The sequence below is a fragment of the Streptomyces sp. NPDC032721 genome (assembly GCF_055579625.1).
The window spans coordinates 265,109-322,565 of the sequence record NZ_JBVIMX010000011.1; the positions used below are offsets into that span (position 1 = coordinate 265,109).

Here is a 57,457-nt window from a genome sequence, read left to right on the forward strand (position 1 = left end):
GGGGCCCCCCCCCCCCCCCCCCCCCCCCCCCCCCCCCCCCCCCCCCCCCCCCCCCCCTTCTCCTCCCCCCCCCCCCCCCCCCACCCCCCCCCCCCCCCCCCCCCCCCCCCCCCCGGGCCCGGTAACACTCCCTCGGGGCGGGCCGGGGTGTTCGCGTGCGGAGCCGTGTCGGTGGGGTCGGCGGGCGCGGTGTCGCTCCGCCGCCGCCTGTTCCTCGGGGCGGTGTCCCGGTCGGGCCGCCAGTCCCGGTAGGGCGCGGCCTCGTTCTGGCAGGCGGCCAGGTAGAGGGCGTCCAGGAGCTCCGGCCAGGACGGGCCGGGGCGGGGTGTGTCTCCGGTGGTCATCCGGAGTTCCCCCGTCCTGGCGGCCCCGAGGTGCCGGGATCAACGGTGGAGCCGTCGAGCCGGTGCCAGACCTGCTCGGCCAGCTCCAGCAGATCGCCCGTCCGCTCATCGGAGCCGTAAGAGGTCGCGATGTAGAGGGAGTTGAGGAGCTGGTCGATGGAGAGTCCGCCGTGCTCCCGGCTGCGTTCGAGGAACCTGGCGATCAGCGGGCCGCCGAAGCGCTCCGCCGTCTCCTCGTCGAAGTGCGCGGCGAGCATGTGCGCGAGGTCCCGCTCGTCGGGGTCGGGCATCCGCAGCACCAGGCAGCGGCGCAGGAAAGCGGGCGGGAACTCCCGCTCGCTGTTGGAGGTCATCACCACGAACGGGAACGCCCGGCAGGTCACCCGGCCGCCGTCGATCTCCGCCTCGCCCCGCGGGTCGTCGGTCAGCACCGTCACGGAAGGATGGCGGCGCCGGGCCCTCAGCAGTTCCGGGATCGGGTAGGAACCCTCCTCGAAGACACTGAGGAGATCGTTCGCGAGGTCGAGATCGCTCTTGTCGAGCTCGTCGATCAGCAGGACGCGGGGTTCGTCGTACGGCAGCAACGCCGTTCCCAGCGGCCCGAGTTGGATGTAGTCGCCGACGTCGGGCGGCACTGCGGGGACGGCTCCGTCGTCCTTGGCCCCGGGCTGCCCCGTCTCCGCCGCACGCAGTGCCGCGCTGTCCTGGACGCGGCCGATCGCGTCGTACTCGTACAGGCCGCGCTGGAGGGTCGTACGGCTGCTGATGTGCCAGCGCAGCACCCGGCCCAGGCGCAGTTCGCGGCTGACCCGGTACGCGAGGCTGGACTTGCCCGTGCCGGGGCGGCCGATCACCAGCAACGGACGACGGAGCAGCAGGGCCGCGTTCACCATCTCCGCCTCGCGGCGGGCGAACTCGGAGAGCTCACGGGCGGGCGGGCGCTCGCCCAGCCGCCGTACCGTCTCCTCCTCGTCGGGCGGCGGTGCGGGAACGGCGGGCGCACCCGTGAAGCGCCGCCACGGCGGGGCGGCGGGCAGCAGTTCCGCGAGGGTGGTGTCGTGCAGAGGCACACCCGTGCCCCGGTAGATCCACCAGCGGGGCCGTTCGGCTCCCGGGTGGCCGTTGCCGGACGCGGGCGCCGGACTGCCGGCGGGGAATGTCACAGCCCCTCCTCTCCAGGTGTGGGAGGAGGTACCGCGGCGGAGCCCGTGAGCGCGACGGGCATCCGTTCCGGATCGTCCCACAGCAATGCGACATGGCGGCCGACAGAGAAATACTCTTCAGCATCGGTCGCATCGGCCGATGTGCGCAATGCCTTGACGACATGCGGCAGTTCACGGGGGTCACGCTCGGCCAGCAGCGTGCGCAGGGCGCGGCGGAACTCGGGGTCGTCCTCCCCCCTCCGGTCCCACAGGACGACAGGAACCCCAGCCAGCAGCGCCTCCGAGAGCTCGTCCAGTTCCTGGCGCTCCCCCCGCGTGCTTCCGGCGCTCCGCTGCCGGGGACTTCCCGGCGGGCCGCTCAGGACGACGACGGCGGGCGCGGGGTCGGACCGCAGGCGTGCGCGGCCGTCCTCCGGGAACCAGTGCACAGGCCCGGCCTTACCGTCCGTGAAGTCGCCCCACCTTCTGGCCCAATACCGGTGCAGGTCACGGCGTTCGATGCGCTCCAGGCTCCGCAGCACCACTTGATGGTCCTCCCCGAGCCGGCCCTCCACTCCTTGGAAGGGCGCCTTGCCCCAGCGTTCCACGCACAGGTCGAGCAGGTCTTGAGGAAGGACGAACTCAAGGGCCAGATCCGTTCGCAGCGAGTACGCCCAGTCGCTCTCGGCGTGCTGGATCAGCGACCGTACCGCCAGCTCGGCCTTCTGCAGCCCGATCCGCCGGTCCGCGCCGCGCAGTTGTTCGCCGGGGTGCACCCGCCACCAGTGGGACAGGAGGGTGTCCTGGCCGGGACGCGCGTCCAGCAGCGGGCGCAGCCGGATGATGAGGTAGGCGTCGGGGCGCCAGACCTTGGCGATCGGCGTGGCGGCGGCCGGCGGTGGCAGCGGTTCCGGTACGTCTGGCCGCGGCAGGGACCGAGGCGGTGGCCCGTCCGGGAACTCCTCCTGTACGGCCGGGTCGTTGGCGCGCGCCCAGTCCGTGATCGCGCACCGGTTCTCTCCTCCGGCTCCCGGGGCGAGCAGCTGTCGCAGCACTTGGAGGCAGGGCAGGGACTCCCCCTGCCGGGTGTTGAGGGTGGCGGCGTGCAGGAACACCGACCAGGGTTCGTCGCAGTGCCTCGGTGCCACCGGGTGGCCCAGTTCCTGGAGGAAGTCCGAGTACCGGTGGCGCAGGTCCGGGACGTACACCTCGTCGAGCAGGGGGATGAGCTTGTCCCACTGTTCGTGGTCGAAGAGGGGGACCTGCCATACGGCGACGGCCTGCTTGAGCCGCCGCATCGCGGGCGTGTTGCCGTCCCGTACCTCCAGGATCTCCACCAGCTGGAGCAACCCGTCCGGCCGGTCGCAGAGTTCCTCGACCAGCCGGACGACGAGGTCGTGCGAGGAGGCCCCCCGCGTCCGGCCGAAGGGTGCCTGCGAGGCGGCGCCGAAGCGGTGCAGGAGCAGGCGCAGGGTGGTGTGGTCCCGGAGGCAGTCCACCCCGGCCACCGCGTCGAGCAGGTACTTCGGGACGGCCGGGACGGAAGGCGGGGAGTGCCACTGGTCCGGGGACTGCTCCTGGCCGGTCTTTCCCCGGCCCGTGCGGCAGCACAGCCGGTCCAGTACGGACAGGGCCCGGTGCGCGGACACCGTGTCGCCGCCCAGTTCGGTGACGGCCGTACGCAGGGCCGGGCAGCCGTCGTGGTGGTCCAGGCACGCCGCGACCAGGGCCCGCACCCGCTGCTGGGGGACGTCGTGGTCGGGGGCGGCGCGGCGGATGGCGGCGGGCAGGGCCATCCGCAGGCCGCGCCCCGAGTCGTAGTCGACCCGGGGCATCTGGAGCAGCGCTTCCGTCAGCTCCAACTGGGCCGCCACGGGAGGTGGTTGGCAGGCAGCCGGAGCGCGGGTACGGGGGCCGGGGACGAGAGTCCCCGGGCCGTGCGGCTCCGGCACCCGTAACGCGTCGTGGAGCGGGGGCCAGTACCCGGCGGCCGCCTCGACCGGCAGCATCCACGCGGTCTTCAGGACCTCCCGGGTGTGCGCGGCGGTGATCAGGCCGATGACCCGGCCCCGCTCCGGATCCCAGACGGCGGCGCCGCTGAAGCCGCGTTCGACGGCGGCTCCAGTGGTGCGCACCCCGTCGAGCTGCACCCAGCGCGGACAGAGCCCGCCGGTGCCGGCCAGCTGTCCGGTCGCCACGATGCCGCCGGGCGTGCCCTGCGGATAGCCGATGATCTGGACGCGCTGGCCGTCGGGGGTGCCGCACGGGGCGAGCCGCAGCGGGCCGCAGTCGGCCGGGAGCGCGGGTCTGTCGTCCGGGAGGGCGAGAGCGGCGAAATCGCCGTACCGCTCCAGCGCCTGGCCGGGCGGGGTCTCGCCGAGCGGCGGGGGAGGGGCCCAACTTCGGCGTATCAACCGGGCCTTGGTGCGCCAGCCCCAGCCGGGCAGATCGACCACGACGTCCGTACTGCCGCCCGCCCGGCCGCCGGGAGCCCCGCCGCACGCCGCGCTGACGACATGGGCGCAGGTCAGCACGCACAGCCGGGAACCTCCGGCGGACACCAGTACGCCGGCCCCCGCCAGATCGCCGTCCCGCGACAACACCCGCACCTGTCCTGCTTGCGGCCCCAATGCTGATCGTCTCCCCCGAGCGTCACACATGTACCAGGTACTCGCTGAAGCCCAGTGTACGAGCGGGGCCGCGCACAACACCCCGTGCGGAGCACCCCCGTTGGGTCCACGGGCCCATGACCCGGACCGGGCCGCCGCCCTACGGTTGGCAGGTGTTTGTCACTGGTGTGCTGACCGTGGCCGCCGCGCTCTGGGGCGCCGCCGCCGTACTCCCCGTGCCGCGCGCCGCGTACCGACTGGCGGTCGAGCCGGAGGAGGACTGGCGGACCGCCTGCCCGGCCGGGCACCCCTTCGAGGGCCCGGCGCGCGGCTGGATCGGAACGGCACGGTGCGCGGCGTGCGCGGCGAGCCCGGTGACGGCGCGGGTGCCGCGCGCCGGCAGCGCGGAGGCGACGGGCACCGGCGACCTCTCAGGCCCCCGTACCTCCTCGGACCCCCGCACCCCCTCGGCGCCCCGCACCCTCGCGGACACCAGCACCCCCTCGGGCCCCCGCCCCGAAGCCCCCGCCGGCGACCCCGCCGCGCCTGCATTCCTCCCGTACGCCCGCACCCTCCCCCCCGTCCTCCTCGGCACCCTCATCTCCGCCACCCTCGCCGCCGCCACCGGCCCCCGGCCCGAGCTCGTCGTCTGGCTGCTGTTGGTGCCCTTCGCGCTGCTGCTCGCCCTCGTCGACCGGCGGGTGCACCGGCTGCCCGACGTGCTGACGCTGCCGCTGGCCGGGGGTGCCGTCGTGCTGCTGGGGGGTGCCGACCTGCTGCCGGGGAACGGCGGGTCCTGGCTGTCCGCGCTGCTCGGCGGGGGCGGGCTCGGGGCGGCGTACTTCGTGCTCTTCCTCGTCAACCCGAGAGGCATGGGCTTCGGGGACGTCAAGCTGGCCCTGGCCATCGGAGTGGTGCTCGGCTGGTACGGGTGGCCCGTGCTCTTCACCGGCGCGTTCGCCGGGTTCCTGTTCGGCGCGCTCTACGGCCTCGTCCTCATGCTCACGCGCAGGGGCGGGCGCAAGACGGCCATCCCGTTCGGGCCCTTCATGCTCGCGGGCGCCTGGGCGGGACTCCTCCTGGGCGGCCTCGGGGCCGCCTGAGAGCGCCGGAGCGGGGGCGGGATGCGGGCATTCGTGAGAAATTGCCACTAGCGATGACCCACCCACCACCCCCGAGCGGAGTGCTCATGAGTGACGAGGACGAGTCGGACCTGCTCGCCGAACTGCGCCGCCCCCGCCCCTATCCGGCGGTCTCCATCACCCTCCCCACCCACCGCCACCGGCCGGAGAACCAGCAGGACCACATCCGGCTGCGCAACCTCCTCGCCGAGACCGAGAAGCGGCTGCTCGACGATCCGAGGCTCGGCCGCGACCAGGCCGCCGCCGTCGTACGGCAGCTGAACGAGGCGGCGGACGAGCTCGACCCGGAGCACTTCCTGGAAGGTCTCGTGCTGTACGCGTCCGCCGACGAGGCCCGTACGTACCTGGTCAGCGCGACCGTCCCGGAGCGGATCGTCATCGGCGAGACCTATCTGACCCGCAACCTCGTCGCCGCGTCCGCCCGGCAGATCCCCTACCTCGCGCTGATCCTCTCCACCGGCGAGGTCCGGCTGTGGCACGGCGTCGGGTACGAGCTGCACGAGCTGGACACCGAGGAGAGCGGCTTCCCCGTCATCTCCTCCGGCGCGGACCGCGACGGCCCGCCGAACCGCGACGGCGGCCACGGCGAGAACCAGGACTTCCGCAACATGCTCACCGAGGCGGACCGCAAGCTCACCCCGCTGCTCCAGGAAGCGGTGCTCCCGGTGGTCGTGGTCGGGCTGCGGCAGCACATCGCGACCTACCGCGAGCTGTCCCGGCACGGCGCGGTGCTCGCCGCCGACCTGGAGGTCGGCGGGCTGCTGCACACCACCGCCCCCGAACTCGTCGAACAGCTCGCCCCCGCCCGCGCCTCCCTCGCCGCCATCGACACCGAGGAAGCGGCCAAGGCGCTGGACGCGGCCCGCAGCGGCAAGCGCTACTCGGCGGGGATCCAGGACTGCTGGCAGTCGGCACGCGAGGGGCGGGTGGGGCACCTGGTGGTGGAGGAGTCCCTGCGCGTCACCGCCAGGCCGGAGACGGTGGAGGGCGCCGTCCGCGCCTCCCTGGTGCTGGCCGAACCCGGCGAGGAGGGCGCCGAGGACGACATCGTCGACTCGCTCGTCGAACTCGTCCTGGCCGCCGACGGCGACGTCACCTTCGTCCCCGACGGCACCCTCACCGAGGAGAACGGAGTGGCGGCGGCACTCCGCTACTGACTACCGGGGCGAGTGGTGCAGAAACGTCAATCCGATGATGCCCGCGACACCCCCGACGGGTGGAACTCGGCAGGACCGTCCGGACGCCTCAAAAGTGCCCGGATCCCAAGCGGCGCAAGGGATTCGACCCCTTGCGCCGCGCACATCGCCGACTTCGGAGAGTAATTGATTCGCGTCCTGGTGCGCAGCATCACTTACGAAGGGTTATGGTGGAAACCCCCCCTCGGGCCGGTCCGTATCCCCCCCACGGACCGGCCCGTTTTTTGTCTCCGTGACCCCTGGGGGCGCGTCAGCCCCGTCCGGCCCAGATGTTCGTGCCGGGGGTCGAGACCGCGAAGGAGTCGATCTCCTTCAGCTCCGCGTCGGTGAGGGCAGGAGCCCCGAGCGCGGCCACGTTCTCCTCCAGCTGCCTGACGCTGGACGCCCCGATGAGCGCCGACGTCATCCGCTCGTCCCGCAGCACCCACGAGATCGCCAGCTGCGCGAGGGACTGGCCGCGGCGGCCCGCGATGTCGTTCAGCCCGTTCAACCGGCGCACGACCTCCTCGCTCAGCAGGTCCGGGTCCAGCGACTTGCCCTGGGTGGCCCGCGAGCCCTCCGGGATGCCCTTGAGGTACTTGTTCGTCAGCAGACCCTGCGCGAGCGGCACGAAGGAGATGCAGCCCATGCCCGCCTCCTCCAGGGTGTCGAGCAGGCCGTCGTCCTCCGTCCAGCGGTTGATCATCGAGTACGAGGGCTGGTGGATGAGCGGGCGTACGCCCATCTCGCGCAGCAGGCGCGCGGCTTCGGCGGTCTGCTCGCTGTTGTAGGACGAGACGCCTACGTACAGGGCCTTGCCCTGCTGGACGGCGGAGGCGAGCGCTCCCATCGTCTCCTCAAGAGGAGTGTCCGGGTCGAAGCGGTGCGAGTAGAAGATGTCGACGTAGTCCAGGCCCATCCGCTTCAGGGACGCGTCCAGCGAGGACATCAGGTACTTGCGCGAACCCCACTCGCCGTACGGGCCGGGGTGCATCCCGTACCCGGCCTTGGTCGAGACGATCAGTTCGTCGCGGTACGGCGCGAAGTCCTGCGCGAAGATCCTGCCGAAGTTGGACTCGGCCGAGCCGGGCGGCGGCCCGTAGTTGTTGGCCAGGTCGAAGTGGGTGACGCCGAGGTCGAAGGCGCGGCGCAGGATGGCGCGCTGCGAGTCGATCGAACGGTCGTCGCCGAAGTTGTGCCACAGACCCAGGGAGAGCGCGGGGAGCTTGAGGCCACTGCGGCCCGAGCGCCGGTATTCCATGGTGTCGTAGCGGTCGTCGGCGGGGCGGTGGTGGAGGGAGTCGTCAGTCACGTTCATCTCCCTATCACGTACGTGACTGTGACAGACCGGGTTGGGTCGTGGTGACCCGTGCGCAGTAATGTGGCGCGCTCGGGCCCTCGGGGAGACCGCAGACTTCCCGGGCCCGGAAAGACGAGAGGGTGAAACGCTGTGAACCTGCGCGACCTGGTGTACCGGCTCTACGCACGCCGCGTGGAGGGACGCCTCGACCACGCCCAGGTGCCCAAGCACATCGGAGTCATCCTCGACGGCAACAGACGCTGGGCGAAGGCCGCGGGCGGCACCACCGAGCAGGGACACAAGGCCGGCGCCAGCAAGATCCAGGAGCTGCTGGGCTGGTGCGCGGAGACCGACGTCGAGGTCGTCACGCTGTGGATGCTCTCCACCGAGAACCTGGACCGCCCCGAGGCCGAACTGACCCCGCTGCTCTCCATCATCGAGGGCGCGGTGAAGGCGCTCGCCGCCGACGGCCGCTGGCGGGTGCACCACGTCGGCACGATGGACATCCTCCCCGCACGTACACAGGGTGTACTGAAGGAGGCCGAGCAGTCGACGGCGGGCAACAAGGGAATACTGGTCAACGTCGCCGTCGGCTACGGCGGCCGCCAGGAGATCGCCGACGCGGTCCGCTCGCTCCTGCTCGAACACGCCGACAAGGGGACCTCCTTCGAGGAGCTCGCCGAGATCATCGACGTCGAGCACATCTCGGAACACCTCTACACGCGCGGCCAGCCCGACCCGGACCTGGTCATCCGCACCAGCGGTGAGCAGCGGCTGTCCGGTTTCATGCTGTGGCAGAGCGCCCACTCGGAGTACTACTTCTGCGAAGTCTTCTGGCCCGCCTTCCGCAAGGTCGACTTCCTGCGCGCACTGCGCGACTACGCGGCCAGGCACCGGCGTTACGGATCCTGACCGCCGCCCGTACCCCTTTCACGTACGGAATACGCGTGAAGTGACGTCATATGCCCTGGCCATGACCAGGCATGGCGGCGCGTGTTCGAGGGAATACCCCTTCCAGGTCGGCGTCCGGTCCACGGACGCCGCATCTCAAGTGGACGGCCAGAAGCCGTCCGCCCGGGAGGCCCTTTGCACCAGGACGACCGCGCCCCATCTCGCGCGGACGACTCAGTGGCGATGCGAGGGCCGGTGCTCGGCCCGCGTCTCGCGGCCACGAGCCCGGTCCCTCCGCCCGCGACGTCGTCGCACCCCAACCTCAGTCCGAGGGGGTACGTCCTTCCGTGGTGAACAGCTCTAAGCGCCGCCTTCCCGACAGGCGCACCTACGTTCTCGACACCAGCGTCCTGCTGGCCGACCCCAGCTCCATGACCCGCTTCGAGGAGCACGAAGTCGTGCTCCCGATCGTGGTCATCACCGAGCTGGAGGCCAAAAGGCACCACCCGGAGCTCGGTTACTTCGCCCGGCAGGCCCTGCGCATGCTGGACGACTACCGCATCCGGCACGGCCGCCTCGACGCCCCGATTCCGATCGGGGACCTCGGAGGTTCGCTGCGCGTCGAACTCAACCACTCCGATCCCGGCGTACTTCCCGCCGGCTACCGGTTGGGGGACAACGACTCACGGATCCTGGCAGTCGCACGCAACCTCCAGGCCGAGGGGTACGACGTCACCGTCGTCTCCAAGGACCTGCCGCTGCGCATCAAGGCGTCCTCGGTGGGCCTGCTCGCCGAGGAGTACCGCGCCGAACTCGCCATCACCGACTCCGGCTGGACCGGTATGGCGGAACTGGCCCTGGAGGCCGACCAGGTCGACCTCCTGTTCACCGAGGAGCGGCTGTACGTCCCGGAGGCCGCCGAGCTCCCCGTGCACACCGGGCTGGTCCTCCAGTCCGAGCGCGGCAAGGCGCTCGGCCGGGTCACCCCGGACGGCAACGTCCGCCTGGTGCGCGGCGACCGGGGCGCCTTCGGCATCCACGGCCGCAGCGCCGAGCAGCGCATCGCACTGGACCTCCTCCTGGACCCCGAGGTGGGCATCGTGTCGCTGGGCGGGCGGGCCGGTACCGGCAAGTCCGCACTGGCGCTGTGCGCGGGCCTGGAGGCCGTACTGGAGCGGCAGGAGCACAAGAAGGTGATGGTCTTCCGGCCGCTGTACGCGGTCGGCGGGCAGGAGCTCGGCTATCTGCCGGGATCCGAGTCCGAGAAGATGTCGCCGTGGGCGCAGGCCGTCTTCGACACCCTCTCGGCGGTCGCGGGCAAGGAGGTCATCGAGGAGGTGCTCGGGCGCGGGATGCTGGAGGTCCTGCCGCTCACCCACATCCGGGGACGTTCGCTGCACGACGCGTTCGTGATCGTGGACGAGGCCCAATCGCTGGAACGGAACGTCCTGTTGACGGTTCTGTCCAGGATCGGGGCGAATTCCCGGGTTGTCCTGACCCATGACGTCGCTCAGCGCGACAATCTGCGGGTCGGCCGGTACGACGGCGTGGTCGCGGTCGTCGAGAAGCTGAAGGGGCATCCGCTCTTCGCGCACGTCACCCTCACCCGGTCCGAGCGCTCGCAGATCGCCGCCCTGGTGACCGAAATGCTGGAGGACGGGCACATCTGACCCAAATGGCGGTAAGGGCAGGGAAGTTGGCGCCGCCCGGCGGGGCCCGTGAGGAGCACGGGATCCTAGCCGGGCGGTGTCGCGTCACGCGGGTACTTCCGTAAAACAGCAGCCACAAACCCGGTGTGACCTTTCACACGTAAGCAAGAATTGATTACCTGCCTGATCTTCCGGCAGAGTCTTGCTTCCGTCAGGCCCCGCATACGGCACAGCCGCACCTCCCGAGGTGCAACACCACACAAATCAACAGACTTCGCCGTATGCCGCCCGAGTAACACGGAGCACTCCCCCGGGAGTTGCCCACCGGGTCCGAGCCTCCCGTGACGTACCACAAGGGAGTGCCAGCGCCAGGGGTGCGATTGCGTCCGCGAGGGTCACCGGTTCGGACGCTGCTGGAAGGAAACCGTGTGAGCCGGATTTCGGTTCGGGGATTCGCAGTGGCCTCCGCCACGGCGGTCACCACAGTCGGCGCCGTCGTGGGCGTCGCATCGGGCGACCCGCAGTCGTCGAGCGACAACAACTTCGAGGCAGCCGCTGCCGACACGACTCTCCTCGCGGAAATCCCCGCCGGCCAGCAGGCCCAGGTGGCGACCGCGTCCCTGACGCAGCAGGCCGACACGCAGGCCGCCGTTGCCGACGAGGCCGCGAAGAAGACCGCCGAGGAGTCGGCCCGGCTGAAGGCCGCCAACGACGCCAAGGCGAAGAAGAAGGCAGCCGACGACAAGGCCGCCCAGGAGAAGGCCGAGAAGGAGGCCAAGGAGCGCGAGGAGCAGGAAGAGACCGCGAGCCGGTCCGCCTCCCGCGACTCCGGCGGTTCCACGGCGAACTTCCCGCAGCAGGCCTCGTACACCGTGGCCCAGGTCAAGGACATCGCCCGGCAGATCATCCCGTCGGGCCAGTTCCAGTGCTTCAGCAACATCGTGCAGCACGAGTCGACCTGGAACTACCTGGCCGTCAACCCGACCTCGGGTGCCTACGGTCTCGTCCAGTCGTACCCGGGCAGCAAGATGTCCTCGGTCGCCGACGACTGGCGCACCAACCCGGCCACCCAGATCAAGTGGGGCCTCAACTACATGAACGAGCGCTACGGCAGCCCGTGCGAGGCCTGGGACTTCTGGCAGGCGAACCGCTCGTACTGAGACCTCAGGGTCCTTCTACGGCGCTCAACTTCACGGAGCCCCCCACCGTCCTACGGTGGGGGGCTCCGCACGTGTACCGTCAGGTCGACAATTCGCCGGGGGGCGCCGTGGGGGGAAGAGGAAGCATCATGTCGAAGACACCGGGGTGGCTCGGCGGACTCGGAGCCAGGCTGACCCACATGGGAGAGCGGCTTGAGGAGAAGCGTGCGGAGGCGCAGGCGGAACGCCCGGCCGCGGTGGCCGAGCCCCATCCCCCCGAGCACGTGCCCCCGCCGCCCGACTACGCGCCGGCCATAGCGGCCAGGCCCGACCCCGTCGACGCCGTGCCCTGGGGCATGCGGGTCGCCGCCGAGGCCGGCTGGCGGCTGCTCGTCCTCGCGGGCACCATCTGGGTGCTCGGCCAGATCATCAGCCAGGTCCAGCTGGTGGCCTTCGCGTTCATGGGCGCACTGCTGGTCACCGCACTGCTCCAGCCGACGGTGGCCTGGCTGAAGAAAAAGGGCGTGCCGCGCGCGCTCGCCACCGTCCTCACCGCCGGAACCGGCTTCGTGATCATGGGGCTGATCGGCTGGTTCGTGGTCTGGCAGATCATGGACAACGCCGACGACCTCGCCCAGCGCGTCCAGCAGGGCATCGCGGACACCAAGAACTGGCTGCTCAACAGCCCGTTCCACGTGACCGAGGCGCAGATCAACGACATCGCGAAGAACCTCAGCGACGCGGTCGGCACCAACACCCAGCAGCTGACCTCCGCCGGACTCGCGGGCGTAACCGTCCTCCTGGAGATGATGACGGGGATACTCCTCGCGATGTTCTCCACGCTCTTCCTGCTGTACGACGGGAAGCGGATCTGGGAGTGGACGCTCAAGCTCCTTCCGGCGCAGGCCCGTCCGGGCATGGCGGGCGCGGGCCCCAGGGCCTGGCACACACTCACCGCCTATGTGCGGGGCACGGTGATAGTGGCCATGATCGACGCCATCTTCATCGGTCTCGGACTGCACTTCCTGAACGTGCCGGTGGCCGTGCCGCTGGCCGTGCTGATCTTCGTGTTCGCGTTCATCCCGCTGGTGGGCGCGGTCATCTCGGGCGCACTGGCGGTGGTCATCGCGCTGGTGGCCAACGGGCCGTTCAACGCGCTGTGGGTGCTGGTCGTGGTGCTCGCGGTGCAGCAGATCGAGGGGCACATCCTCCAGCCCTTCATCCTGGGCCGTGCGGTACGGGTGCACCCCCTCGCCGTGGTCCTCGCGGTGGCGGCGGGCGGTCTGGTGTCCGGCATCGGCGGTGCGGTGGTCGCGGTGCCGCTGGTCGCGGTGCTCAACACGGCGGTGGGCTATCTGCGGGCGTACTCGAAGGAGAACGCGCTGCGGGCCTCGCCGAAGCCGCACGGGGCGACGGCGGTGGACCTGGCGCCCACTCCGGCGCCGGTGGGAGCGGGGGCCGGAGCGAAGTCGGGATCGGACGCGGGTCCGGGGTCGGGGTCGGGTTCGGTGTCGGGCACTTCGGGTTCGAGTGGTTCGGGTTCGGGTTCGGGTTCGGCCGAGGGGATTCCGGAGAGGCCCTCCGACCGTCCGAGCGACCGCCCGTCAGACCGGCCTTCCGGCCCGTCCTCGGGATCGGACCCGGCGTGATAACCCCGCCGGAACTGGTTCCGGGACCCGACGAGGGGCCCCCGCCCGAGACACTGGACTCGGGCGGGGGCCCTCCGCGTACGCCCCTGTTACGGCTGGGGGCGTGGTTACGGGGCTGGCGCGAGACGCCCTGGCTGTGGGCGCTCGCGGGCGTGGTGGGCGCGTCCGCGCTGTGGGCGGGCGGACTGTACTTCTTCGGCGGCGGCGAGCCCGACCAGCGGGGGTACCGGCTCGCGTGGAACAGCTGCGACAAGGTCCCGCTGACGAGCCTGAGGCAGAAGCTGGGCAAGCGGGACACGACCACCGACAGCGCGGACCTGTTCCAGGACCCGGCGCTCAACCGGCTGGAGTGCCAGCTGCCGATCCGGAGCGCCCGGGTACGCAGCCAGAACGGCTGGCGGATCGGGGAGACCTACCAGGTGACGCTGCACGTCGAGCAGCACCGCAGAACGGACCCGGGACCGGAGATCGAGGCCCTTCTGAAGAGCGGCCGGCGCGGCTGGAGCGGGTTCGAGGTCGAGAAGCTGACACCGGTGCGGGGGCTGGGCGACCGGGCGTACTTCGTGAACAACTACCGGTCGGGCCCGCAGTTGGAGCTGGTGGTGCAGGACGGCGGCGTGCTGCTGACGCTCAGGCTGTACGGGGTCGGCGAGATCATCGGCGACGGGCCGCCGGGCACCGATCCGCCGGACACCGCGGAGGCGGACCTCCAGGGGGTGTCGGACCGGATGGTGGCGGACCTGCGCGAGGCGATGGCGGTGCTCAAGCGCTGAGGAGCGCGCGCCTTCCCCGTACCGACCACCGGCGCGAAGTGCGTACGCGCAGAGCCGAAGGGGCCCACCGGGCGATGCCGGTGGGCCCCTTCGGTCGCGTCACAAGGACGACTACTCGGCCAGTACGGCCTCGGAGTCGAGGGTCACGCCGACCGCCTGGATCACCGAGGCGACCTTGACGGCCTCCTGGATCGTCTCGCGCTCCACGCCCGCCTTGCGCAGGACCTGCTCGTGCGAGTCGAGGCACTGGCCGCAGCCGTTGATCGCGGAGACCGCGAGGGACCACAGCTCGAAGTCGACCTTCTCGACGCCCGGGTTGCCGATGACGTTCATCCGCAGACCGGCCCGCAGCGTCCCGTACTCCGGGTCGGAGAGCAGGTGGCGGGTGCGGTAGAAGACGTTGTTCATCGCCATGATGGCGGCGGCCGACTTGGCGGCCGTGTACGCCTCGGGGGAGAGGTTGGCCTTCGCCTCGGGCTCCAGCTCGCGCAGCACCTTCGGCGAGCGCGAGGCGATCGCGCAGGCCAGTACGGTGCCCCACAGCTGCTGCTGCGGGAGGTCGCTGTTGCCGATGACCGAGCCCAGGTTCAGGCGGAGGTCCTTGGCGAAGTCCGGTATGGCGGACTTCAGTTCGTCGAGTGCCATGTCAGGTCAATCCGTTCTGTGGTCCGTACGGTCGGGCTGGTGCTTCGGGGTTCCTACTCGCCCGAGAGCAGCGCGACCGGGTCCAGGGTGTTCTCGCCCTTGGTCCAGTTGCACGGGCACAGCTCGTCCGTCTGGAGCGCGTCGAGGACCCGGAGGACCTCCTTCGGGTTACGGCCGACGGAACCGGCGGTCACCATCGTGAACTGGATCTCGTTGTTCGGGTCGACGATGAAGACGGCGCGCTGCGCGAAGCCGTCCTCGCCCTCGATGCCGAGGTCACGCATGAGCTCGTGCTTCGAGTCGGCCAGCATCGGGAAGGGCAGGTCGGTCAGGTCCGGGTGGTCCTTGCGCCAGGCGTGGTGCACGAACTCGGAGTCACCGGAGAAGCCCAGGACCTGCGCGTCACGGTCGGCGAACTCGTCGTTCAGCTTGCCGAACGCGGCGATCTCGGTCGGGCAGACGAAGGTGAAGTCCTTGGGCCACGCGAAGACGACGCGCCACTTGCCCTCGTAGGACTTGTGGTTGATCTGCTCGAACTCCTTGCCGGACTCCAGGGAGACACAGGCAGTGAGGTCGTACGTGGGGAACTGGTCACCAACAGTGAGCACGCGCACTCCTTGCAACGTAGGAAACATCCCTTTTCGGGGGCTTCCCGGGGGTTGGACGGATCCCCACAGTGACACAGGAGGCATTGATAGTGGAAATAGCTAGACTGGCTTGAACCGATCGGGGCTGCCTATCAGTGGCCGTAGTAATAGGGAGCGAGCGCACGTGCAGACCATGCCGAACAGGGGTAAGCAGCCCACCCTCGCGCAGCTGCGGGCCTTCACTGCCGTGGCCGAGCACCTGCACTTCCGGGACGCGGCCGGGGCGCTCGGCATGAGCCAGCCCGCCCTGTCGGGGGCCGTCTCCGCCCTGGAGGAGACGCTCGGGGTGCAGCTCGTCGAGCGCACGACGCGGCGGGTGCTGCTCTCCCCGGCGGGGGAGCGGCTCGCGGTGCGCGCCGGGGCGGTGCTCGACGCGGTCGCAGCCCTGCTGGACGAGGCGGAGGCGGTGCGGGCGCCCTTCACCGGCGTACTGCGCCTGGGGGTGATCCCGACGGTGGCGCCCTATCTGCTGCCGACGGTGCTGCGGCTGGTGCACGAGAGGTATCCGGAGCTGGACCTCCAGGTCCACGAGGAGCAGACCTCGTCCCTGCTGGAGGGGCTGGCGGCGGGCCGGCTCGACCTGCTGCTGCTCGCGGTGCCGCTGGGGGTGCCGGGGGTGCGCGAACTGCCGCTCTACGAGGAGGACTTCGTACTCGTCGCCCCGGCCGACCACTGGCTGGGCGGCCGCACCGACATCCCCCGGGAGTCGCTGCGCGAGCTGGACCTGCTGCTGCTCGACGAGGGGCACTGCCTGCGGGACCAGGCGCTGGACGTGTGCCGGGAGGCGGGGCGCGACGAGGGGGCGCTGGTGACGACGACCGCCGCCGGACTGTCGACCCTGGTGCAGCTGGTCGCGGGCGGGCTCGGGGTGACGCTGCTGCCGCGTACCGCCGTGGAGGTGGAGACCGCCCGCAACGCGGCCCTGGTCACGGGGGACTTCGCGGCCCCGGCGCCGTCCCGCCGCATCGCCCTGGCCATGCGCGCGGGCGCCGCGCGCGGCGAGGAGTTCGAGGAGTTCGCGGCGGCACTGCGGGGAGCGGTCGCGGGGCTGCCGGTGCGGGTGGGCTGAGAGGGGCCTCCTGCGGTACGGGAGTGAGGGGGCCGGCGGCTATGCACCCCACGTATACACCTCGCGTATACACACCGTGTACAGTGCTCCGCATGTCAATCGGACACACCTTGCTCGGCCTCCTTGAGGCCGGCCCCCGCCACGGTTACGACCTCAAGCGGACCTTCGACGAAAAGTTCGGGCACGACCGGCCGCTGCACTACGGCCAGGTCTACTCGACCATGTCCCGCCTCCTGAAGAACGGTCTCGTCGAGGTCGACGGCACCGAGGCGGGCAGCGGTCCCGAGCGCAAGAAGTACGCCATCACCGACGCCGGCATCACCGACGTCGAGCAGTGGCTCGCCCAGCCGGAGAAGCCCGAGCCCTACCTCCAGTCGACCCTGTACACCAAGGTCGTCCTGGCACTGCTCACCGGCCGGGGCGCCGCCGACCTCCTCGACGTCCAGCGCGCCGAGCACCTGCGGCTGATGCGCGTCCTCACCGACCGCAAGCGGGGCGGCGACCTCGCCGACCAACTGGTCTGCGACCACGCCCTGTTCCACCTCGAAGCCGACCTGCGCTGGCTGGAACTCACCGCCGCCCGGCTCGACAAGCTCGCCGTGGAGGTACGCAAGTGACATCCGCCGAGACCGCCGGGGCACCCGCCGGGTCCCTCCTCACCGCCGTCGACCTGCACAAGACGTACGGGGCCACGCCCGCCCTCGACGGCGCCCACTTCTCCATCCACCCCGGCGAGGTCGTCGCCGTCATGGGGCCCTCCGGGTCCGGCAAGTCGACGCTGCTGCACTGCCTCGCCGGGATCGTGACGCCGGACTCCGGCACCATCACCTACCAGGGGCGCGAGCTGTCCTCGCTGCCCGACCGCGAACGCAGCGCGCTGCGGCGCGGCGAGTTCGGGTTCGTGTTCCAGTTCGGGCAGCTGGTGCCCGAGCTGACCTGCGTCGAGAACGTCGCGCTGCCGCTCCGGCTGAACGGCGTCAAGCGCCGCGACGCCGAGGAGCAGGCCCTCGGCTGGATGCGGAGGCTGGAGGTCGACGACGTGGCGGCCAAGCGGCCCGGCGAGGTGTCCGGCGGTCAGGGGCAGCGGGTCGCCGTCGCCCGCGCCCTCGTCACCTCCCCCCGCGTGCTCTTCGCCGACGAGCCGACCGGCGCCCTGGACTCCCTCAATGGCGAGCGCGTCATGGAGCTCTTCACCGAGGCCGCCCGCTCGACCAACGCCGCCGTCGTCCTGGTCACGCACGAGGCGCGGGTCGCCGCCTACTCCGACCGCGAGGTCGTCGTACGGGACGGCAAGTCGCGCAGTACGGAGTACGCACTGTGAGCAAGGGTCAACCCGCCGAGATCGCAAGGGCGTTGGGGCTCGGCATCCGCTTCGCCCTGGGCGGCGGGCGCGAGGGGTGGGTGCGCACCGCGATGACCGCGCTGGGCGTCGGGCTCGGGGTGACGCTGCTGCTGGTCTCGGTGGCCGTGCCGCACGCGATGTCGGCACGCGACGAACGGGACGTCTCCCGGGTGGGGATGCCCGCCGGGGAGAGCGCGGGGGCGGGCCGGGACACGCTGCTCATCGCCAACGCGGAGACCCAGTACCGGAACGCCGAGGTGCGCGGCCGGCTCGTCAAGCCCGGGGGCGCCGACGTGCCGCTGCCGCCCGGCCTCGCCGCGTACCCGGGGAACGGCGAACTCGCCGTGTCGCCCGCGCTCGACACCCTGCTCAAGTCCGACGACGGCCGGCTGCTGCGCGAGCGGCTGCCCGGCAAGGTCACCGCCGTCATCGGCGACGAAGGGCTGCGTGGCCCCGCCGAACTCGCCTACTACCGGGGTGACCCCACGCTGCGGGCGGACACTCCCGGGGTGCTCCGTGTCGCGGCCTTCTCCGCGCACAGCGAGGTCACCTACGACCCCACCCTGCTCCTGCTCGTCGTCGTCACCTTCGTCGTCCTGCTCGTACCCATCGGGGTGTTCATCGCGGCCGCCGTCCGTTTCGGCGGTGAGCGGCGCGACCGCAGACTGGCCGCGATGCGCCTGGTGGGCGCGGACAGCCGTACGGTGCGGCTGGTCGCGGCCGGGGAGGCACTCGCGGGCGCACTGCTCGGACTCGCCGTCGGCGCCGGGCTCTTCCTCCTCGCCCGCTCGATGGCCGGTCTGATCACCTTCGGCGCCGCCGGAGCCGGGCTCTTCCCCTCGGACCTGACGCCGGCGCCCGCACTGGTGGTCCTGGTGCTCCTGGCCGTCCCGGCCGCCGCCGTGGGGGTGGCGCTGCTGGCGCTGCGCGGTGTCGTCATCGAACCGCTGGGCGTGGTGCGCACGGCCAGGCCGGTGCGCCGCAGGCTGTGGTGGCGGCTGCTGCTGCCCGCCGGAGGGCTCGCCCTGCTGGTGCCCCTGGTCCGCCAGGGAACCGGGGTCCCGCTCGACCAGACCAAGCTGATCGGCGGCACCGTGCTGATCCTGCTCGGCATCACCGCACTGCTGCCCTGGCTCGTGGAGGCCTTCGTCGCCCGCCTCGGCGGCGGCAGCATCTCCTGGCAACTCGCCGTCCGCAGGCTCCAGTTGAACAGCGCCATGGCCGCCCGTACGGTCAACGGCATCGCCGTCGCGGTGGCCGGGGCCATCGCCCTGCACATGCTGCTGGGCGGCATCGACGACCGCTACGTCACGGACACCGGCGCCGACCCGGCCCGCGCCCAGCTGACGACCATGATCCCCGAGACCAGCCCCGCCGCACGGAACGCCGACCGGCTGGGCGCCGACATCGCCCGTACCGAGGGCGTACAGAAGTACATCGGACTCGGCACGGTCGGCGTGGGCGACCGGGCCAAGTCGCCGGAGGCGCTCGACGAGGTCACCGTCGCCGACTGCGCCACCCTGCGCGAGGTGGCCAAGCTCCCCGGCTGCGAGGACGGGGACGTCTTCGCCGTCCAGGGCGCGGGCAGGCCAGGACCCTCGGAGGCCTTCGGGGCCGGCCGCACGGTCGTCCTGCGGCCCGATCAGTTCGACGGCATGCCCAGGATCAGGAACGCCGCCAGCAACCCGCCGCCCGTCCGGTGGACCCTGCCCGCACAGCTGCGGTCCGCCCAGGCCCTCACCGACCCCGGCGGCGGCAAACGCGGCGGACTGCTCGCCACGCCCGGCGCACTGCCCAGGATGGCCCCGGGCAGCCTGGCGCTCGCGGTGTACGTGAGGGTCGACCAGAGCGACCCGGACGCCGCCGAGCGGGTGCGCAACGTACTCGCCGCAGCGGACCCGAACGTCAGCGCGTACAACACGACGGCGAGCGTCAGCGACCGGCGCTTCGCCGCCGTCCAGAAGGCGCTGTACGCGGGTGCCGCCTGCGTACTGCTGCTGATCGGGGTCAGCCTGCTGGTCTCCCAGCTGGAGCAGCTGCGCGAGCGGCGCAAGCTGCTCTCCGTGCTCGTCGCGTTCGGCACCCGAAGGTCCACGCTCGGCCGGTCCGTGCTGTGGCAGACCGCCGTCCCGATGGCCCTCGGGCTGGTGCTCGCGGTGGCGGTGGGGATCGGGCTCGGTCTGGTCCTGCTCAGGATGAGCGCGGTCCCGGCCGCCGTCGACTGGGCGGGGGTCGCCGTGATGGCGGGCATCGGCGGGGGAGTGGTGCTGCTGGTCGGACTGCTCAGCCTGCCGCCGCTGTGGCGGCTGATGCGGCCGGACGGGCTGCGGACGGAGTAGGACCAGGACTACGAGGAAGGGGGCTGCCGTACGGGTGATTCCGTACGGCAGCCCCCTCGTCGTGCTATTCCGGGGCGGCGTCCTTCGGCGGGCGTCCCCTGCGCGGGAGCGGTCCGGTGTTCTTCGGGAGGCGGCCCGAGTCGTTGAGGGACTTGCGGAGCAGGAACTCGATCTGGGCGTTCGCGCTGCGCAGCTCGTCGGAGGCCCAGCGTGCCAGGGCCTCGTACACCTTGGGATCGAGCCGCAGCAGCACCTGTTTGCGCTGCTCCCGCCGGGGCTTGAGGCCGGGGCCCTCGGAGTCGTCGCTCACTGGTAGAGCGAGCCCGTGTTGATGACCGGCTGGGTGGCGCGGTCGCCGCAGAGGACCACCAGGAGATTGCTGACCATGGCCGCCTTGCGCTCCTCGTCCAGCTCGACGATGTCCTGCTCGGAAATGCGGGCGAGCGCCTGCTCGACCATGCCCACGGCGCCGTCCACGATCAGCTTCCTGGCCGCCACGACGGCACCGGCCTGCTGCCGCTGGAGCATCGCGGAGGCGATCTCAGGAGCGTACGCGAGGTGGGTGAACCGGGACTCGATGATGTGCACACCGGCCGCCTCCACGCGCGCGTGGAGCTCGATCGCCAGCTTCTCGGTGATCTCGTCGGCGTTGCCGCGCAGCGACAGCCCCTCTTCCTCGTGGGCGTCGTACGGGTACTCGATGGCGATGTGCCGGACGGCCGCCTCGGTCTGGGTGGAGACGAACTCCAGGAAGTTGTCCACCTCGAAGCAGGCCTGCGCGGTGTCCTCGACCCGCCACACGACGACCGCCGCCAGCTCGATCGGGTTGCCGTACGCGTCGTTGACCTTCAGGACCGCGGTCTCGTGGTTGCGGACGCGGGTGGAGATCTTGTTGCGGGTGGTGAGGGGGTTGACCCAGCGCAGGCCGTCGGTGCGGATGGTGCCCCGGTAGCGGCCGAAGAGCTGGACGACCCTGGCCTCGCCCGGCGCGACCATGTTCAGCCCGCTCATGGCGAGGAGCGCGCCGAAGAAGAGCAGGACGCCGACGACGATCAGCGTGACCTTCAGGCCGACCGAGGCGGCGGCCGCGCCGAGCACGATGAGCCCGGCCGCGGCGACGATGCCGAGCAGGCCCAGAAGGAGGGCGAGACCGCCGGCGATGCTGTGCGCCGGAAACTCGGTGACGCGGGGCGCGGGCATCTCCGGGAGGCCGTCCGCGGGGTCCTCCGCGGGGCGGCCCGCGGGGTCGTGGGAGGAGGTGGTCGACATGAGGGGTCCCCGTTCTCTGTGCGTTCGCTGTGCGATGGCTGTGCGTGCACCGGGCCCCTGTGGAGCCCGCACTCTGCGTGGTCTAGCAAAGTGATATCACTTTATCGCGGGTCCGTGCGACTGCATAGAGGTGCAATCCGGACGCGTTTCCTCAACTTCGGTCACTGCTGGCAACCTTTGGGGCCCGCCGTTCGTCGGTTCCGTAAGGGGGGTGCTGATTGTCACGTCCGTAAAAGACGGGATTGACCCCATTTTGTCCCAGCTGACGGTGCTAGCTTTCTGAGCTGATCCGGCGAGTATGGCGAGCGACGACGACTGAGATACGGAGCAACTGACCAATGGGCCGTGCGGATGCGCGAAAGGCCCGGCAGCGTGGGTCGCGCCGGGCGCAGGGAAAGAGGAGTGGCATACGCCGCTTCTTCACCTTGAAGAAGGTGCTCGGTACGTTCTTCGGGCTCTGCCTTCTGGGCATGGCGGGCTTCGTGGCCATGTACATGTTGATCGAGATACCCCCGGGCAATGCCTCGGCGAAGACGCAGAGCAACGTCTACAAGTACAGCGACGGCTCGATCCTGGCCCGTACGGGCAGCGGTGAGTACGCCCGCGAGAACGTCGCGCTGAAGGACATTCCCGAACCGGTCCAGAAGACCTTCGTCGCCGCCGAGAACATGTCGTTCTACGACGACAACGGCATCGACTTCAAGGGCACCGCCCGAGGACTGATCAACACCCTCAGCGGCAAGGGCAAGCAGGGTGGCTCGACGATCACCCAGCAGTACGTGAAGAACTACTACCTCACGCCCGAGCAGACGGTCTCCCGCAAGCTCAAGGAGCTGGTGATCTCGCTCAAGGTGGACGACAAGTACAGCAAGGACACGATCCTCCTCGGGTACATCAACACCAGCTACTACGGTCGCGGTGCCGCCGGGATCCAGGCCGCCGCCCAGGCGTACTACCGCAAGGACGCCAAGAACCTCACGGTCGAGGAGGGCGCCTACCTGGCGGCCCTGCTCCAGGCGCCCAGCAGCTACGACGTGCTCAGCGCGACGCCGACGAACAAGAAGCTCGTCATGGACCGCTGGAACTACGTCCTGGACAACATGGTCAAGATGGGCAAGCTGGACCAGGCCAAGCGGGCGCAGATGACCTTCCCGATGCCCAAGCCGGTCCAGGTCGCCCCCGGGCTGAAGGGCCAGACCGGCTACATCGTCGAGGCCGCCCAGCAGTACCTGAGGGTGCGCGGGAAGATCACCGAGGAGCAGCTCGCGGCCGGTGGCTGGACGATCACCCTCAACATCGACAAGAAGCGGCAGCAGGCCCTGGAGAAGGCCGTCCACCGGCAGCTGGAGTCCAAGCTGGACCGCAAGGGCAACAAGGTCGACGCGACCGTCCAGGCCGGTGCCACCTCCGTCGACCCCAAGACGGGCGCGGTGGTCGCGCTGTACGGCGGCGCCGACTTCCTGAACCACCAGATCAGCAACGCGACCCGCACCGACTACCAGCCCGCCTCCACCTTCAAGCCGTTCGTCTTCGCGGCGGCCCTGGAGAACGGCTCGGAGACGCAGGACCGCGAGCCGATCACCGCCAATACGGTCTACGACGGCACCAGCAAGCGGAAGGTCGTCGGCAGCGACATCCCCTTCGCCCCCCAGAACGAGGACAACCGGAGCTACGGCGACATCACCGTCCAGGAGGCGACCGCCAAGTCCGTCAACTCCGTCTTCGCGCAGATGATCGTCGACGTCGGCCCGGCGCTGACGAAGGAGACCGCGCTCCGGGCCGGCATGCAGGACCGGGGCGGATTCGGCGCCACCCCCGCGATGTCGCTCGGCACCATGAGCGCGAACACCATGGACATGGCGGGCGCGTACGCCTCCCTCTCCGCGCACGGCCGCAAGGTCACCCCCTCGATCATCAAGTCGGCCGAGCACAAGGACCAGCCGACCTTCACACCGGAGAGCATCAGCGACTCCGGCGGCCTCAGCCGGCAGACCGCCGACACCGTCACCTCCGTCCTCCAGAACGTGATGAAGGAGGGCTCCGGCCGGAAGGCCGACAGTGACGAGTACCAGGCGGCCGGCAAGACCGGTACCTCCGAGGAGAACAAGTCGGCCTGGTTCGCCGGGTACACCCCCAAGCTGTCCACAGCGGTCGCGCTCTTCGGCCAGGACCCCAAGACCGGCAAGCAGGTCAGCCTCACCGGCACCGCCCACGCGGGCCGCGCCAACGGTGGCGGCTTCCCCGCCCAGATCTGGCGCGACTACACGCTGGGCGCGCTGAGCGAGAAGGACAAGGCGGCCGAGTTCGACCTGGAGGTCAAGGAGGGCGCGGACTACCGGACACCGCCCCCGCCGCCGCCCACCACGACCGCGCCGACCACCCCGCCCCCGGTGACCGAGCCGCCGAAGAACACCGAGCCGCCGAAGCACACCCCCGACCCGCCCAAGCACACGCCGCCGCCGAGCCAGACCAAGCCCCCGCCGGACGGCGGGGACCCGGGCAAGGACCCCGATCCCGGCACGGACCCGGGCAAGGACCCGGGCACCGATCCGGGCACCGACCCGGGCAAGGACCCGGGCACCGATCCGGGTGGTGGCCCCGGCGGCGATTCCGGCGGCCAGGGCCCGGGCGGCGACAACGACCCGTGGAACCCGAAGCCGTAGGGCCGTAAACACGGCATGACATGACACGGCACGGCACGACAGGACAGCGGCAGGCGGCACCTTTCCGGTGCCGCCCGCCGCTGTCGTGCGTCGTGCGTCGTGTGCCGCGCGTCGCGACTTCCGCTAGCGGAACTTCGCCGCGATCCGCTCGCCCAGCTCCTTGTCCACGTTCCGCCAGTAGGCGAACGCCCGCTCCAGGACGGGAGCGCTCACCCCGTCCGACAGATGTCCGGCGATGTTGTTGACCAGCCGGTCGCGCGCCGCGTCGTCCAGTACGTCGCGCACCAGCGTGCCCGCCTGGCCCCAGTCATCGTCGTCACTGCGCAGCGTGTACGCGTGGTGGACCATCTCGCCCGCCGTCGCCCAGCCCGCCGGTTCGCCGAAGCGCGCCGTCTCGGCCGCCGGGCCGCCGTACGAGTTGGGCGCGTACACCGCACCCGTGCGCGACGGCTCGTACCGCATCGGCCCGTCCTTCGCGTACGAGTTGACCGGCGAGCGCGGCCGGTTCGGCGGCAGCTGGAGGTAGTTGGGGCCGATCCGGTACCGGTGGGTGTCCGGGTACGAGAACAGCCGGCCGAGCAGCATCTTGTCCGGCGAGGGGCCGATGCCGGGCACCATGTTCGACGGCTCGAAGGACGCCTGCTCGATGTGGACGAAGAAATCCTCGGGGTTCTCGTTGAGGGTCATCCGGCCGACCTCGATCTCCGGGTAGTCCGCGTGCGGCCACACCTTGGTGAGATCGAAGGGGTTGAAGCGGTAGTCGGGCGCGTCGTCGAACGGCATCACCTGGACGTAGAGCTTCCAGCTCGGATGGTCGCCGCGCTTGATCGAGTCGAACAGGTCCCGGCGGTGCACGTCACCGTCGGTCCCCGCCATCGCGTCGCCCTCTTCCTGGGTGAAGAACTCGATGCCCTGCTCGGTCTTGAACCGGTACTTCACCCAGAACCGCTCGCCGCCCGCGTTCACCCACATGTAGGTGTGCGAGCTGAAGCCGTCCATGTTCCGGTACGTCTTCGGGATGCCCCGGTCGCCCATCAGCCAGGTCACCTGGTGGGCGGACTCCGGCGACAGCGTCCAGAAGTCCCACTGCATGTCGTGGTCGCGCACCCCGCTGTCCGGGCGGCGCTTCTGCGAGCGGATGAAGTCCTGGAACTTCATCGGGTCACGGACGAAGAAGACCGGGGTGTTGTTGCCCACCAGGTCGTAATTGCCGTGCTCGGTATAGAACTTCAGCGCGAAACCGCGCGGGTCGCGCCAGGTGTCCGGCGAGCCCTGCTCACCGGCGACCGTCGAGAAACGGGCCAGCATGTCGGTCCGCTTGCCCGGCTGGAAGAGATCCGCCTTGGTGAACTGACTGACGTCATTGGTCACCTCGAAGGTTCCGTACGCACCGGAGCCCTTGGCGTGCACCACCCGCTCGGGTATCCGCTCGCGGTTGAACTGGGCCATCTTCTCGATGAGGTAATGGTCCTGGAGCAGGATCGGCCCGTCGGGCCCGACGGTGAGCGAATGCTCGTCGCTCTCCACCGGGATGCCGGAGTTGTTGGTGGTGTACGGGGCGGTGCCCGGAGAATTGCGGGATGCCTCGGTCACGAGCGTCCTCCCGGAGATCGGTGGGGGAATGGGTCGCTACGTCCGACTGCCCCAGTGAACCGCTCCGACACGCTGTCGGCAACACTTGGACCCGGTCCAGCCTCGGACCGGGTCCTGTGCGCGCGTACCGTGCTCAGCCCGCGCTGAGCCCGTGCTCAGACCTGGCTCAGCCCTTGGGCTCCGGCCCCGAGCCCGGCAGCCCCACCTCGAACCAGACGACCTTTCCGCTGCTCAGCCGGGTCGCACCCCACTTGCGCGTCAGCCGGTTCACCAGGAACAGGCCGCGCCCGCCCTCGTCGGTGTCCCGCGCCCTGCGCTGCCTCGGCAGCTGCGGCGAATCGTCCCCGACCTCGCAGCGCAGTACGTCGGTGCGCAGCAGCCGCAGCGTCACCGGCCGCTCCGCGTACCGCACGGCATTGGTGACGACCTCGCTGACCAGCAGCTCCACCGACTCGCTGAGCTCCTCCAGGCCCCACCGCTCCAGCGCCCGCCGGGCCAGCCTGCGCGCCCGCCCGGGAGCCTGCTCCTCCGGTTCAAGGAACCAGTACGCGACGTCGCTCGGCGCGATCCCGTCGAAGCGGGCGGCCAGCAGCGCGATGTCGTCGTCCCGGTCCCCGGGCCCGAGCATGTCCAGCACGTCGTCGCAGAGGGCCTCCAGCGGCGGCGGATGGTCGGGTCCGGTCAGCTGGGCGGTGGCGGCGAGACGTTCCCTCAGCTGCTCGATGCCCGTCCACACGTCCCGCAGCCGGGACTCCACCAGCCCGTCGGTGTACAGCAGCAGGGTCGCCCCGGCGGGAGCGTCCAGCTCGACCGCCTCGAAGTCGACGCCGCCGACCCCGATGGGGGCGCCGGGCGGCACCCGCAGCACCTCGGCGCGCCCGCCCAGGTGCAGCAGGATGGGCGGCGGGTGTCCGGCGTTGGCGATGGTGATCCGGTGCGAGACCGGGTCGTAGACGGCGTACATACAGGTCGCCATGCGGTCCGTGCCCAGGCGCTGGGCCTGCTCGTCCAGGTGGTGCAGGACCTCCTGCGGCGGCAGGTCGAGTCCGGCCAGCGTCTGGGCGGTGGTGCGGAACTGGCCCATGATCGCGGCGGATGTCATCGAGTGCCCCATGACGTCGCCGACCACCAGCGCGACCCGGCTGCCGGGCAGCGGGATCGCGTCGTACCAGTCGCCGCCGACCCGGGCCGTCTCGGCGGCCGGCAGATAGCGGGACGCCAGCTTCACGCCCGTCGGCCGGGGCAGCGAGTCCGGCAGCATCGTCCGCTGGAGCTCGTCGGCGATGTACGCCTCACGCCCGTACAGCACGGCCTTGTCGATCCCGAGCGCGGTGTGCGTGGCGAGCTGGGCGGCCACCAGCAGGTCGTTCCCCTCGAACGCGGCCCGCTCGGGGCGGCGCAGGAAGACGGCGGCGCCGATCACCCGGCGGCGGCCGCGGAGCGGGGCGAGTATCGCGCGGCGCCCGTCGGGCAGCGCGAGGTCCTTGCCGAGCAGCTCGGGCAGCGCGATCCGGGCCGCCGAGCCGTCGCCGAACACCGGCCGCACCCCGCGCAGCACCTCGGCGAGCGCACCCCCGGACAGCACCTCGCACAGCTGCCGGGCGGGCGAGACCTCGCCGAGCGCGGCGTCGAACTCGTCGCCCGGCACCCCCGCTTCGCCGAGGTCGCTGGTCCGCAGCCGGTCCGTACGCCGCAGTCGCAGGACGAAGGGCACCGCGGGCCGCTCGTCGCCGACCGGCAGCGGGTCCCGCAGATAGACCAGGATCGCGTCCGAGAAGGTGGGCACGGTGGCCCGGCACAGCCCGAGCACTATCTCGTCGAGGTCGATGCCCCGGGCGATCCTGCGGGTGGCGGCGCCGACGAAGCGCAGCCGGTCGCCCTCCCGTGCGGGCGGACCCGCGGGCGGTCCCGAGGGCGAGGGCACACCGGCGCCCGCGGCCACTTCGTCCCCCTGGTCCTGCCGGGGCCTGGCGCGCTCGTGCGGCCTGGCAACCAGGGGCTGCCGGCCTTCGTGCGAGGTGGACTGCTGCTCCGTCACGCGTGGGGTTCCGTCCGTCCGGGGAGCTTGTGCGCTGCAATCGCTGGTTGCGATATACCCGCTCTGCGGGCGGCGTCGACAGAACGGTGGCCTGTGAACGTTACAGACTCCCGCGCGTATCCGTGCGGGTTCGGGCATCGCTTCACAGATCCACCCCCTGTGGTGACATACGGTCAGGTCCTGCTCCACGCCCGGTAGTTACCGCTCGGCCCAGCCGGTACGAGCAATCCGGAGGACGATCCTACGGTTGGACCCTGGGGGCGCATCAAGAGTCTCACGTCGTCATGTGCGCCGGGGTGCGGTCCCAGTCATCCGGCAGCGGAGGAACCTCCCACCGGGGATCGGGCCGCCACCGCTCCCAGCCGTCCCGGAACGGCGCCCCCCAGGCCTCGATCTGCCGTACGGCGGCCTCGCCCGCCTCCCGTACCTCAAGGGCCCGCCGCTCGTCCAGCAGCCCGACCCGCCGCGCCTCCGCGAACTCGTCCTCGTCCAGCCACTGCCAGCGCCGGTCGGGCGCCACCGCGATGTCGAGGAAGTGGTCCTGGGAATCGACCCCGCCCGCCCACCTGACCTGCGGCTCCTCCAGATTCACGTACCAGTTCCTGAACTGCCACCCCTGGTCCCAGAACAGCCACACCGACCACGCGTCGCCGGGCCTGGCCAGCTTGAGCACACCGGTCCCGAACCACCGCGAGGTCGTGGTGGTCCGGGGCTTGGTGTAGCGGGTGGCCAGCGGTTCCTGGTGCACGGAACTCCCGTCCGCGAGCACCGGCTTGACGCACTCCGTCCCGGGCGCCATCCACACCGCCAGCAGCTCGTCGGTGTCCTGCACCACCGTCACGGGCCGGCAGATGTGGATGCGCGGGGTCGCGTTGTCCCGGTACCGCCAGAGGATCTGGTCGCCGGGAGCCCAGTGTGGGCTGATCGCCTCTTCCATGGATGGATCTTAGGAGGTGCCCCCGCCCTCCCGGCGGGGACTTACGGCTTCTGCGGCTCCTGCGGCTCCTACGGCTTCTGCGGCTTCGTCATGCTCAGGACGTCCAGGGCCGCGTCCAGCTGCTCCAGGGTGAGGTCGCCGCGTTCGACGTAACCGACCTCGATCACCACCTCGCGGATCGTCTTCCGCTCCGCCACCGACTTCTTGGCGACCTTGGCGGCCTCCTCGTAGCCGAGGTACTTGTTCAGCGGGGTGACCACCGACGGGGACGACTCCGCATACTCCAGGGCGCGTTCGCGGTTGGCGGTGATGCCGTCGATGGTGCGGTCCGCGAGCAGGCGGGTGGAGGTGGAGAGGAGACGGACGGACTCCAGGACGTTCTTGGCGATGACCGGGAGCATCACATTGAGCTCGAAGTTGCCGGACGCGCCCGCGATCGTGACCGTGGTGTCGTTGCCGGTCACCTGGGCCGCGACCATCAGCACCGCCTCGGGGATGACCGGGTTGACCTTGCCCGGCATGATCGAGGAGCCCGGCTGGAGGTCCGGGAGGTTGATTTCGGCCAGTCCGGTGCGGGGGCCGCTCGCCATCCAGCGCAGATCGTTGGCGATCTTGGTGAGGGAGACGGCGATGGTACGGAGCTGGCCCGAGGTCTCCACCAGACCGTCGCGGGCGCCCTGCGCCTCGAAGTGGTCGCGGGCCTCGGTGAGGGGGAGGCCGGTGGTGCGGGCCACCTCGGCGATGACGGCGGCCGAGAAGCCGGGCGGGGTGTTGATGCCGGTGCCCACCGCCGTGCCGCCCAGGGGGAGTTCGGCCAGCCGGGGGAGGGCGGAGCGCAGCCGCTCGACGCCGTAGCGGACCGCGGCCGCGTAGCCGCCGAACTCCTGGCCCAGGGTCACCGGGGTGGCGTCCATGAGGTGCGTACGACCCGACTTCACCACGTCCGCGAACTCCGCCGACTTCCGCTCCAGGGCGGCCGCGAGGTGCTCCAGGGCGGGGATCAGGTCGGTGGTGACGGCGGCCGTCGCGGCGATGTGGATCGAGGACGGGAACACGTCGTTGGAGGACTGGGAGGCGTTGACGTGGTCGTTGGGGTGGACCGGGGCGCCCAGGCGCTCGGTGGCGAGGGTGGCCACCACCTCGTTCATGTTCATGTTGGAGGAGGTCCCGGAGCCGGTCTGGAAGACATCGACCGGAAACTGGTCGTCCCAGTCTCCGTTCGCCACCTCGGTCGCCGCGTCCGTGATCGCGGACGCCAAGTCCTTTTCCAGCACGCCCAGTTCGGCATTGACCTTGGCCGCGGCCGCCTTGATGCGGGCCAGCGCCTCGATATGGGCGCGCTCCAGGTGCTGGCCCGAGATCGGGAAGTTCTCCACGGCCCGCTGCGTCTGCGCACGCCACTTGGCGTGCTCGGGGACGCGTACCTCGCCCATGGAGTCGTGCTCGATCCGGTAGCCGTCTTCAGTCGTCGTCATCGTGATTCCTTCGGATTTGATCCTTACAAGACCACGGCCTAGTTTGCGAACCGTGAAGTCCCCTGACGTGAAGCGGGCGTTCAAGTACCGCTTCCACCCGACCGATGCGCAGGCGGCCGAGCTGTCGCGCACGTTCGGGTGCGTGCGGAAGGTCTACAACCTTGCGCTGGCCGCACGGTCCGAGGCGTGGACCCGGCAGGAGCGGGTCAACTACAACACCACCTCGGCGATGCTGACGGCCTGGAAGAAGACCGAGGAGCTGGCGTTCCTCACGGAGGTGTCCAGCGTCCCGTTGCAACAGACGCTGCGACACTTGCAGACAGCGTTCACCCACTTCTTCGCCAAGCGGGCGAAGTACCCGCGCTTCAAGTCGAAGAAGAAGTCCCGCAGGTCCGCCGAGTACACCTCCTCCGGGTTCCGCTTCCGGGACGGGAGTCTCACTCTCGCGAAGATGACGGAGCCGCTGGACATCGTCTGGTCCCGTCCCCTGCCGGACGGTGCGAGTCCGTCCACGGTGACCGTCTCGCAGGACCCGGCGGGGCGCTGGTTCGTCTCCCTGCTGTGCGACGACCGGTCCGTGAAGCCGTTGCCCGGGCTGGACACGGCGGTCGGTATCGACGCCGGAATCACCAGTCTCCTGACGCTCTCGACCGGCGAGAAGATCACCAACCCGAAGTTCGAGAAAGCGGACAGGGTCCGCCTCGCCAGGGCCCAGAAGGACCTGGCCCGCAAGGCCAAGGGCGACGGGGCCAACCGGCGTAAGGCGCGTATCAAGGCCGCGAGGGTGTACGCCCGTATCGCGGACCGCAGGCGGGACCACCTGCACAAGCTGACCACTCGTCTCGTTCGTGAAAACCAAACGATCGTGATCGAGGACCTGACCGTCCGCAACATGGTCAAGAACCACAGCCTGGCCCGGGCCGTCAGTGACGCGGCCTGGCGGGAGATGCGCACCATGCTGGAGTACAAGGCGGCCTGGTACGGACGCGAGCTGATCACCATCGACCGGTGGTTCCCCAGCTCGAAGCTGTGCTCCGCCTGCGGCAGCCTCGCGTCGAAGATACCTCTGCTCGTCCGGACGTGGACGTGCGACTGCGGCATCACCCATGATCGCGACGTGAACGCGGCGAAGAACATTCTGGCGGCCGGGCTGGCCGTTTCTGTCTGTGGAGCTGGTGTAAGGCCTCAACGGAGTTCTCCGGGCGGGCAGTCGGCGACGAAGCAGAAAACCCCACGGCGCGAGCCGTAGGAATCCCCTCCCTTCGGGGAGGGGGGATGTCAACAGTGCGACACCTCCTGTGAAAGTTGAGCAGTTGTCCGGTTCTGGGTATTCCCATCTCGCCTACCGGCCAGTAAATACCTCGGATAATAACGAACCGGGGAGGCGCAATGGCGCGCACCAGGCACAGAAGCATCCGATGTTCCGTCGCGGCCGTCGTCGCGATGGCAGCGGCGCTCGGCGGTATGACGGCGACGACCACCGGCGCGGCCAACGCCGCCGCACCGGCGCCCGTACCTGCACCTGCACCTGCACCTGCATCCGCACCGTCCGCGAAGGCCGTCACCGCGAAGGCCGCCACCCCGCTCCCGCCCGAGCTGGAGGCGATCCGCGCCGCCGAGGCCACCAAGCTGTACGGCAGCCCCGCCGAGCGGCCCATGGGGGAGCGCAAGACCGGGCTCATCTCGCTGGGCGACAGCGAGATCTCCGGCGAGGGCACCGGGACGTACGAAGCCCCCACCAACGGCCCCACCAACTGGTGCCACCGCTCGCCCGACGCCGCGATCCACAAGACCGCCATCGCCGCCGACGTGACGTACAACGTCTCCTGCTCCGGCGGCTACACCGGCAACATCAAGATCGGCGGCAGCAAGCAGTACGCCGACGAGCTGGTGCAGAGCGACAACCTCGCCATCAAGGCACGCAACACCAGGATCAAGATGGTGGTGCTGGTCGCCGGGGCCAACGACGACCTCCAGTTCGGCCCGGTCATGACCGACTGCGTGACCCGCTACCTCACCCTCCAGGGCCCCTGTGAGCCCAAGTACGCGGGCGGCTGGCAGGCCAGGGTCGACGGCCTGGTGCCCAAGGTCGAGGGCGCCATCCGCGACCTGAAGACCACCATGACCAACGCCGGCTACGCGGACGGCGACTACAAGCTGGTCGTCATGGGCTACCCGAGCCCGATCGGCCCCGACTTCAAGGACAACCCCGACTTCCCCGGCAAGCTGGCCTGCGGCGGCCTCGGCTACGACTCCGACACCGCCTGGGGCCGCAACGTCGCGGTCCCCGCCTTCGAGCGCGGCATGCGCAGGGCGGCGGCGTCCACCGGGGTGACGTACCTCGACAACTCCCGCCTCTTCCACGGCCACGAGGTGTGCAGCGAGAGCACCTGGGCACGCGGCCTGTTCATCGACGTGACCAAGCCGGGCCCGCCGGACGCCAACTCGGTCCGCCAGTCCTTCCACCCCAACATCCAGGGCCACGCGGCCTTCGCCTCCTGCCTCACCCAGATCTACGCCGCGGGCGTACGTGAGGCCAGTTGCGCGGACCCGGCGTCCACCGGCAAGCCGGTGCTGACGACGGGCGCCTGGGACGACAAGTTCAAGCCACTGAGGAACGCGGCCACCGGCACCTGTCTGGACGCCCCCGGCTCCGTCACCCGCAACGGCACGGCGGTCGGCGGCTGGGACTGCCACGGCGGCCGCAACCAGGGCTGGTGGTACGACGACACGCAAGCGTCGCTGCGCACCGAACTGAGCCACGACCGCTGCCTGGACGTACCCGGCGCCAAGTACGAGCCGGGCGCCGGTCTCGTCCTGTGGAACTGCTCGGGCGCGGCCAACCAGAAGTTCGTACGGCAGGCCGGCACGCTCCGCCCGGCCGCCGCGACCGGACTGTGCGTCACCCTCTCGGCGGCAAAGGACCCGCTGAGGCTGAAGGCGTGCGACGGCTCGCCGAGCCAGCAGTTCGCGTAGCCCGGAAAGCCCGGTCCGGCGCGCGTGCGCCGGACCGGGCTCTTACCTTCACGGCATGATCACCTCACTCTGCGCAGCCGCAGCAGCAGCCCTGGCCGCGACCCTCGCCCCGTCCGCTGTTCCCCCGTCTCCTCCGTCTTTCCTGTCCGACACGGAATCCGTCCGCTCGTACTGGACCCCGGAACGGATGCGCGAGGCCGAGGCGTCCTCACCCCTGGACGCCGGACCACTCGCGCCCCCACCGCCCCCTCGTGCGCACGGCATCCCGTGGACCCTCTCCACCGCCCCCGTCGCCCACATCGGCCGGCTCTTCATGGTCCTGCCGGGCGGACAGAAGGCGACCTGCACGGCGGCCGTCGTGTACGCCAAGAACCGCGACCTGATCGCCACCGCGGGCCACTGCGTCCACCTCCGGGCGGCGGGCGGCGCGATGAAGTCCCTGCTCTTCGTCCCCGGCTACAGCAAGGGCCAGAAGCCGTACGGCAGTTACCCGGCCCGCTCGGTCGGTGTCGCCGACCTCTGGAAGGACTCCGAGGACCACAAGGCCGACTTCGCCTTCGTGGCCCTCGCCCCCGACGAGAAGGGCCGCCACGTCCAGGACGTCGTCGGCGCCCGCCGCGCGATCTTCGGCCGCACCCCCGCGGGCCCCCGCACCGCCTTGGGCTACCCGTTCCTCAAGCCGTACGACGGCGAGACCCTCCAGTACTGCGAGGGCAGGGCCACCGGGGTCACCGACCCCCGCCTCCTCGGCGGCAGCCAGCTGAAGCCCTGCCGCATGACCAACGGCGCGAGCGGCGGCCCCTGGTACGCCCGTACCTCCAACGGCGAGGACATCCAGGTCGCGGTCACCAGCTCCCGCCCGAAGGGCGAGGCGGACGTGGCCTGGGGTGCGGTCCTCGACGGCACGGCCCAGAAGCTGTACCGGGCGCAGTCGGCGAAGTGAGAGGAGGGCTCCTCAAGGCCCTAACCGCGAGGTAACCACCCACCAAATAGTGGGTGGTTGACCATGCCGCGCCACCGGGAGAGGCTCGAAGCAGCCCCGCTCCAGGGGCTCAGCCACTTCCCCCGTCCCCTCTCTCACCCGGTCGCCGAGGAGGCCGCCCCGTCCAGTTCCGCCAGTAGCTCCATGCGCCGGAGGCCCCACGCTCCCAAGGGTGCGAGGGCCTGGTTCAGTTCCTGCCCGATCTCGGTGAGCGAGTACTCGACGCGCGGCACGGCCGTGTCCTCGTACACCTTGCGGTGCACGATCAAGTCGGCCTCCATCTCGCGCAGTTGCTGCGTGAGCACCTTCTCGCTGATCCCGGTCAGCTCCCGGCGGATCGCTCCGAAGCGACGCGGCCGTTCGTGGAGTGCCCACAGGATCAGCACCTTCCACTTTCCGTCGACGACGTCTATGCCCGCGTCCAGCCCGCACTGATACGGAAAGTTCTTCAACTCACCACACCCGCCCCTCGCTTCGTCATGCCCTGCAGCGTTCTCAACGTTTGGACTTCATCATGAGTGCCACTCCCGGCAAGTCCGTCCCCGGCAGCACCGTGCCCGGCAAGCGCCCCGTCACCGTCCTGGGTCTCGGTCCCATGGGCCAGGCCCTCGCCGGGGCGTTCCTCGCGGCGGGTCACCCCACCACCGTGTGGAACCGCACCGCATCCCGTGCTGATTCCCTCGTGGGGCGGGGAGCCGTGCTCGCCGAGACCCCCGCGGCGGCCGTACGCGCCGCCGACCTGGTCGTGGTCTGCGTCCTCAACTACGACGCCGCCCTGTCCGTCCTCGACGCCGCGGGCGACGCCACCCAGGGACGTACGGTCGTCAACCTCACCGCCGACACCCCGGCCCGCGCCCGCGAGGCCGCCGCCTGGGCCGAGGCGCACGGGGTGACGTACCTCGACGGCGCCATCATGACCCCCACGGTCACCATCGGCACCCCGGACGCCGTCTACCTCTTCAGCGGCCCCGAGGCCGCCTACGAGACCCACCGCCCCACCCTCGACGCCCTCGCCGGAACGCCCACTTACCTCGGCGAGGACCACGCCCGTGCGGCCTCCCACGACGTGGCGCTCCTCGACCTGTGGTGGACCTCGGTCAGCGGCCTCGTCCACAGCTTCGCCCTCGCCCGCTCGCAGGGCGTCTCGGCCACCGACCTGGCCCCCTTCGCCAAGAACATCGGCAACCTCCTCACCTCCTGCATCGACGGCATGGCGAAGGACGCGGACGCCGGGGAGTACCCGGGCATCGTGAGCGACCTCAACTCCACCGCCACCGCCCTCGCCCACATCGCGCACGCCTCGGAGGAGGCCGGTCTGGACGCCTCGGTGCTCCGCGCCGCCCAGGCGGTCGCCGACCGGGGCGTCGCCGAGGGCCACGGCCATGAGGACCCGCTCAGCATGATCGAAACCATCGGGGGAGGGGCGGCCCGCTGGCCGGCCGGGGGCACGCCCGGGACGACGCAGCCCGTCAGCTCGCGAACACGAACAGCGTGAACGCGAAGAAGAGGCCCAGCAGCACCGGCCAGTAGAGCAGCGTCGGCAGCATGTTGTCCCGCCACTCCAGCGCCCGCACCTTGGTGTCCGAGCCGATCAGGATGGCGTTGACGAAGATGCCGGTGATCACGACGTACTGGGCGATCGCGAAGTATTCGAGATACGTCAGCGACGTGTCACCCGCGATCTCCCGGATCTGCTGCTGGTCGACGACCACGACCAGCAGCACCGTCACCGCGAAGGAGATCGCCGTCCACGTCGAGAACCCGTAGCGCGGATTCTTGCTGTCGTCCCGGGTGTTGACGAACAGCGTCAGGAACATCACCGCCGAGATGAAGAACGACTGGATCAGCCGGCCGGTCAGCGGGCCCGCCCAGTCCCGCTCCATCCCCATGTTGAAGTACAGCTCGGGCGCCGACTTGAAGGGCTTGTTCCAGTCGGTGAGGCCCTGGGTCATCGTGTAGTCGTGCTGGCCGAAGCTCCAGCCGGTGTAGTACGGGTTCCAGCCGGTGGTCAGGACGTCCTGGTCGAGGCCGATCCGGTCGTACTTCCACGGGGGGTACGAGGCGAAGTCGGGGACCAGTACGTCATTGGTGAAGTTGGCCTTCGACCACAGCCGCAGCCAGATGTTCTGCTTGTCCAGCGGGTAGCGCTTGTACTCGAACTTCTGGCGGAGCGTGAGATTGAAGTGCCAGCCCTTGAGACGCTGGCCGGCGGTGTTGGTGGTGTCGTACGCGTCGGTCAGCTCGTAGCCGTCCGGGGCCTCGGGGAAGACGACGCCCATGCTCGTCGCGGGCACGTCCTTGGCGTACCGCTGCCAGACGTACCCGCTGACCTCGACCTCCTGCGGGCCGGTGAACTTCGCGCTCTGGACGAAGACGCCGGTCGGGATCTTCCGCAGCTGCACGCCGGGCAGGGTCCTGGCGAAGTGGGCGTTCGTGTCGCCCTCGTCCATGACCGGGACGCCGACGATGCTGTCCGTCACCCGGTCGTCCGAGACCAGCTGCCAGACGGTGGCGATGCCGGTCACGAAGACCAGGGTCGCCACCACGGCCATCCACGCACACCGCTTCAGCGTCATCCGGTACGGCTTGAGGAGCGCCGCCGCCCCGAACATCGCCACCAGCGTGCAGGCGATGAGTAACGGCGCCCAGCCCTCCCGCAGTGTGTGGCCCGCCCGCGCATCCGAGCCGAAGAACCGGACCCCGCAGAGCACCGCCGCGACCACGGCCAGCGCGAGGAACAGGAAGTTCAGCCGCGCCGCCGTCCGCACCCGGCCGGGCGGCGGCACATCGGAACGCCTCGCGCGCGAGCTGATCATGCGTCCACCCTCGGACAGCACACCACCCTCCGCAATCGGAAGATCGCGAAGGGTGGCAGGAGTGAGGGGCTGGCCGGCCACCGAGTGGTTACGCCTGGCCGGGCGCGCGCACCGGGATGCTCGTCAGGAGCGGCGGGGCGGCCGGTGCGGTGAAGAAGTCGTTGCCCTTGTCGTCGACCACGACGAACGCGGGGAAGTCCTCGACCTCGATCTTCCAGACCGCCTCCATGCCGAGCTCCTCGTACTCGACGACCTCGACCTTCTTGATGCAGTCCTGGGCGAGGCGCGCGGCCGGGCCGCCGATGGAGCCCAGGTAGAAGCCGCCGTGCGCACCGCAGGCGTCGGTGACCTGCTTGGAGCGGTTGCCCTTGGCGAGCATGACCTTGGAGCCGCCCGCCGCCTGGAACTGCTCCACGTAGGAGTCCATCCGCCCGGCCGTCGTCGGGCCGAAGGAGCCGGAGGCGTAGCCCTCGGGGGTCTTGGCCGGACCGGCGTAGTAGACCGGGTGGTCCTTCAGGTACTGGGGCATCTCCTCGCCCGCGTCGAGCCGCTCCTTGATCTTGGCGTGCGCGATGTCGCGGGCCACGACCAGCGGGCCGGTGAGCGAGAGACGGGTCTTGACCGGGTACTTGGTCAGCTCGGCGAGGATCTCGTCCATGGGCCGGTTGAGGTCGATGCGCACGACGTCCTCCTCGGTGTCGAGGTGTTCGTCGGTGGTGTCCGGGAGGAAGCGCGCCGGGTCCTTCTCCAGCTCCTCCAGGAAGACGCCCTCGGCGGTGATCTTCGCGGTGGCCTGGCGGTCGGCGGAGCAGGAGACCGCGATGGCGACGGGCAGGGAGGCGCCGTGCCGGGGCAGACGTACCACCCGGACGTCGTGGCAGAAGTACTTGCCGCCGAACTGGGCGCCGATGCCGATCTTCTGCGTCAGCTCGAAGACCTTCTGCTCCAGCTCCTGGTCGCGGAAGCCGTGCCCGGTCGGCGAGCCCTCGGCGGGCAGCTCGTCCAGGTAGTGCGCGGAGGCGTACTTGGCGGTCTTCAGCGCGAACTCCGCCGACGTACCGCCGACCACGATCGCCAGGTGGTACGGAGGACAGGCCGCCGTGCCCAGCGAGCGGATCTTCTCCTCCAGGAACTTCATCATGGAGGCCTCGTTGAGGACCGCCTTGGTCTCCTGGAAGAGGAACGACTTGTTGGCCGAGCCGCCGCCCTTGGCCATGAAGAGGAACTTGTACGCGCCGCCGTCGGTCGCGTACAGCTCGATCTGCGCGGGCAGGTTCGAGCCGGTGTTCTTCTCGTCCCACATGGTCAGCGGGGCCATCTGCGAGTAGCGCAGGTTGAGCTTGGTGTACGCGTCGAAGATGCCGTGCGAGAGGGCCTTCTCGTCCTCGCCCGAGGTCAGTACGTTCTGGCCGCGCTTGCCCATCACGATCGCGGTGCCGGTGTCCTGGCACATGGGCAGGACACCCGCCGCCGCGATGTTCGCGTTCTTCAGGAGGTCCAGGGCGACGAACTTGTCGTTGCCGGAGGCCTCCGGGTCGTCGATGATGCGGCGCAGCTGCGCGAGGTGCGCGGGGCGCAGGTAGTGCGAGATGTCGTGCATCGCCTCGGCCGCCAGTTGGCGCAGGGCCTCCGGCTCGACCTTGAGGAACGTACGCCCGTCGGCCTCGAAGGTGGAGACACCCTCGGAGGTCACCAGCCGGTACGGCGTGGAGTCCTCTCCCAGCGGCAGCAGATCGGAGTACACAAACTCTGGCATTTCGGCCATTCCTCACTAGGCAGACGGCGTCGTCGCACCCCCATCGGTACGGCGCACCCTCCAGCGTAGAGCGGCCGCCCGCCCCGGAGTCAGTGAGGTAAGGCTCACCAGGGCCGCCGCCCGTGGCCGGCCGCCCCCCACCCGTCCCGCGCCGCGCCCGCCCCCAACCCCTGTCGCGATCTATCGCGTTTCGGTACGGTGGTCGGGTGGACCTCGAAAAGAAGCCTCAGCAGTCGCCTCCGGTGAAGGCCCCTCCGGTGCAGGCCCCTCCGGCGGAATCGCCCGCGCTCCGCGCCTCCGACGCCGACCGCGACCGGATCGCGGACATCCTGCGCGACGCCATGGCCGAGGGCCGTCTCGACGCGGAGGAGCACGGCGAGCGCATCGACGCCGTCTACCGCGCCAAGACCCTGGCCGAACTGGAGCCGCTGGTACGGGACCTGCCGGCCCCCGGCGGCCGGCCGGCGCCCGCCGTCACGGCCGCGTACGACCCGCACGGGCACGAACCGGCGGCGGTCGGCGCGCCGCCGGAGAACCTGGTCGCGATCTTCAGCAGCTCCACCCGCAAGGGGCGCTGGCGCGTCGCACCCCGCATCAACGCCTTCGCGCTGTTCGGGAGCATCGAGATCGACCTGACCGAGGCGCTGTTCGCGCAGCGGCTCACCACCGTCAACGCCACCTCCGTCTTCGGCAGCGTCGAGATCCGGGTCCCGGAGAACATCACCCTGCGCGGCAACGGCAGCGGCATCTTCGGCAACTTCGAGGTCCGCACCCTGGAGTCCGCCGACCCCGAGGCCCCCGTCGTCGTCATCAACGGCAACTCCGTCTTCGGCAACGTCGAGGCGAAGCCCAAGCGCGGCAAGCTCATCGCCGACCTGCACGATCGGCTGCGCAAGCACCTCGGGCACTGACCGGCCACCGGTGGAGCGCGCGCGGACCGCAGGCGGACTGCGCGCGGAATGCACCCTTCCGGGGGCGCGACACACCCTCTGCGCACTGGACACGGTTCGAAACCCTGTGCATAGGCGTGCGCACAGCGGGTAGGGACTGCGCATCGTCGCTCGCTCGCGAAGCCGTCGTCAGGAGTAGACCGTGCTGCAACCGCCGCATCAGTCCTTGCAGGTCGCCACCGTGCCCGCGCAGCGTGCGCCGGTCCCGGTCCGTGATCAGCGGGACCAGGCCGGCCCATGGCACACGGAGGCGGTGTGCCGCCGGGACGAAGCCGGGCTGTTCTTCGCCCCGTCGAAGGAGCCGACCGCCTCCAGGCTGGCCCGCGAGGAGGCCGCGAAGCGGGTTTGCGCCCGCTGTCCCGTGATGATCGCGTGCAGGGAGCACGCACTGCTCCAGCCCGAGCCGTACGGCGTCTGGGGCGGCCTGACGGCCGCCGAGCGCCGGGTGGTGCTGGCCAGGCGGCGCAGGCGTGAGATGGAGCTGAAGGCGGCGCCGGGCGCGGGAGACCACCGCATAGCGGGCTGAGACGCCGTCACGACGCGTTGGGGGCGGCCACCTCCTCGGAGGTGGCCGCCCCTACTTGCGTACCGGGAAACCTACTTCGCGCGGTCGAAGTCGATGGCGCTGTACGCGCGCAGCTTCGAGAGGCGGTGCGTGGAGTCGATCTGGCGGATGGTGCCCGACTTGGAGCGCATCACCAGGGACTGGGTGGTGGCGGTCGCCGAGCGGTAGCGGACGCCGCGCAGCAGCTCGCCGTCGGTGATGCCGGTGGCGACGAAGAACACGTTCTCGCCGCTGACCAGGTCGGTGGTGTGCAGGACGCGGTCCAGGTCGTGACCGGCGTCCAGCGCGCGCTGCTTCTCGGCCTCGTCCTTGGGCCACAGCTTGCCCTGGATGGTGCCGCCGAGGCACTTGATCGCACAGGCGCTGATGATGCCCTCGGGGGTGCCGCCGATGCCCATGAGCAGGTCGACGCCGGTCCCTTCCCGTACGGCCATGATCGAACCGGCGACGTCGCCGTCCGAGATGAACTTGATGCGGGCCCCGGTCTCCCGGATCTCCTTCACTATCCCCTCGTGGCGGGGACGGTCCAGGATGACGACCGTGACGTCCTCGGGGGTGGAGTTCTTGGCCTTGGCGACCCGGCGGATGTTGACCGAGACGGGGGCGTTGATGTCGACGAAGTCGGCGGCCTCGGGGCCGGTGACCAGCTTGTCCATGTAGAAGACGGCCGACGGGTCGAACATGGTGCCCCGGTCGGCGGCGGCCAGTACGGCGATCGCGTTGGGCATGCCCTTGGCGTTGAGCGTGGTGCCGTCGATCGGGTCGACGGCGATGTCGACCTCGGCGCCGGTGCCGTCGCCGATCCGCTCCCCGTTGAACAGCATCGGGGCTTCGTCCTTCTCGCCCTCGCCGATCACGACGACGCCGTTCATCGACACGGTCGAGACCAGGGTGCGCATGGCGTTGACCGCCGCACCGTCCGCGCCGATCTTGTCGCCGCGGCCGACCCAGCGGCCGGCGGCCATGGCTGCGGCCTCGGTGACGCGGACGAGTTCGAGGGCCAGGTTGCGGTCAGGGGCCTCGGCGGGAACATCGAGCGGAGACGGGAGCTGGTGCTCGGTCATCGGATGCGCACCTTTCTGTACGGCTGTGGCGGCGACGGCCGGGGGAGGGACGGTCCGTCGACTCTATCCGTACATCGACAAAATGAGCAGAGCGGGGCACGTATGAGCGGCATATCGGGCACGTCCCCGGTGCTTGCCCGGGGGTTCGCCGGGGGGTTCCCTGCGGGGCGGAACCGGGCATGGGGGACCATGGCTGGGTGGCAGCGAAGCGTGGCAATCAGAAGATCCGGGACATGGTGCTCTCGATGGCGGTCATCGGCGCCGTCGTCGCCGGCATCTACACCGTCATCCCGCACGACGAGAAGGCCGACCCGCTCAAGACGGTCGACTACCGGGTCGAACTCAGCACGGCCCAACGGTCCGCGCCGTACCCGGTCATGACACCGCAGGGCCTGTCCAAGGAGTGGCGCGCGACCTCGGTGACGTACCGCAAGAGCGAGGGCAGGGCCTGGCACCTCGGCTTCCTCGACCCGCAGAAGGAGTACGTGGCGGTCGAGCAGTCCACGGACGACCCCGCCAAGTACGTGCCGAAGGTCACCCTCTCCGCGAAGAACAGCGGGCAGACCAAGCAGGTCGGCGGGGCGGAGTGGCAGGTCTGGAAGGGCGAGAAGTACGACGCCCTGGTACGCACCGACAAGGGCGCGACCACGGTCGTCACGGGCACGGCCTCGGACGCGCGCCTGGCGGAGATGGCGGCGGCGCTGAAGGCGCAGTCGCCGAAGCCGCAGCAGTCGCAGTCGCAGTCGCCGTCGCCGGAGCCGAAGAAGAGCTGAGTACCGGCAGGCATACAGGCATGCGGAAGGGGCCGTCGCACCGTATCGGTGCGACGGCCCCTTCCGTATCTGCGTGACTCAGACGGTCGTGATGACCTCGTCGTAGGACAGGCGCGGGGAGCGCGGGAACCACGGGTTCTCGCCCGGCTTGCCGATGTTGACGACCATCAGCGGGGTGTGGTCGTCGTCCAGGAACTCCTTCTGGAGACCGGCGAAGTCGAAGCCCGTCATCGGGCCCGCGGCCAGACCGGCGGCACGGATGCCGACCAGGAAGTAACCGGCCTGAAGGGTCGCGTTGACCAGGGCGGCCTGCTCGCGGACCGGGCGCTCGGCGAAGAACGCGTCCTTGGCCTGCGGGAAGTGCGGGAACAGCGCCGGGAGCTCCTCGTGGAACTCGTTGTCGGCGGAGAGGATCGCGACCAGCGGGGCGGAGGCGGTCTTCGGCTGGTTGCCCTCGGCCATGTGGGCGACGAGGCGCTCGCGGGCCTCGGGGGAGCGGACCAGCGTGATGCGCAGCGGCGACTGGTTGAAGGCGGTCGGGCCGTACTTGACCAGGTCGTAGATCGCCTGGACCTGCTCCTCGGTCACCGGCTCGTCGCTGAACGTGTTGGCGGTGCGGGCCTCGCGGAAGAGGAGGTCCTGGGCGGCGGGGTCAAGAACGAGGGACATGCGTGGTGCCTTCCAGAAGTACAGGTGGATCAAGCGATGACCTCACCGTAGGACAGAGGTAGGTTAAGTTTCAACTAAATGGATGTGATCGTGGCGGGGCTCACACTGGGTGCCGCGCCACTTCTCACATCCCCTGTCCCACAACTCACGGGGTCCCGTTCTTCTTCCCTGCTGCCGAGGCGTACTTCTCCCAGACCCGCTGCGCGAGGGCGTTGCCGTTCTCGGCGCCCGGGCCGCCGACGCCCCGCATCGTCAGCAGCTGGGGGACGTCGGGTTTGGTGCGGAAGAGGGTGACGGCCGTGGTCAGGTCGTCCGCCCGGCCGACGAACCACGCCGACTGCATGTTGTCGTCCTTGCCGGTACGGCCCGCCGCGACGGAGCCGAGCGCCTGCCGCTCCGCCTGGGTCAGCGAGGAACGGGTCATCGCGAGGCGGCCGATGTCGAGCAGGGTGGCCTGTACGTCGAGGGCGACCCGGGGGTTCAGGGCGGCGCGGGGCTTCGGCTTCTCGAACCCCGGGAGCGCCAGGCCGTCGTGCTCGACCTTGGTCACCGAGTACGGCTCGACGCTCCGGCCCTCGTTGCCGAAGGTCGTGTACGCGGAGGCCATCCGGATCGCGCTGGGCGTGGACGTGCCCCGGGAGAAGTCCGCCGCCTCGGGGCGGGGCATGCTCGCCTCGTGCAGCCCGGCCGCGACAGCCGTCTCCTTGACCTTCTTCGGGCCGACGTCCTTGCCGAGCCGGGTGTAGGTGACGTTGCCGCCCTTGATCAGGGCGTCGCGCAGGGAGGTGCGGGAGGCGCGGTCGACAGTGGCGTGGGGGTCCAGCCGCAGTTCGGCGGCGAGCATCGGGTCGTCCGGATTGCGGATGCCGCTGCGGTCGTAGTAACTGGCCAGCGTGACCGCCCGGTCGTCGGTGGTGCCGTGCTGGAGGCCCGCGGCCAGTACGAACGGCTTGAAGGCGGAGCCCGCCGCGACCCCTGCCGTATCGGCGTTGTTGCTGAACCGCCGGACCGCGTCCTCGCCGCCGTACGCCGCGGTCAGCGCCCCGTCGCTGGGCCGCACGGACGCGGCGCCCACCTCGACGTAGCTGTCCTCCTTCCTCTTCTTCGGGTCGAGCGCCTGGGCGCGCGCCTGCTTCACGGCCTTCTCCAGCTCCGCGACCTTGGTCTTCTCGAAGGTGGTGCGGATGCGGTAACCGCCGCGCGAGAGGTCCTTGTCCGTCAGCCCCGACGCCTTCCTGATGTGCTTGTTGGCGATGTCGACCAGGTACCCGGTCTGACCGCCGAGGCTGGTGGGACGGGTCCGCTTGAGCGGCTCGGGGAAGATCCGGTACGTGTCCCGCTGCGCCTGCGGCATCTTCCCGGTCTGCACCTGCCGGTCGAGGATCCAGGCCCACCGCTGGACGGCCCGCTCGTGGTTCTTCCCGCTGCCGGCCGGGTCGTACTCCTCGGCACCCTTGAGCAGGGCGGCGAGCACGGCGGCCTGGCTGGGGTCGAGGTCCTTCGCCGGTATCCCGTAGTAGGCGCGCGCGGCGGCCTGGATCCCGTACGCCCCGCGCCCGAAGTAACTGGTGTTCAGATACCCCTGGAGGATCTCGTCCTTGGTCTTCTCGCGGCTCACCTTCAGCGCGATGAAGAACTCCTTCGCCTTGCGGGTGAGCGTCTGCTCCTGCGAGAGATAGGTGTTCTTCACGTACTGCTGGGTGATGGTGGAGCCGCCCTGCACCTCGCCGCCCCCGACGGAGGTGGTGAGGGCGCGCAGCAGGCCGGGCACGGAGATGCCCATGTCGTCGTAGAAGGTGTCGTTCTCGGCGGCCACGACCGCGCGCTCCACGGAGTCGGGGACCTCGGCGAGCGTGACGTCACGGCGGTGGATCGACCCCACACTGACCATGTGGCTGCCGTCGGCCCAGTAGTAGTCGGTCGACTGCTGCTTGGCCTCGGCGTTCTCCAGCGGAATGTCCACGCTCATGTACCCGAACACGAACACCCCCACCACCACGAGAACCCCACCCCCGAAGGCCCCCGCCACCCCCCGCCACGACGGCACCCACCGCCGCCACCCCACCTTCGCCGCCCGCCCTCCCCTCTTCCGCACCTTCCGCCGGGAACCACTCCTCTCCCGCCCCGCCCCGGTCTTCGCACGACGAACAGAAACGGCGGGACGGCCACACCGTCGCCTGTGGGTGGGGGAAACCATGCTCAGGCGACTCCTCTTTCACAGCCGCGACGCCGTGCCGCGGTTTACCTGAGTGGAGGTGTCGAAACGGCCTAGAGGTTGTCTCGGGAAGGTCTCGAATGCGACCGCCGACCTAAACTTTCACAACAGAAACCGCCCCAGAAAGACGAGTTGACGACATTCCGGACGGCCGGCCCCCCATGCCAAAATGGCCCGTCCACTCCGAGGAGTGGACGGGCCCGCGCCGAGGGTGAAACACGGGCCCGGTCCGTACCGGGTCTCCCCGGTCCGACCCGACTCTGATCCAGCAACCGCCGTAACTGCCGTCCCGTCAGGGCGCGAGCTGCCACAGGGCATCCATCGGCAGGGCTCGAATCCGGTCGCCGAAGGGCAGGGTCTGCTGTCCGGTGTAGAGGACGTAACCGGCGACGAAGCGGTCGCCGAGAAGGTTGGCGAGGTTGCGCAGCCCCGAGAGGTCTTCGGAGCGCACGGTGGCGCCGGCCTTGACCTCGACTCCAATCACGTCACCGCGCGGAGTTTCGATGACCGCGTCCACTTCGACCTTGTCCTTGGTCCGGTAGTGGAAGAGCCGCCCTTGCTGCTCGGACCAGGTGAGCTGGCGGGCCAGCTCCATGACGACGAGGTTCTCCAGTACGGCGCCGGCCGCGCCGTCGGGTTCGGCGAGCCGAGTGGCGTCCTGACCGGTCAGATGACAGGCGATGCCCGTATCGACGAAGGCGAGTTTCGGCGTACCCACGGCTCTTCCGGTCAGCCCCGAGGTCCAGGCCGGGATGGTCTTGATGAGGAAGACCGAGGTGAGCAGTTCGAGATAGCGCACCAGGGTGGTCCGTGGGATTCCGGAGGCCGTGGCAAGTGTGGCCGGGACAAGGAGCCCGCCGTTGCGGCCGGCCAGAAGACCGAGCAGTTTCAGGAGTTCGCCGTGCCGCTCAATGCTGGCGAGCTCCAGGACGTCACGCTCGATGAGTGTGGACAGGTAGGAATTGAAGAACGCGGTCCGGCGACGCGGGGCGCGCTTGACTGCCTCGGGAAAGCCGCCGATGACCGCACGGTCCAGATAGTCACGTTTGCGCAGGGTGGAGTTATGGCTGAGTCCGGGCCCGTGGGTGAAAGCGGCGTCGATGAACCCGTCCGGCCCACCGTGCAGCTCCCCCTGGGAGAACGGCCACAGCTCGATCACTTCCATACGGCCGGGCAGGGCATCCGGCAATGTCCTCATCGCCAGAATCCGGGAGGAACCGGTGAGGAGATAGCGTCCGGGTGCCGGGTCCAGGTCTACAGCCACCTTGATGGCGCTCAGCAGCTCCGGCGCGAGCTGGATCTCGTCGATGACCATCATCGAGTCGTGCTCGACGAACCCCGTTGGATCGTCCGCCGCCGCGCGGAAGGTCGCCGCATCATCCAGCAGGCGTAGGACCGGATTCGTCCTACGCCCGGCGGTCAGCCGGGTCAGCGTCGACTTCCCGGCCTGCCTTGCGCCATTGACCAACACCACGCGGGTGTCGTCGAGTGCTTCCGCGACGAGCCCTTCAGCGCGCCGCCGGATCAGATCGCTACGGGTCTCCATATCGCACAGAATGCCACCACCAGGAAAGATCAGTGGTCACTTAGACGGTTAGTCCGTGGTCATTCAGCCGGATGAGTGGCGGGCATTCGGACGGGCCGTCCCTCATCGATCACTCGTCGGAACCACGCCCCGAAGCCCAGCGCCAGGGACTTCGAACCCTCGGCGGGGTCAGCCTTCCGACGGATTCACTGTCTGAACGTTCCGTCCGGGAACTCCACCACGTCCGACCGCGAAATCAGGTGTATCACCGGGCGGTTCGACACGTGGCTGCGGTCGCTCGGCGCCAGGCGAACCCGGCTTCTCGTGCTGCGCCCCTCAGGCATCCGACGCGTCAGTGAACAGCATGCCGCTCGGTTGGAGCGATTCCGCCTCCGTCGCGGTGACGCAGTCCCGGCACGCCGCGGAGAGCTGGGGCGAGCCGCTGTGTCATGCCCGCAGTCGAAGCCCAGGTGGATGGCGTTGGTATATCAGGGGGACCATGAGGGCGAGCAGGAGGGCCGCAGGGTGCCGGTGACCTGCCCGAGTCCTGGTCCGTTTCCGGGACCACCGTTCGGTGTGACTGATAGTTTATGAAGATCACATCCTGGTGGGGGGAAAGCCGCCGGGGCTTGGAGATCAGGAAGACAATGCGCATTGCCCAGATCCTCGACAAGATAGACTCCGGCGACATCGCACTGCCGGAATTCCAGCGCGGATATGTATGGACCCGCGACCAGGTACGCGGATTCTTCCAGTCTCTCTACCGTAGTTACCCGATCGGCGGCTTTCTCACCTGGGGTGCCAAGGCTGAAAGCACACAGACCAGAGGGGGCCGGACCGACAGGGACGGCACTGTGAATCTTCTGCTGGACGGGCAGCAGCGAGTGACCACTCTCTACGGAGTGACCCGCGGTCGGCCTCCCCGCTTCTTCGAAGGGAACCCGGCAACGCTGACGGGGCTGCACTTCAACCTGGATACGGAGACGTTCGAGTTCTACGCACCGGCGAAGATGCAGGACAACCCCTTGTGGTTGGACGTTACCTCCCTCCTTCGAAACGGTCTGAGCTCTCACCTGCAGACGGTGAACCAACTGGCAGGCCGGGACACCGAGGTAATGTCCGCCTACATCGAACGCCTGAACCGCATCACCCAGATCATGGACCGAGAGGTCCACATCGACGAAGTCACAGGTGAGGACAAAACCGTCGATGTCGTCGTCGAAATCTTCAACAGGGTGAATTCCGGCGGCACCAAGCTCTCCAAAGGCGATCTGGCTCTGGCTGCGATCTGCGCCTCGTGGCCGGAAGCCCGGCCAACGATGAACGAGGCCCTGACGACTTGGTCCGCGGCAGGGTTCGACTTCAAGCTCGACTGGCTGTTGCGCAATGTCAACGCGGTACTCACAGGCGAGGCACAGTTCTCGAAACTCGCAGAGGTCGGAGTCCCTGCCTTCCGGGCCGGCTTGAAAGGGACCATCGACTCCGTCGACTACATGCTCAACGCGCTGGCCGGACGGCTGGGGCTCGACCACGGAAGGGTCCTCAGTGGCCGGGGCGCCTTCCCCGTCATGAGCCGTCTGCTCCACATCCACGACGGAAGGTTCCCCGACGGTACAACCCGCGACCGACTCTTCTACTGGTATGTCCACAGCTTCCTGTGGGGTCGTCACACGGGAGCGACGGAGACTGCGCTCAATCAGGATCTGCAGGCGCTCGACGACGGCGGAGTCGACCTGCTCATCGACGTGCTGCGGCGCAGCCACGGCGGTCGGCTGCAGGTGAGCCCCGACGACTTCGCGGGTGCCAGCATGGGATCGCGCTTCTATCCTCTGCTGTACATGCTCACGCGGGTCCAGGGCGCGCAGGATCTGGGCAGCGGGGTACCGCTGCGGGACGGCATGCTGGGCCGACTGAACTCCCTGCAGGTGCACCACATCTTTCCCAAGGCTCGCTTGCGAGCGCATGGGTACAGCCGCGCCGAGATCAACGCAGTGGCCAACTTCTGCTTCCTCACGCAGGACACCAACCTACGGGTCGGGGCCAAGAATCCCGCGGAGTACCTTCCAGAGATCACGATGCGTATGCCGGGCGCGCTGGAATCACAGTGGATCCCGGTGGATCCGCGACTCTGGCGAACCGAAAACTACCTGGAGTTCCTGGCCGCACGTCGTGAACTCCTGTCATACGCCGCAAACGACTTCTTGGACGCGCTCCACGATGGCCCAGCCCCTGTGGACCTCGTCTCTCCCTCGCGGTCCGGCCTTCCGCGTACCGCCGTGGCGGTGGCTGAACCAACCTCGTTCGACGACGTTCCCGGCCTCGCGGCACTTCTGTATGAAGTCAAGGAAGCGGGATTCGCGGCGCCCGACCTGGACAGCGAGGTGGTCGATCCGAGTACGGGGGAGGCGATCACCATCGCCACCGCCTACTGGCCTCATGGTCTCCAGGAGGAGGTAGGCGGGTCTGTGGTCCTGGCCATCGATACGACACCATCAGAGCAGGCAGCGATGGAAGCGAGCGACTATCGCGTGTTCCACAGCGCCGATGCCCTGCGCCGGTACGTCAGAAACATGCGCGCCGAGCACGCATCGACGTGACCTGAGACAGACGAGAGCAATCTGCACGGGACGCCGGGCGAAGCCACAGCGGTGCCGCGCCCGGCGCTCCCTCCACAGCGCCGGGCCCCCAGGTCACCGAACCCCGGCATCCGCCGAAACCTGGAGCCCCATCGCCACCCCTGACCACCCATGAAAAGCCAGCTCAAGGTGAGGACGAAGGGCCCGGACTCGATCGAGTCCGGACCCTTCTAAACTCCATGTTTGCCACGTCGAGTGACGTGGTGTTGTTTCGTCTCCGCTCACACGTTGAAGCGGAACTCCACCACGTCGCCGTCCTGCATGACGTACTCCTTGCCCTCCATGCGGGCCTTGCCCTTGGCGCGGGCTTCGGCTACCGAGCCGGTTTCCACCAGGTCGGCGAAGGAGATGACCTCGGCCTTGATGAAGCCCTTCTGGAAGTCGGTGTGGATGACACCGGCTGCCTCGGGGGCTGTGGCGCCCTGGGGGATGGTCCAGGCGCGGGTCTCCTTGGGGCCTGCCGTGAGGTAGGTCTGGAGGCCGAGGGTGGCGAAGCCGACGCGGCCCAGGGTGGCGAGGCCGGGCTCTTCCTGGCCCATGGACTGGAGGAGTTCGAGGGCTTCGTCGTCGTCGAGTTCGATCAGTTCCGATTCGATCTTGGCGTTGAGGAAGATCGCTTCGGCGGGGGCGACGATCGCGCGCTGCTCGTTCTTGAAGTCCTCGTCGACCAGTTCGTCCTCGTCGACGTTGAAGACGTAGAGGAAGGGCTTGGTGGTGAGGAGGTGGAGCTCGTGGAGGAGGTCGCCCTGCTCCGTGCCCTTGGTGATGCCGGCGGAGAAGAGGGTCTGGCCGGTTTCGAGGATGGCCTTGGCCTTCTCGACGGCGGCGAGGACCGCGATCTTCTCCTTCTGGAGGCGGGACTCCTTCGTGAGGCGCGGCACCGCCTTCTCGACGGACTGGAGGTCGGCGAGGATCAGCTCGGTGTTGATCGTCTCGATGTCGTCCTTGGGGGACACCTTGCCGTCGACGTGGACGACGTTCTCGTCCTTGAAGGCGCGGATGACCTGGCAGATCGCGTCGGACTCGCGGATGTTCGCGAGGAACTTGTTGCCGAGGCCCTCGCCCTCCGAGGCGCCGCGGACGATGCCGGCGATGTCGACGAAGTCGACCGTGGCGGGGAGGATCTTCTGGGAGTTGAAGATGCCTGCCAGGACCGCGAGGCGGGGGTCCGGGACGCCGACGACGCCGACGTTCGGCTCGATGGTGGCGAACGGGTAGTTGGCCGCCAGCACGTCGTTCTTGGTCAGGGCGTTGAAAAGGGTCGACTTGCCGACATTCGGCAGACCGACGATTCCGATCGTGAGCGACACGTTGGCGACTTCCCGTAGCGGAGAGGGTGGGCACCGGTCCGGAGTGGACCGACCGATCCCCCAGTTTACGGGCGGGGGGTGGGGGTGTCGTACGGGGCGGAGGGTGGGGGAAGAGTGGGTCCCGGAGTGGCTCCCGGAGCGGTTCGTGTCCGTACAGCGTCGAACTCAAGCCCAAGCTCGGCCAAAGGGCGTGTCCAAGCCCGGAATCCGTCGGTCCGGCGACCTACGTTGGTCCGGTGGAGCAACCCAGGACCCGACCTCGTCCCCCGCAGCGCAGGCCGCAGCCCGTTGCCGGGCAAGGGGGCAGTGCCGCGACCGTACGCCGGGACGGTGTCAGGAGCGGGCGGCAGGTGGCGCCCGTGGTGCTCGCGCTGCGGCGGTTTCCCAATCCCCGGCTGACCGGGCTGGGCAGCGGGCTCTTCGCCTCACTGACCATGTTCGTACTGGGGTGCCTGGACGCGCTGCTGTTCGGGGGGTCTCCGGTGGTCTACGGGGTGCTCTTCCTGCCGGTGAGCCTGCTGACCGCGCTGTGGGTGCGGCCAGCCGATCTCGTCACCGCGCCGATCAGCGTGCCGATCGCCTTCGCCTGCGGGCTGGTGCCCGTCGCGGGCGGCACCGACGGCGTGGGCAGCCGGTTCATGGCCGTCGTCACCGCCCTGGCCGTGCAGGCGGGGTGGCTGTACGGGGGCACGCTCGTCGCCGGTGTCGTCGCGAGCGTACGGAAGATCCGGCTGATGGGGCGCAAGCGGCGGCAGCAGCAGGCGCTGGGCGTGCGGCCCGTCGCTGTGCGGCGACCGCGGCCGCACAGCGAGTAGAGCCCCGCCGCGTCAGTGGCCGGCTGATTGGGCCGCCATGGCGGCTCCCACGATTCCCGCGTTGTTCTGCAGCTGGGCCGGGACCACTTCCGCGCGGATCCCCTCGATCAACGGCAGGAACTTCTCCGCCTTGCGGCTGACTCCGCCGCCGATGATGAAGAGGGACGGGGAGAAGAGCATCTCCACGTGCGCCAGGTACTTGGTGACCCGCTTGGCCCAGTGTTCCCAGGACAGGTCCTCGTCCTCCTTGGCCCTCGTCGACGCGTGCTTCTCCGCGTCGTGGCCGTGCAGCTCCAGGTGGCCCAGCTCGGTGTTGGGGACCAGCTTGCCGTCGAGGAAGAGGGCGCTGCCGATTCCCGTACCGAAGGTGAGCAGGAAGACCGTGCCCTTGCGGCCGGCGCCCGCGCCGAACGTCATCTCGGCGACGCCCGCCGCGTCCGCGTCGTTCAGGACGGTGACCGGCAGGCCCAGGCGCTTGCCCAGCAGGTCGCGGGCGTCCAGGTCCACCCAGCCCTTGTCGACGTTGGCGGCCGTGCGCGTGATGCCGTCCGTGACGACGCCCGGGAAGGTGATGCCGACCGGGCCCGACCAGCCGAAGTGATCGACGACTTCCTTGACGCCGTCGATCACGCTCTCCGGCGTCGCCGGGTGCGGGGTCAGTACCTTGTGCCTCGGCTCGGCCAGATCGCCCCGCTCCAGGTCCACGGGAGCGCCCTTGATGCCCGAACCGCCGATGTCCACTCCGAACACGTTCATGGGTTCCACGTTACGACGGACCACCGACAGTCACCGTCGGAGTGGACGAGAAGGGCGGAGCGGGGGCCCTGGGCGGGGTTACTTGCTGCCGAGGGCGGCGGCCTCCGCGCGCAGGTCGCGGCGCAGCTCCTTGGGGAGCGAGAAGGTGATCGACTCGTCGGCCGTCTTCACCGTCTCGACGTCGCCGTAGCCCCGCTCGGAGAGGTACTCCAGCACGCCGTCGACCAGGACGTCCGGTACGGAGGCGCCCGAGGTCAGGCCGACCGTCGTCACGCCCTCCAGCCACGACTCGTCGATCTCGCTCGCGAAGTCCACCAGGTGCGCGGCGGGGGCGCCGGCGTCCAGCGCGACCTCGACCATGCGGATGGAGTTGGAGGAGTTCTTGGAGCCCACGACGATGACGAGTTCCGCGTCCTCGGCCAGCTTCTTCACCGCGATCTGGCGGTTCTGGGTGGCGTAGCAGATGTCGTCGCTGGGCGGCGAGAGCAGGTTCGGGAACTTGCCCTTGAGGGCGTCGACCGTCTCCATCGTCTCGTCGACGGAGAGGGTGGTCTGGGAGAGCCAGACGACCTTCGACTCGTCGCGGACGGTGACGTTGGCGACGTCCTCGGGGCCGTCGACCAGGGTGATGTGGTCGGGGGCCTCGCCGGAGGTGCCGATGACCTCCTCGTGGCCCTCGTGGCCGATCAGCAGGATGTCGTAGTCGTCCTTCGCGTACCGGACGGCTTCCTTGTGGACCTTGGTGACCAGGGGGCAGGTCGCGTCGATCGTCGCGAGCTTGCGCTCCGCGGCCTCGGCGTGGACGGTCGGGGCGACGCCGTGCGCCGAGAACATCACGATGGAGCCCTCGGGGACCTCCGCCGTCTGCTCGACGAAGATCGCGCCCTTCTTCACCAGGGTCTGTACGACGTACTTGTTGTGGACGATCTCGTGCCGGACGTAGATCGGCGCACCGTACTGCTCAAGGGCCTTCTCGACGGCGATGACGGCGCGGTCCACGCCCGCGCAGTAGCCGCGGGGAGCGGCGAGCAGCACACGCTTGGCAGACGGGCGGGCAGGCGTAGAAGTCATGCCTCCCATCGTAAGGCCGTGCCCGACAGGCCAAAGATCGCGTAGCGGGCAAGACTGGACAGGTGCCCCACGGGCAGTCGACCAGTCGACGAAAGTGATGAGCGTGCGGAGGAACGATGGCCGGGACTGCTGACCGGGCGGGTGCGGGTGGTGTGGGCGGCGTGAGTGGTGCGGGTGGTTCGGGTGGTGCGGGGGGCGCGACCAGTACGGGCGGTGCGGGCCGGCTCAAGCGGAGCCTGGGATTTCGGGATCTGGTCGTCTACGGGCTGCTGTTCATCGCGCCCATGGCCCCGGTCGGTGTCTTCGGCACCCTCGACGCCAAGTCGCACGGTGCGGTGGCCCTCGTCTACCTCGTCGCGACGGTGGCGATGGCGTTCACCGCTTTCAGCTACGCACAGATGGTGCGGGTCGTCCCCCAGGCGGGCTCCGTCTTCGCGTACGCGCGCGTGGCGCTGGGCGAAGGGCCCGGATTCGTCGCCGGGTGGATGGCGATGCTCGACTACCTGCTGATCCCGGCCGTCGCGTACCTCTTCTCCGGGATCGCCCTGCACGCGCTCGTGCCGTCGGTGTCGCAGTGGGTGTGGACGGCGATCGCGGTGGTCGTGACGACCGCGCTCAACATGTGGGGAGTGCGGGCCGCCGCACGCGTCGGCTTCGCGGTGCTGGCGCTGGAGATCGTCGTGCTGCTGGTGTTCGTGGTGGCGGCGGTCGTGGTGCTCGCGCAGGACGGGGCCGAGCGGGACTGGCTGTCGCCGCTGACCGGGGACGGGTCCATGGGGTCCTTCTCGCTGGCGGCGGTGCTGGGTGCGGTGTCGGTGGCCGTGCTGTCGTACCTGGGTTTCGACGCGATCGCCTCCTTCGCGGAGGAGGTCACCGGGGGCTCGGCGAAGGTGGCCAGGGCGGTGCTGCTGTGCCTGGCGCTGGTCGGCGTGCTCTTCGTCGTACAGACGTACCTGGTGGCGCTGCTCTCGCCGGTCTCCGCCGCTGATCTCGCGGCCGATCCGGCGAAGCAGGGGACCGCCTTCTACGACGCGGTGGACGGGGCCGTCGGGGCGTGGCTGCACGACCTGGTGGCGGTGAGCAAGGCGATCGGTGCGGCGTTCGCCGCGCTGGCGGGGCAGGCGGCGGCCGGGCGGCTGCTGTTCGCGATGGCCCGGGAGCGGCGGCTGCCGAAGGTGCTGGCCAAGGTGGATCCCGGGTCCGGGGTGCCGAGGCTGGCGCTGGGGCTGGCGGCCGTGGTGACGCTGGTGGCGGCGGTGTGGGCGGCACGGCGCGATGACGGGATGGACCACCTGGTGTCGGTGGTCGACATCGGCGCCCTGACCGCCTTTGTGCTGTTGCACGCGTCGGTGGTGGGGTGGTTCGCGGTACGGCGGGAGGAGGGGGCGCCGGTGTGGTGGCGGCATGTGGTGGCGCCGGTGATTGGTGCGTTGATTGCGGTTGCGGTGATTTGGGAGGCGAGTCGGGCTGCGCAGGTGGTGGGGGTGGTGTGGCTGGTGGTGGGGTTGGTGGTGTTGGGGGCTCAGAGGGGGAGGGGGCGGGGGCAGGGGGTGGACGTGGGGGTGCGGTGAGGGGCGGGGCCGGGGGCGTGGGTGCTGAGCGGTGGCGGAGGTGGGGCGGGGGCGAGGGGCCGAGCGGGGTCGGGGGGCCGCCCCCTTGCCCGCCCGTTCCGCCCCCGGGGGGCGGCCCCGCCGCCCAAGGGGGCTAGGAGAGGGCAGGGGGGTTGTCGGTTGGGGTCGTTAGGGTCGGTGTATGGGTCTCAATACGTCAGCGGATGCGCCCCTGCCTGTCGGGCAGGTTTCCCGGTTGATCGGGGGGTGGATCGACCGGCTCGGTGCGGTCTGGGTCGAGGGGCAGATCACCCAGTTGTCGCGGCGGCCGGGGGCCGGGGTGGTCTTCCTGACCCTGCGCGATCCGTCGCACGACATCTCCGTGTCCGTGACCTGTTACCGGCAGGTGTTCGACGCGGTGGCCGACGTCGTGTCGGAGGGGGCGCGGGTCGTCGTCCACGCGAAGCCCGAGTGGTACGCGCCCCGGGGGCAGCTCTCGCTGCGGGCGACCGAGATCAAGCCGGTGGGCATCGGTGAACTGCTCGCCCGGCTGGAGCAGCTGAAGAAGTCCCTCGCCGCCGAAGGGCTCTTCGCGCTGGACCGGAAGCGGCAGCTGCCGTTCCTGCCGCAGCTCGTCGGGCTGGTGACGGGGCGGGCCTCCGCCGCCGAGCGGGACGTACTGGAGAACGCGCGGCGGCGCTGGCCCGCCGTCCGCTTCGAGGTGCGGAACGTGGCGGTCCAGGGCGTGCACGCGGTGCCCCAGGTGGTCCAGGCCGTGAAGGAGCTGGACGCGCTGCCCGAGGTGGACGTGATCATCGTGGCGCGGGGCGGCGGCAGCGTGGAGGACCTGCTGCCGTTCTCCGACGAGGAGCTGGTACGTGCCGTGGCGGCGGCCCGTACCCCCGTCGTCTCGGCGATCGGGCACGAGCCGGACTCGCCTCTCCTCGACCTGGTCGCCGACCTGCGGGCGTCCACGCCCACCGATGCGGCCAAGAAGGTCGTCCCCGACGTGGGTGAGGAGCTCGACCGGGTGCAGGGGCTGCGCGACCGGGCGCTGCGTACCGTGCGGGGACTGCTCGACCGGGAGGAGCGCGGGCTGGCGTCCGCGCTGGCCAGGCCCGTCATGGAGCGGCCGCAGCGGATGGTCGAGGAGCGGGAGGCCGAGGTCGACGCGCTCGTGGCGCGCAGTCGGCGGACGCTGGGGCACCTGCTGGACCGGGCCGACTCGGAGCTCTCGCACACCCACGCGCGCGTGGTCGCACTGTCTCCCGCGGCGACGCTGGAGCGGGGGTACGCGGTGCTCCAGAAGGAGGACGGCGCGGTGGTGCGGGCCGCGGACGAGGTCGCCGGGGGCGAGGAGCTCCGGGCGCGAGTGGCGGAGGGGGAGTTTGTGGTGCGGGTGGTGGAGTAGTGCCTCTTCCTCGCGGGCCCTCTGCCCCGCAGGCGTTGTCGGACCTCGGACTTAAGGTGAATCGCATGGCCAAGACGGACGCAGCCGCCGCCGGGACCGAAGTCGGTTACGAGCAGGCGCGGGACGAGTTGATCGAAGTCGTACGAAGGCTCGAAATGGGCGGTACGACCCTGGAGGAGTCGCTGGCGCTCTGGGAGCGCGGCGAGGAGCTGGCGAAGGTGTGCCGACGCTGGCTGGAGGGTGCTCGGGCCCGGCTTGACGCGGCACTGGGGGAGGAAGAGGCCGAGGAGGAGGCCGGGGAGGAGTCCCGGTAGGGCTTCCGTGCCGCCTCCCGGGAACGCCCGTTCAAATTCCCGGGTGATTTTTGTTATGCCGCCGTTCGCGTCCGGTCTCCCATGTGGTGGAGCAAGATGCCGTACGGACCGAGCAGGCGGAGAAGGGGCGGGAGACCGTGAACAGGGAACACGGAGTCGCGACGATCGTGGCGGCGCAGAGCGGTGATCCGCAGGCGCAGGACGCGCTCGTGGCGGCCTCTCTGCCGCTCGTCTACAACATCGTCGGCCGGGCGCTGAACGGGCACTCCGACGTCGACGACGTCGTGCAGGAAACCATGCTCCGGGCCCTCGACGGGCTGCCCGGGCTCCGTATCCCGGAGAGCTTCCGGTCCTGGCTCGTGGCCATCGCGATGAACGAGGTCCGGCGGCACTGGCAGCGCGAGCAGCTGCCGGTGGACGCGCAGCTGCCGGAGGGGCGGGAGCCCGCCGACCCCGGTTCCGACTTCGTCGGGCTGACCATCGTCCGGATGGGGCTCTCCGGGCAGCGCAAGGAGACCGTCGAGGCCACCCGGTGGCTCGACGCCGACGACCGCGCGCTGCTGTCCCTGTGGTGGCTGGAGGCGGCGGGGGAGCTGACCCGCGCCGAGGTGGCGACCGCGCTTGAGCTGGCGCCGGACCACACGGCCGTACGCGTGCAGCGCATGAAGGCGCAGCTGGAGGGGGCCCGGGTGGTGGTGCGCGCCCTGGCCGCCGTACCGGCGTGCGGGCAGCTGCGGGACGTGCTCGCGCCCTGGGACGGGGTGCCCTCCGCGCTCTGGCGGAAGCGAATATCGCGGCACGCGAAGGAGTGCGCGGTCTGTTCCGGGCACCGGAGCGGGCTGGTTCCGGCGGAAGGACTGCTGGCCGGGTTCGGGCTCGTACCGGTGGCGGGGGTACTGGTGGAGCTGGTGCGGCTGGCGATACGGGACGGGGCGGGGCCGGCCGGCCGGACCGGGGCCACCGGAGCCACCGAGACCGTGGCCCACGCCCGGTTCACCCCGCAGCACAGCCCACGGTCCAGCCCTCAGCCTGCTCCTCACGACCAGGCCTACGGCGGCCCCGAGGCCGCCACCGCCGCCATCCCCTCCGTCGCCCCCGGCCGCCCCTCCCGCACCGACCTCCGCCGCCAGCGCACCCGCCGCCGGCGCCAGGTCGTCGGCGCCGCGGCCGTACTGCTGCTGGTCGGTGGCGGCATCGGTGCCGTCCAGCTGTTCTCCGGCGGTACGGAGGGCGAGCCCAGCACCTCCGTGGCCGACGCCGCCCGGACCTCCGGGCCCGCCCTGCCCAGCGCCAGCACCACCCACAGCCCCTCGGCCCCGCCCACGACCGCCTCGCCCACCGCGTCCGCGACCGCGAGCGCCACCCCCACCCGCAAGACCCCCAGCCCCACCAGGTCCGCCTCGCGGCCCGCCCCGCCCCCGGCCCCCAAGCCCACCCGTACCAAGACGCCCAGCCGCCCGGCCCCGCCGCCCG

46 protein-coding genes (1 of these 46 only partly in view) are annotated in these 57,457 nt (G+C 70.1%); 25 read left to right on the forward strand and 21 right to left on the reverse strand.

The features are described 5' to 3' along the window. Positions 1-340: 340 nt before the first annotated feature. Together ACZ5PB_RS24275 and ACZ5PB_RS24280 are read right to left on the reverse strand one after the other, a co-directional pair. Entirely contained in the window at positions 341-1,507 is a 1,167-nt protein-coding gene (locus ACZ5PB_RS24275) for an AAA family ATPase (RefSeq protein ID WP_468693821.1), read from the reverse strand. Then, entirely contained in the window at positions 1,504-4,089 is a 2,586-nt protein-coding gene (locus ACZ5PB_RS24280) for a VMAP-C domain-containing protein (protein ID WP_468693822.1), read from the reverse strand. Before ACZ5PB_RS24280 ends, ACZ5PB_RS24275 begins: the two co-directional genes overlap by 4 nt. Positions 4,090-4,232: 143 nt before the next feature. Between ACZ5PB_RS24280 and ACZ5PB_RS24285 the strand changes: the two genes are divergently transcribed. Continuing rightward, a complete protein-coding gene (locus ACZ5PB_RS24285) occupies positions 4,233-5,198 on the forward strand; it encodes a prepilin peptidase (protein ID WP_468693823.1) in 966 nt (321 codons plus the stop codon). An 86-nt stretch (positions 5,199-5,284) separates the two neighbouring features. After that, the gene (locus ACZ5PB_RS24290) at positions 5,285-6,394 is read left to right on the forward strand and encodes a baeRF3 domain-containing protein (protein WP_468693824.1); all 1,110 of its coding nucleotides are present in this window, start codon (positions 5,285-5,287) and stop codon (positions 6,392-6,394) included. A 289-nt stretch (positions 6,395-6,683) separates the two neighbouring features. Here ACZ5PB_RS24290 and mgrA read toward each other — a convergent pair whose 3' ends face one another. Continuing rightward, the gene (gene mgrA / locus ACZ5PB_RS24295) at positions 6,684-7,730 is read right to left on the reverse strand and encodes an L-glyceraldehyde 3-phosphate reductase (RefSeq protein ID WP_468693825.1); all 1,047 of its coding nucleotides are present in this window, start codon (positions 7,728-7,730) and stop codon (positions 6,684-6,686) included. 132 nt (positions 7,731-7,862) lie between these two features. Here mgrA and ACZ5PB_RS24300 point away from each other — a divergent pair, with 132 nt between their 5' ends. From ACZ5PB_RS24300 to ACZ5PB_RS24320, 5 genes are all read left to right on the forward strand, one after another. Further along, positions 7,863-8,624 carry an isoprenyl transferase gene (locus tag ACZ5PB_RS24300; RefSeq protein WP_468693826.1) on the forward strand — a complete coding sequence of 254 codons (762 nt, stop codon included), beginning with the start codon at positions 7,863-7,865 and terminating at the stop codon, positions 8,622-8,624. Positions 8,625-8,950: 326 nt separating this feature from the next. Beyond that, positions 8,951-10,273 (forward strand): PhoH family protein, encoded by a 1,323-nt coding sequence (locus ACZ5PB_RS24305; RefSeq protein WP_468693827.1) that lies wholly within the window; start codon positions 8,951-8,953, stop codon positions 10,271-10,273. Positions 10,274-10,680: 407 nt separating this feature from the next. Beyond that, complete coding sequence (locus ACZ5PB_RS24310; RefSeq protein ID WP_468693828.1) at positions 10,681-11,412, forward strand: aggregation-promoting factor C-terminal-like domain-containing protein; 732 nt, start codon at positions 10,681-10,683, stop codon at positions 11,410-11,412. Positions 11,413-11,540: 128 nt separating this feature from the next. Beyond that, on the forward strand, positions 11,541-13,040 hold the full coding sequence (locus ACZ5PB_RS24315; RefSeq protein ID WP_468693829.1) for an AI-2E family transporter: 1,500 nt from the start codon (positions 11,541-11,543) through the stop codon (positions 13,038-13,040). After that, the gene (locus ACZ5PB_RS24320; protein ID WP_468693830.1) at positions 13,037-13,813 is read left to right on the forward strand and encodes a hypothetical protein; all 777 of its coding nucleotides are present in this window, start codon (positions 13,037-13,039) and stop codon (positions 13,811-13,813) included. Before ACZ5PB_RS24315 ends, ACZ5PB_RS24320 begins: the two co-directional genes overlap by 4 nt. A gap of 111 nt (positions 13,814-13,924) precedes the next feature. On the opposite strand, the gene ACZ5PB_RS24325 is transcribed toward ACZ5PB_RS24320, so the two are convergent. Beyond that, positions 13,925-14,458, reverse strand: a complete 534-nt coding sequence (locus ACZ5PB_RS24325) for an alkyl hydroperoxide reductase (RefSeq protein WP_384351261.1) — start codon at positions 14,456-14,458, stop codon at positions 13,925-13,927. A gap of 53 nt (positions 14,459-14,511) precedes the next feature. After that, the gene (locus tag ACZ5PB_RS24330) at positions 14,512-15,066 is read right to left on the reverse strand and encodes a peroxiredoxin (protein WP_389243832.1); all 555 of its coding nucleotides are present in this window, start codon (positions 15,064-15,066) and stop codon (positions 14,512-14,514) included. A 172-nt stretch (positions 15,067-15,238) separates the two neighbouring features. Here ACZ5PB_RS24330 and ACZ5PB_RS24335 point away from each other — a divergent pair, with 172 nt between their 5' ends. The 4 genes from ACZ5PB_RS24335 (at position 15,239) to ACZ5PB_RS24350 (ending at position 19,855) form a co-directional block, all read left to right on the forward strand. Beyond that, a complete protein-coding gene (locus ACZ5PB_RS24335) occupies positions 15,239-16,174 on the forward strand; it encodes a hydrogen peroxide-inducible genes activator (protein ID WP_468693831.1) in 936 nt (311 codons plus the stop codon). A 92-nt stretch (positions 16,175-16,266) separates the two neighbouring features. Beyond that, the gene (locus tag ACZ5PB_RS24340; protein WP_468693832.1) at positions 16,267-16,791 is read left to right on the forward strand and encodes a PadR family transcriptional regulator; all 525 of its coding nucleotides are present in this window, start codon (positions 16,267-16,269) and stop codon (positions 16,789-16,791) included. Further along, positions 16,788-17,495 (forward strand): ABC transporter ATP-binding protein, encoded by a 708-nt coding sequence (locus ACZ5PB_RS24345; RefSeq protein WP_468693833.1) that lies wholly within the window; start codon positions 16,788-16,790, stop codon positions 17,493-17,495. The genes ACZ5PB_RS24340 and ACZ5PB_RS24345 overlap by 4 nt, the downstream gene beginning before the upstream one ends. Positions 17,496-17,587: 92 nt before the next feature. Then, positions 17,588-19,855, forward strand: a complete 2,268-nt coding sequence (locus tag ACZ5PB_RS24350) for an FtsX-like permease family protein (RefSeq protein WP_468693896.1) — start codon at positions 17,588-17,590, stop codon at positions 19,853-19,855. A 64-nt stretch (positions 19,856-19,919) separates the two neighbouring features. Here ACZ5PB_RS24350 and ACZ5PB_RS24355 read toward each other — a convergent pair whose 3' ends face one another. Together ACZ5PB_RS24355 and ACZ5PB_RS24360 are read right to left on the reverse strand one after the other, a co-directional pair. Further along, positions 19,920-20,165 (reverse strand): type II toxin-antitoxin system antitoxin, encoded by a 246-nt coding sequence (locus ACZ5PB_RS24355; RefSeq protein ID WP_468693834.1) that lies wholly within the window; start codon positions 20,163-20,165, stop codon positions 19,920-19,922. Next, positions 20,162-21,124: an SPFH domain-containing protein gene (locus ACZ5PB_RS24360; RefSeq protein WP_468693835.1), complete on the reverse strand. Its 963-nt coding sequence runs from the start codon at positions 21,122-21,124 to the stop codon at positions 20,162-20,164. Before ACZ5PB_RS24360 ends, ACZ5PB_RS24355 begins: the two co-directional genes overlap by 4 nt. Before the next feature lie 338 nt (positions 21,125-21,462). Here ACZ5PB_RS24360 and ACZ5PB_RS24365 point away from each other — a divergent pair, with 338 nt between their 5' ends. After that, entirely contained in the window at positions 21,463-23,787 is a 2,325-nt protein-coding gene (locus tag ACZ5PB_RS24365) for a transglycosylase domain-containing protein (RefSeq protein WP_468693836.1), read from the forward strand. A 123-nt stretch (positions 23,788-23,910) separates the two neighbouring features. Here the strand turns inward: ACZ5PB_RS24365 and ACZ5PB_RS24370 are convergent, their stop codons facing one another. The 4 genes from ACZ5PB_RS24370 to ACZ5PB_RS24385 all read right to left on the reverse strand — a co-directional run bounded on the left by ACZ5PB_RS24370 (position 23,911) and on the right by ACZ5PB_RS24385 (position 29,830). Next, positions 23,911-25,380 carry a catalase gene (locus ACZ5PB_RS24370; RefSeq protein WP_468693837.1) on the reverse strand — a complete coding sequence of 490 codons (1,470 nt, stop codon included), beginning with the start codon at positions 25,378-25,380 and terminating at the stop codon, positions 23,911-23,913. Positions 25,381-25,546: 166 nt separating this feature from the next. Beyond that, positions 25,547-27,556, reverse strand: coding sequence for a SpoIIE family protein phosphatase (locus ACZ5PB_RS24375; protein WP_468693838.1), 2,010 nt, complete (start codon positions 27,554-27,556; stop codon positions 25,547-25,549). Between the two features lie 136 nt (positions 27,557-27,692). After that, a complete protein-coding gene (gene fomD, locus ACZ5PB_RS24380) occupies positions 27,693-28,355 on the reverse strand; it encodes a cytidylyl-2-hydroxypropylphosphonate hydrolase (RefSeq protein ID WP_468693839.1) in 663 nt (220 codons plus the stop codon). A 68-nt stretch (positions 28,356-28,423) separates the two neighbouring features. Then, positions 28,424-29,830 (reverse strand): class II fumarate hydratase, encoded by a 1,407-nt coding sequence (locus tag ACZ5PB_RS24385; protein ID WP_468693840.1) that lies wholly within the window; start codon positions 29,828-29,830, stop codon positions 28,424-28,426. Between the two features lie 52 nt (positions 29,831-29,882). On the opposite strand from ACZ5PB_RS24385, the gene ACZ5PB_RS24390 reads away from it, so the two are divergent. The 3 genes from ACZ5PB_RS24390 to ACZ5PB_RS24400 all read left to right on the forward strand — a co-directional run bounded on the left by ACZ5PB_RS24390 (position 29,883) and on the right by ACZ5PB_RS24400 (position 33,749). Continuing rightward, on the forward strand, positions 29,883-31,079 hold the full coding sequence (locus ACZ5PB_RS24390; protein WP_468693841.1) for an RNA-guided endonuclease InsQ/TnpB family protein: 1,197 nt from the start codon (positions 29,883-29,885) through the stop codon (positions 31,077-31,079). Between the two features lie 140 nt (positions 31,080-31,219). Then, positions 31,220-32,806, forward strand: coding sequence for a ricin-type beta-trefoil lectin domain protein (locus tag ACZ5PB_RS24395; protein WP_468693842.1), 1,587 nt, complete (start codon positions 31,220-31,222; stop codon positions 32,804-32,806). A 55-nt stretch (positions 32,807-32,861) separates the two neighbouring features. Continuing rightward, entirely contained in the window at positions 32,862-33,749 is an 888-nt protein-coding gene (locus ACZ5PB_RS24400; protein WP_468693843.1) for a trypsin-like serine peptidase, read from the forward strand. Between the two features lie 134 nt (positions 33,750-33,883). Here the strand turns inward: ACZ5PB_RS24400 and ACZ5PB_RS24405 are convergent, their stop codons facing one another. Continuing rightward, positions 33,884-34,240, reverse strand: coding sequence for a winged helix-turn-helix transcriptional regulator (locus tag ACZ5PB_RS24405; protein ID WP_468693844.1), 357 nt, complete (start codon positions 34,238-34,240; stop codon positions 33,884-33,886). Between the two features lie 62 nt (positions 34,241-34,302). Between ACZ5PB_RS24405 and ACZ5PB_RS24410 the strand changes: the two genes are divergently transcribed. Beyond that, positions 34,303-35,283: an NAD(P)-dependent oxidoreductase gene (locus ACZ5PB_RS24410; RefSeq protein WP_468693845.1), complete on the forward strand. Its 981-nt coding sequence runs from the start codon at positions 34,303-34,305 to the stop codon at positions 35,281-35,283. On the opposite strand, the gene ACZ5PB_RS24415 is transcribed toward ACZ5PB_RS24410, so the two are convergent. Both ACZ5PB_RS24415 and ACZ5PB_RS24420 read right to left on the reverse strand, forming a co-directional pair. After that, on the reverse strand, positions 35,258-36,604 hold the full coding sequence (locus tag ACZ5PB_RS24415) for a hypothetical protein (protein WP_468693846.1): 1,347 nt from the start codon (positions 36,602-36,604) through the stop codon (positions 35,258-35,260). The genes ACZ5PB_RS24410 and ACZ5PB_RS24415 overlap by 26 nt on opposite strands. A gap of 88 nt (positions 36,605-36,692) precedes the next feature. Next, positions 36,693-38,360 (reverse strand): fumarate hydratase, encoded by a 1,668-nt coding sequence (locus ACZ5PB_RS24420; RefSeq protein ID WP_468693847.1) that lies wholly within the window; start codon positions 38,358-38,360, stop codon positions 36,693-36,695. A 206-nt stretch (positions 38,361-38,566) separates the two neighbouring features. On the opposite strand from ACZ5PB_RS24420, the gene ACZ5PB_RS24425 reads away from it, so the two are divergent. Next, the gene (locus ACZ5PB_RS24425) at positions 38,567-39,271 is read left to right on the forward strand and encodes a DUF1707 SHOCT-like domain-containing protein (RefSeq protein WP_468693848.1); all 705 of its coding nucleotides are present in this window, start codon (positions 38,567-38,569) and stop codon (positions 39,269-39,271) included. Between the two features lie 181 nt (positions 39,272-39,452). Next, a complete protein-coding gene (locus tag ACZ5PB_RS24430) occupies positions 39,453-39,836 on the forward strand; it encodes a WhiB family transcriptional regulator (protein WP_468693849.1) in 384 nt (127 codons plus the stop codon). Between the two features lie 71 nt (positions 39,837-39,907). Here ACZ5PB_RS24430 and glpX read toward each other — a convergent pair whose 3' ends face one another. Beyond that, positions 39,908-40,939, reverse strand: a complete 1,032-nt coding sequence (glpX, locus tag ACZ5PB_RS24435) for a class II fructose-bisphosphatase (protein WP_468693850.1) — start codon at positions 40,937-40,939, stop codon at positions 39,908-39,910. 197 nt (positions 40,940-41,136) lie between these two features. Between glpX and ACZ5PB_RS24440 the strand changes: the two genes are divergently transcribed. Continuing rightward, entirely contained in the window at positions 41,137-41,712 is a 576-nt protein-coding gene (locus ACZ5PB_RS24440; protein WP_468693851.1) for a DUF4245 domain-containing protein, read from the forward strand. A gap of 78 nt (positions 41,713-41,790) precedes the next feature. Here the strand turns inward: ACZ5PB_RS24440 and ACZ5PB_RS24445 are convergent, their stop codons facing one another. From ACZ5PB_RS24445 to ACZ5PB_RS24455, 3 genes are all read right to left on the reverse strand, one after another. Beyond that, a complete protein-coding gene (locus tag ACZ5PB_RS24445; protein ID WP_468693852.1) occupies positions 41,791-42,381 on the reverse strand; it encodes a malonic semialdehyde reductase in 591 nt (196 codons plus the stop codon). A gap of 145 nt (positions 42,382-42,526) precedes the next feature. Continuing rightward, complete coding sequence (locus ACZ5PB_RS24450) at positions 42,527-44,350, reverse strand: transglycosylase domain-containing protein (protein ID WP_468693853.1); 1,824 nt, start codon at positions 44,348-44,350, stop codon at positions 42,527-42,529. A 538-nt stretch (positions 44,351-44,888) separates the two neighbouring features. Then, entirely contained in the window at positions 44,889-46,142 is a 1,254-nt protein-coding gene (locus ACZ5PB_RS24455; protein WP_468693854.1) for an ATP-binding protein, read from the reverse strand. Between the two features lie 626 nt (positions 46,143-46,768). On the opposite strand from ACZ5PB_RS24455, the gene ACZ5PB_RS24460 reads away from it, so the two are divergent. Then, complete coding sequence (locus tag ACZ5PB_RS24460; RefSeq protein WP_468693855.1) at positions 46,769-48,718, forward strand: GmrSD restriction endonuclease domain-containing protein; 1,950 nt, start codon at positions 46,769-46,771, stop codon at positions 48,716-48,718. A 260-nt stretch (positions 48,719-48,978) separates the two neighbouring features. Here the strand turns inward: ACZ5PB_RS24460 and ychF are convergent, their stop codons facing one another. Then, positions 48,979-50,067, reverse strand: coding sequence for a redox-regulated ATPase YchF (gene ychF / locus ACZ5PB_RS24465; protein WP_468693856.1), 1,089 nt, complete (start codon positions 50,065-50,067; stop codon positions 48,979-48,981). 236 nt (positions 50,068-50,303) lie between these two features. Here ychF and ACZ5PB_RS24470 point away from each other — a divergent pair, with 236 nt between their 5' ends. Next, positions 50,304-50,882, forward strand: a complete 579-nt coding sequence (locus ACZ5PB_RS24470) for a DUF6542 domain-containing protein (protein ID WP_468693857.1) — start codon at positions 50,304-50,306, stop codon at positions 50,880-50,882. A gap of 12 nt (positions 50,883-50,894) precedes the next feature. Here ACZ5PB_RS24470 and ppgK read toward each other — a convergent pair whose 3' ends face one another. Beyond that, the gene (gene ppgK / locus ACZ5PB_RS24475) at positions 50,895-51,638 is read right to left on the reverse strand and encodes a polyphosphate--glucose phosphotransferase (protein ID WP_468693858.1); all 744 of its coding nucleotides are present in this window, start codon (positions 51,636-51,638) and stop codon (positions 50,895-50,897) included. A gap of 78 nt (positions 51,639-51,716) precedes the next feature. Further along, positions 51,717-52,718, reverse strand: coding sequence for a 4-hydroxy-3-methylbut-2-enyl diphosphate reductase (locus ACZ5PB_RS24480; protein WP_468693859.1), 1,002 nt, complete (start codon positions 52,716-52,718; stop codon positions 51,717-51,719). A gap of 107 nt (positions 52,719-52,825) precedes the next feature. Here ACZ5PB_RS24480 and ACZ5PB_RS24485 point away from each other — a divergent pair, with 107 nt between their 5' ends. The 4 genes from ACZ5PB_RS24485 to ACZ5PB_RS24500 form a co-directional block, all read left to right on the forward strand. After that, the gene (locus tag ACZ5PB_RS24485) at positions 52,826-54,280 is read left to right on the forward strand and encodes an APC family permease (RefSeq protein WP_468693860.1); all 1,455 of its coding nucleotides are present in this window, start codon (positions 52,826-52,828) and stop codon (positions 54,278-54,280) included. A gap of 181 nt (positions 54,281-54,461) precedes the next feature. Further along, a complete protein-coding gene (gene xseA, locus ACZ5PB_RS24490; RefSeq protein WP_468693861.1) occupies positions 54,462-55,670 on the forward strand; it encodes an exodeoxyribonuclease VII large subunit in 1,209 nt (402 codons plus the stop codon). Between the two features lie 65 nt (positions 55,671-55,735). Next, positions 55,736-55,984, forward strand: a complete 249-nt coding sequence (locus ACZ5PB_RS24495) for an exodeoxyribonuclease VII small subunit (protein WP_468693862.1) — start codon at positions 55,736-55,738, stop codon at positions 55,982-55,984. Between the two features lie 137 nt (positions 55,985-56,121). Continuing rightward, positions 56,122-57,457, forward strand: the 5' portion of a protein-coding gene (locus ACZ5PB_RS24500) for a sigma-70 family RNA polymerase sigma factor (protein WP_468693897.1). 392 nt of this gene lie beyond the right edge of the window; only the first 1,336 of its 1,728 coding nucleotides appear in the window; the start codon lies at positions 56,122-56,124; its stop codon lies off the right edge, out of view.

Excerpts from the sequence above, each read along its gene's own strand:
- ACZ5PB_RS24485 (WP_468693860.1), top strand. The coding sequence starts at position 52,826 with ATGGCCGGGACTGCTGACCGGGCGGGTGCGGGTGGTGTGGGCGGCGTG.
- ACZ5PB_RS24340 (WP_468693832.1), top strand. The coding sequence starts at position 16,267 with ATGTCAATCGGACACACCTTGCTCGGCCTCCTTGAGGCCGGCCCCCGC.
- ACZ5PB_RS24445 (WP_468693852.1), bottom strand. The coding sequence starts at position 42,381 with ATGTCCCTCGTTCTTGACCCCGCCGCCCAGGACCTCCTCTTCCGCGAG.
- mgrA (WP_468693825.1), bottom strand. The coding sequence starts at position 7,730 with ATGAACGTGACTGACGACTCCCTCCACCACCGCCCCGCCGACGACCGC.
- xseA (WP_468693861.1), top strand. The coding sequence starts at position 54,462 with ATGGGTCTCAATACGTCAGCGGATGCGCCCCTGCCTGTCGGGCAGGTT.
- ACZ5PB_RS24495 (WP_468693862.1), top strand. The coding sequence starts at position 55,736 with ATGGCCAAGACGGACGCAGCCGCCGCCGGGACCGAAGTCGGTTACGAG.
- glpX (WP_468693850.1), bottom strand. The coding sequence starts at position 40,939 with ATGACCGAGCACCAGCTCCCGTCTCCGCTCGATGTTCCCGCCGAGGCC.
- ACZ5PB_RS24410 (WP_468693845.1), top strand. The coding sequence starts at position 34,303 with ATGAGTGCCACTCCCGGCAAGTCCGTCCCCGGCAGCACCGTGCCCGGC.
- ACZ5PB_RS24375 (WP_468693838.1), bottom strand. The coding sequence starts at position 27,556 with ATGCCCGAACCCGCACGGATACGCGCGGGAGTCTGTAACGTTCACAGG.
- ACZ5PB_RS24480 (WP_468693859.1), bottom strand. The coding sequence starts at position 52,718 with ATGGGAGGCATGACTTCTACGCCTGCCCGCCCGTCTGCCAAGCGTGTG.
- ACZ5PB_RS24395 (WP_468693842.1), top strand. The coding sequence starts at position 31,220 with ATGGCGCGCACCAGGCACAGAAGCATCCGATGTTCCGTCGCGGCCGTC.
- ACZ5PB_RS24285 (WP_468693823.1), top strand. The coding sequence starts at position 4,233 with ATGACCCGGACCGGGCCGCCGCCCTACGGTTGGCAGGTGTTTGTCACT.
- ACZ5PB_RS24400 (WP_468693843.1), top strand. The coding sequence starts at position 32,862 with ATGATCACCTCACTCTGCGCAGCCGCAGCAGCAGCCCTGGCCGCGACC.
- ACZ5PB_RS24315 (WP_468693829.1), top strand. The coding sequence starts at position 11,541 with ATGTCGAAGACACCGGGGTGGCTCGGCGGACTCGGAGCCAGGCTGACC.
- ACZ5PB_RS24360 (WP_468693835.1), bottom strand. The coding sequence starts at position 21,124 with ATGTCGACCACCTCCTCCCACGACCCCGCGGGCCGCCCCGCGGAGGAC.
- ppgK (WP_468693858.1), bottom strand. The coding sequence starts at position 51,638 with ATGAACGTGTTCGGAGTGGACATCGGCGGTTCGGGCATCAAGGGCGCT.
- ACZ5PB_RS24450 (WP_468693853.1), bottom strand. The coding sequence starts at position 44,350 with ATGAGCGTGGACATTCCGCTGGAGAACGCCGAGGCCAAGCAGCAGTCG.
- ACZ5PB_RS24290 (WP_468693824.1), top strand. The coding sequence starts at position 5,285 with ATGAGTGACGAGGACGAGTCGGACCTGCTCGCCGAACTGCGCCGCCCC.
- ACZ5PB_RS24325 (WP_384351261.1), bottom strand. The coding sequence starts at position 14,458 with ATGGCACTCGACGAACTGAAGTCCGCCATACCGGACTTCGCCAAGGAC.
- ACZ5PB_RS24460 (WP_468693855.1), top strand. The coding sequence starts at position 46,769 with ATGCGCATTGCCCAGATCCTCGACAAGATAGACTCCGGCGACATCGCA.
- ACZ5PB_RS24365 (WP_468693836.1), top strand. The coding sequence starts at position 21,463 with ATGGGCCGTGCGGATGCGCGAAAGGCCCGGCAGCGTGGGTCGCGCCGG.
- ACZ5PB_RS24350 (WP_468693896.1), top strand. The coding sequence starts at position 17,588 with ATGACCGCGCTGGGCGTCGGGCTCGGGGTGACGCTGCTGCTGGTCTCG.
- ACZ5PB_RS24335 (WP_468693831.1), top strand. The coding sequence starts at position 15,239 with ATGCCGAACAGGGGTAAGCAGCCCACCCTCGCGCAGCTGCGGGCCTTC.
- ACZ5PB_RS24455 (WP_468693854.1), bottom strand. The coding sequence starts at position 46,142 with ATGGAGACCCGTAGCGATCTGATCCGGCGGCGCGCTGAAGGGCTCGTC.
- ACZ5PB_RS24385 (WP_468693840.1), bottom strand. The coding sequence starts at position 29,830 with ATGACGACGACTGAAGACGGCTACCGGATCGAGCACGACTCCATGGGC.
- fomD (WP_468693839.1), bottom strand. The coding sequence starts at position 28,355 with ATGGAAGAGGCGATCAGCCCACACTGGGCTCCCGGCGACCAGATCCTC.
- ACZ5PB_RS24415 (WP_468693846.1), bottom strand. The coding sequence starts at position 36,604 with ATGATCAGCTCGCGCGCGAGGCGTTCCGATGTGCCGCCGCCCGGCCGG.
- ACZ5PB_RS24420 (WP_468693847.1), bottom strand. The coding sequence starts at position 38,360 with ATGCCAGAGTTTGTGTACTCCGATCTGCTGCCGCTGGGAGAGGACTCC.